We start from the raw sequence: 55,012 nt of genomic DNA, 5'->3' as shown, positions 1-55,012 counted from the left end.
GCAGTCCCAGCGGGCCCCCTCTCGAGCAACCGCAAGCAGTCCCAGCGGCCCCCTTTCGACCCGCAAGCAGTCCTAGCGGCACAGCCGAGACTCGCACCTGCGGCGATGTGCTTCGGCCACTCGGCTGAGTTCGATGGCCGCGCCTTCGCGCGAACGCGAGACGGGCCGCGAACTTCTCCCTGGTAAGACTCGCTCCGTCGTGGTCACCGACGCCGTGATCACGCCTCTCACCAGGATAATCGGGACGCGCGTACCTCCGCGATGGACCGACCGCGACGACGGCGGAACAGTCCGCGCAGTGTGCCCCCGTTCATGTAGCCGACCTTGTCCGCTATCGCGTCGATGGTAAGGGTCGTGGTGCGCAGCAGTTGGGTGGCGCGTTCCAGCCGGACCTCGTGCACGAAATCCCGGGGCGACATCCCGATTTCGGCTTGGGTGGCGCGCTGCAGGGTGCGTTCGGTGACGCCGAGCAGGTGCGCCGCGTCGGCGATGCGGAACTGCTGGGCGATATGGTCGCGCACCCAGCGCTCGAATGCGGCGACCAGGGAGTCGTTGCGGGCGATCACCTCCGGTATCGCGGAATCGATCTGCGTGCGGCGATCGCCGACCACCAAATACCGGGCAGTCAACTCGGCCAGGGTCGGACTCTGCGCGGCGATCAGCGCCAGCGCGAGGTCGATATGCGATAGCGAGGCCGCGGCGGTGGTGAGCCGATCCGCCCGGCACAGGATTCGGCTCTCGTCCAGGTCGATGCGCGGGTACCGGCGTCGAAAGGCCGGGCCGAGCCACCAACTCGTCGTCGCAACCACGCCGTCCAGCACGCCGGCCTCGGCCAGGTAGAAAGTACCGGTGCAGGCCGCGGCGAGGTGCGCGCCGGATTCATAGGCCCGCGTCATCAGTTGCAGCACCGGCCGATTCGCGGGTGCGGCGACCACGCCGATCAGCCCATCCGCATCCAGGACGCGCGTTGCGGGGACGACGATCAGACCGACATCGTCCGGCAGTTCGGTCATCGGCGTCGTTTGCGCGCGGAAACCGTGCGCCGTACGCACTTGTTCACCATCGGCGACGATGTGCACCCGCCATGGTTCGGGTGCCGTCTCCAGTTCCTCGCGCAGTCCATTGGCGGTCGCGAAGGTCTCCAGTACCGCGGTGAGGCCGAGGTCGGCGACGCCGTCCTGCACGAAGACCGCAACATCCATGTCGCAAACAGTACTGAATATGTCGTTTCCGACACTCGGAACTGCGGAATAAGCGGCTTAGGGTTCGTACTACCTATCCGGCCTGCCCCGCGGAGTTCAAATGACGCTCGTCGAAACCACCGGTATCCACCACATCCGCCTGACCGTGACCGATATCGACCGCTCCAAGGCGTTCTACCGCGACGTGCTCGGTTTCGAGATCGCGGTCGAATCACCGGGTCGACCCGAGGATCCGCAGGTGCGCACCGATCCGGCCCAATTCTACGGCGGCGTCGTATTCCAAACGAACGGAATGCTGTTCGGACTACGCCCGGTGGCCGAACCAACCGATAAATTCGATTCCGAACGCGTCGGTCTGGACCATCTCAGCTTCACCGTGCCCTCGGTCCACGATCTGGCCCGCACCGCCGCCCGGCTGGCCGAGGCCGGAATCGAACACGGCGAGGTCACGCCGCTGGACGGACTCGGCATCGCGATCCTGTCCTTCAGCGATCCCGACGGTATCCACCTCGAGCTCACTGCACCGCTGTGAACGCGCCAGCGCACTGTAGTAACCCGACGTTCCGTCGGCCTCCGATGCTGGTGCGGACGAATGCCGGCTCGGCACTGCCGAGCACCAGCGAACTACTGTGCGCGCTGAGCGGAAAACAGGTCCGCGGCCATGTCTGCCGATGGTCGCGCGATCTGGTCCGGTTGCACCGCATAAGACGCGAGCATCCCCAGCGTGCGGCCGTAATCGACTGCCTCCGAGTGGAATTGGTTGCCAATATCAATACCTGGGCAACCGAGCACCTGACGCTGCGCACCGACGACCATCGCGACGCCGCACTCGGTGACATCATCGATCGCATCGCAGCCACCGCCGACCACGCCTTCCACCTGCTGATGACCGACGATCTGACCGGCGAACGTATGCACGTGACATGGACGCGACTAGCCGAATTGTCCAATGCATACAGCGATCTGGTCCGCGAAGCCGAGCACGGCCGCTGGTGCCTGTCCCCCAACACCAGACGCCGGTAGCCTGATCCGCACGCCGACGGTAGTCGAATGGCGGCCCGCTATCCGATGGGCGCCGCCATTGGACTGCGCTCGGCGACTCGCGAAACGGCAAGGGGCCGTGGCTAGCCGGTAGGGAAGCCACGGCCTCTCGTCACCCGGGTCGTCACCACTCCGGGAGTCGGCGTCGGCCCGCGAGGATATCGCGCACCAAATCGTCGTAGGCATCGGCCAATTCGGCCAGATGATGCCATGCGCCGTGTAGTTGTTCGTCGTGCGCGTCCAGCGTCATCAACGCGTGGTGCGCGCGGACCGAGGACTCCGCGATCCGGTCGATAACCGAACCGACGGTTTCGGTGTGTAGTGTCGCGCCGAGCCGATGCTGCGGCACACTGCGCGCCACCCAATCGTCGATCGCCATGACCAATTCGATTCTGCGACGCTCGATTTCGAGGATCGTCGCTGGATCGGTGGATACCGATCCGCCACGACCGACGAGCCGTCTTTCGTGCAGAATCGCTAGGTCACGGGCGAACCAGAGCAGCGGACCACCGACAACTCGGTGACCGCGACACGCCCGTACAAGTAGATCCGACGTGGGAAGTAGTCCATGGGTCAGGGACTGCACCGTCGAATCGACACACTTCGGTGTGCCTGGAAGAGCCATCACAACCGTTGATGAATCCGAACCTGCCACGTTGCCTCGCCGTCATCGCCGCACAACACCTGGATCAGGACGTTCATTACAATAAACCTCTGAAGGCACCTGTCAAGCGTTACCGGGCCGTAGGGAGTCACGAAGAGTACACTTCGTTACCTGCATGACTGACCGAGGAGCAAGATGGCGGACGGTCCGACGTATCTCCGGATCGCAGACCTCCTCCGCGAGGAGATCCGCGCAGGCAAGTGGAATCCGGGCGATCGGTTGCCCAGCCATACCGAGCTGGCCGATCAAATGCAGGTTTCGATCACTACCGCGCGCAACGCCATTCACGTGCTCGTTGCCGAAAATCTGGTCTACACAGCTACTTCCCGTGGCACCATCGTACGAAACCAAGAAGTTCTGGAATCGGTTGTCACCGACCATATTCGTCCGGATCGTCCGCAATCCGCCCACGATATTTTCGAAGAGATCGCGCGCGCCGCACATCGCGAGCCGACCAAGGAGTTCAGCGCGAAGATGGAACCGGCGGATCCGCAGGTGGCGCATTGGCTGGGCGTGTCGGAGAATTCCTGGGTGCTGGCCAGGACGGTCGTCCAGTTCCTGGACAACGAACCATGGTCGTGGGAGGTCAGTTTCTATCCACGGGATTTGGCGGAGGCGACCGGCATCGACTCGCCGCACGATATTCCCGAGGGCACGACACGCCGGCTGGCCGACCGCGGCCACGCCGAGACCGCGCACCGCGACACGCTCGTCGCCCGCCCGGCCAGTGCCGAGGAGGCGATCGTGCTCGGTGTGGCGACCGGCACCATACTGCTGGACCATCTACGCATCGGCGCCAACCACGAGCGCATCACCAGGGCCACCCGGCATCGGTCGATCGCCACCCGCAACCGGCTGGCCTATGAACTCGGCGACGACGCGGGCAGCAACGTCATCCGACATACGCTCGGCATTTCCTACGGGCCGGGTATCTCATTGCCATGAAAAACGTTCCGCCATGAATACGGTGCAGTCATGAATAGCATCCGCCGGGCAACCCTGAGTGATCTCGGCACGATCTGCCGGCTTCGGATCCAGCGCACGGCCTGGCTCACGGCGCGCGGCTCCGATCAGTGGACCGTCGCGGCCCGCGGCCTACCGATCGAGATCTTCGCGCGGGCCGTCGGCGAATCGCTGGACGCGGGCGAAACCTGGATCGCCGAGGTGGCCGGGGAACCGGCCGGGACGATCACCGTCAACGACCGGTCGGACCCGGGGTTGTGGTCGCCTTGGGAACTGACCGACGCGGTGATCGCACATTTCATGATCGTCGATCTCCGCTTCGCCGGCCAGCGCGTCGGCCATCGCCTATTGGCCCACGCCGCATCGCTTGCGCGCCAACGACAACGCCATTGGGTCCGACTGGACGCCTGGACAACCAATACCGATCTGCATGCCTATTACCACAAGGAAGGCTTCCATCTGGCCAGGATCGCGGGCCCGGCCGCCTCGGGACCGTCCCGTGCGCTGTTCCAACGCCGTTCCGACAGCTGGACCTTCGAGCCGAGGACGTCGACGCTGACCAATGTGCCGCAGCCGACGCCAGAGTCGGCGCCCGAGGCTCACAGCGGCGGCAGATAGGCGATCTGCACCATCTCCTGACCGCGGTTGCGCGACACCAGGATGCCGCGCCCGGGCGGCAGCTTCATCGGACGGACATCACCGATCAGCTTGCCCTCATCCTTGGGGCCACTCATGATCAGCGCGTCGACGGAGAGGTTCTTCATACCGCCGAGCACGTTGTCGTAGAGGGCGCGCGAGACGCCGCCGGTGCGGCGGGTGACAACCACGTGCAGACCGATATCGCGAGCCTGCGGCAGGTATTCCAGCAGTGGCAGCAGTGGATTGATGCCCGCCGTGATCATGTCGTAATCGTCGATCAGCAGGTAGATTTCGGGTCCGGTCCACCAGCTGCGCTCGCGCAACTGCTGCGGGGTGATATCGGAGCCCGGGATACGCTTGGACATGTAGCGGGCGAGTTCGTTGACCATCGGTCCGCAGGTCTGCGATGAGGTGGAATAGCCGCCGAGATGGGCCTCGTCGACCACGCCGAGCAGGCTGCGGCGGTAGTCGATCAGGATGATCTTGGCCTGTTCCGGTGTCGCGTTCTCGGTAATGCCCATGGCGATATTGCGCAGCAGCGTCGTCTTGCCGCATTCGACGTCGGCGAAGGCCATGAAATGCGGCTCTTGACCGAAGTCCAAGACGAACGGGTCCAATTCGTTCTCGCCGAGCCCGACGAGGACCTTGGTCGGGCCGAGTTCGACCGCGTGCTTGCGCGCGATCGCCACGACCTCGTCGCGACTCATCTGCAACGGCAGCATCCGCACCTCGGGGGCGCGGCGGCCCGGATAGAGCTGCTGCATTTGATCTCTGGCCTGGGCGGCGCCCTCCGCCAGCGTCTGCGGATCGGAATCGGAATCAAGTCGGGGCAGTGCGATGAGCATATGCAGTTCATCGGGTGTGAGACCACGACCGGGGCGACCAACCGGCACCAGAGCCGCTGTGCGCCTGCCCATTTCGGAATCGGTCGGGTCGCCGAGGCGCAGCTCTACCCGGGTACCGATCTGATCTTTCACATTGGGCCGGATCTCACCCCAGCGCGCGGCGCCGATGATCAGGTGGATGCCGTACGAAAGACCCTGTGCCGCAATGGCGGTGATCTGCGGTTCGATGGTGTCGAACTCCTCGCGCATGGCCGCCCAGCCGTCGATGACCAGGAAAACATCGCCGAACTGGTCCGCGGCGAGCGGATCATTGGGATCGGCCTCGGTCCCGTTGATCAGCCGGGCCTCCATCTGGGAGTACTTGCGGCGCCGGAAATCCACCATGGATTCAATGCCGAGTTCGGCGAAGCGCTCCTCGCGCTGGCGCATCAGCGTGGTCAACTCGGCGACGGTACGGCGCACCCGATCGCCGTCCAGGCGGCCCGCGACCGAACCTACATGCGGCAGACCGGACAGACCGGCGAGGCTGCCGCCACCGAAATCGAGGCAGTAGAACTGGACCTGTTCGGGGCTGTGGGTCGCCGCGGCGGCCATGATGATCGTGCGGATGGTGGTCGACTTGCCAGACTGCGGACCGCCGACGACCGCGACATTGCCTTGGGCACCGGCCAATTGGATGGTCAGGACATCACGGCGCTGTTCGTAGGGTTTGTCGATGATGCCGATCGGCATCCACAGCTGGCCGTGCCGGTTTACCGGGGAACGCCAATCCGGATCGGGCAGCAACATATCCACCGTCGGCGATTCGTCCAGCGGCGGCAACCAGACCTCGTGTGCCGGGCGGCCGTGTCCGGTAAGGCGTTTCACGACGACCTCGAGCAGCGTCTCCGGCACGCCGCCCAGCGACTCCCCTTCCGGCTGCGCACCCGGTGGCGGCGGCAGGTCGGGCAGCTCCATCCGCACCGGCCCCGGTCGCTGCGCCGCCTCGACCGGTCCGGCGGTGAACACCGTCGGCGACTGACCGCCGACCACCCGGCCATCCACCTGTCGGCTGCCGCTCGGTGAGACATACGGCCCGGACACATAGGTTGCGTTGAATCGCAACGGATCGTCGGCATCGCTCTTGAGATAACCCGAGCCCGGAATGCCGGGCAGGTGGTAGGCGTCGGTAATGCCGAGTACGGCGCGGGACTCGTTGGCGGAGAAGGTGCGCAGACCGATCCGGTAGGACAGATGCGAGTCCAGGCCGCGCAGCTTGTTCTCCTCGAGTCGCTGCGAGGCCAGCAGCAGATGGACGTGCAGTGAGCGACCGAGGCGGCCGATCATCACGAACAGATCCGCGAAATCCGGCTTCTGCGAGAGCAATTCGGAAAACTCGTCGACGATGACGAATAGTGCGGGCAGTGGGTCGAGCGCGACGCCCGCCGCGCGCGCCTTCTCGTAGTCGGTGACATTGGCGAAATTGCCTGCGGCGCGGAGCAATTCCTGGCGGCGGTTCATCTCACCGGCCAGCGCATCCTTCATGCGGTCCACCATCGAGAGTTCTTCCTCGAGGTTGGTGATGACCGCGGCGACATGTGGCAGCGAGTCGAGGCCGAGGAAGGTCGCGCCGCCCTTGAAGTCGACGAGCACCAGGTTCAGGGCATCTGGCGAGTGCGTCGTAACCATGGAAAGCACCAGCGTGCGAAGGAATTCGGACTTACCCGAACCTGTTGCGCCGATACACAATCCGTGCGGTCCCATACCGCTCTCGGCGGATTCCTTGATATCGATTTCGACCGGGGTGCCGTCCGGGGTGACGCCGATCGGCACCCGCAGCCGCTCACGAGCCGTGCGCGGACGCCAGACTTTCGATGGTTCGATCTGCGCGGCATCCGGAATCTTCAGCAGCGCCATAAGTCCCGGATCGGTCCGGGTGTCGTCGCCGAGACTGACGATCTGTGCGGCCGTCGCGATACGGAACCGGGCCAGGCTGCGGGCGAAGGATGCGGATTCGGCCGTGCTCACCTCATCGGCGGCGGCGAATTTCTCTATTCCCGCAGCGCTTTTCGCGCTTACCGCACCGTCACCGACCACCAATTGCAGGCCGCGCCGCGCGGCAAGGCCGTTCTCGGGTGCAGTCAGATCGAGCACGGTGACCGAGTCCAGACCGGATTCGCTGACCAGGCGCTCGGTGCCGTTGACGTAGCCGTCATCGATAATGACCACCAGATGCAAACGGCCCTGTGTCGGTTGCGGATTGCGCATGAAGCGGCCGCGCTCGAGCAGTTCGGAGGCCAGTGCGGTTTCGAGTTCGGCCAGCGAGCCGTACACCATTCTGGCCGAGCCCATGCCGTCGCGGACGGTCGGATGTTGCAGGTGCGGCAGCCATTTCGCCCATTCCCAGGCGGATCCGTCCGGATCAGCGCAGACTATGGCGACCGCGACGTGGTCGGGCCCGTGAAATGCGGTGAGCTCCATCAGCATCGCGCGCGCCAGCATTCTGGCTTCCTCAGTGTCGCCGCCGATATTGATGGCCGGGAAGGCCCGCAGCGATACCGCGGTCGGCAGCTGGTGCACCACCGAATGGGTTCGTACGAAACGACGCAATGCCACGGTGGAGACCGGCTCCAGATCTTCCAGCGGACCGGTTTCCGGACGTGCCAACTTGGTCGCCAACCGATGGCTGCCCACCCCGACCCGCACATGTCCGAAGTCCGGATCGTTGGGCCTACGCTCCCACATCCGGCGGGTGCCGACCACCGACGGCAGATCGATCGGTTCCGGATGACTCCAGATCAGCGATTCCAGCTGCTTGTTGCCGGTGCGGCGGACGTCCTTGCGCATCTGGTCCAGATAGCGGAAGTAGTCCTTGCGCTCCTCGTTGAGTTCGCCAGCCCCCTTGGGGCCGTTGCCCCGCATGCCGAGCATCATGCCGCCCATCGACATGAGCATCATCATCGGGAACATCATCATGAACGGGTTGGCGAGCAGGTTGCGACCCATCATCACCATCATCGCGATCATGCCGACGACGGCGACCACCATAATCACCGGCATCAACTTCATGATCAGTGGTCCGGGCATGGCCCGCTGGATCTCCGGCGGCGAATTCAACGCCACCTCACCGCCCGGCGCGCGCGGCGGGGCGATGCGGGGGCGGCGCACGAAACCTTCGGTAGCCATGGGTCCCTCTACTGCTTAAGTTACTTCGGACTCGAGGTCGGCGGAACCGCGAGCGCGTCGGAACGGAATCGACAGTGCCGCACCGAGTCCCAGCACGACCAGACAGGTGACCGAGCCGATGATCGCGACACGGCGCGGCAGCGGATCGGGTCGCGCCGGATGTACCGGGGCCGCCATGACACGTGGAATGTCGGCACCGACGCTCACCGGTTTGTCCGGGAGTTGGGCGGTGAGCGCGGCCAGCGGATCGATCAGGCCGTGGCCGACACGGTCGTCGCGACCCTGGCCAGGCGCTTGGGCGGTGCGGGTGATTCGGTCTATGACCTGTCCCGCAGTGAGTTCCGGGAACCGGGACCGGACCAGTGCGGCGAGTCCGGCGACATAGGGTGCGGCGAAACTCGTGCCCTGTATGGTTCCGGTGCCCTCCTGGGTGACCGCGCCATTGACCAGTCCGGTGCCGCCCGGCTTATTGTCGAGCGAGACGATATTGCGCCCGATGGCGGCGGCGCCGACCCACGGCCCGTGCAGCGACAGCGCCGAGGGTGAGCCGTTCGGATCGATGGAGGCCACGGTCAGGACGTAGGGCTGAAACCAGGCCGGACTCGCGATGGTCTGCACGCTGTCCCAGCCCGCACCTTCGTTCTGTTTCTCGCATGCGCCGCCGTTGTCCACATTGCCCGCCGCGGCGACCACCACCACATTGTGGTCGTAGGCGTACTTCACCGCGGCACCGAGCGGGACATCGGCTGTATCGGTTCCGACTGCGCTGCAAGAGACTTCGGAAATATTGATGACCGTGGCACCCATATCGACGGCGCGGACCACCGAGGCGGCGAGGGCGAGCACACTGCCGTAACCGGAGCGCACCATGGCATCCGGCGGCTGGTCGCCCGCGCGATCCTTGCGCTCATAATGTGTGCTCAATTGGCGGATGGTGAGGATCTCGGCATCGGGCGCGACACCGACGAAGGCATCATCCGGGCTGGGGCGCGCGGCGATAATGCCCGCGACCAGGGTGCCGTGGCCGTCGCAGTCGACGGTGCCATCGGAGTCCGAGACGTAGTCACCACCGGCTTGCAGCGCGGACAGTCGCGGATGCCGATTCACGCCGGTATCGATGACCGCAACCTTCTGTCCCGCACCGCGACTGAATTGCCAAGCCGCGGGCAGGTCGAGCACACGCTGCGGCAGCGGCGGTTCCGCGGGCGGGCCACCGATGAGCGACAGTTCGGCGCAGACCACCTTCTGTTCGGTCGGCTCCAATGGCGCGGGCCGACCACTGAGCGCCTGCGCGGGCCCGAGTGCACCCGGGTCGACGGTCGGCGGTGGGACCGCACCGGCCGGAGCGGCCCAACCGAGCACCGACCCGCCGAGAACCACTGCGGCGCAGACGATTGCGGTCCTGCGCCGCCCGCCGGGCTGGCTCGCCCGAGCAATCATAGGTTCCTGGCCATCGAATACACTCCCATGATCCACAGCACCAGCGGGATCACCGCGACGATCAGCAGATATTCGGTGATTTCCATGGCCCGGCGGGTCACCGGCGTCACCTCGAGGTGCGGACCGATCACGCCGAAAACCACAATCCCCGCGGCGAAGGCGAGCAGCAGCACACCCGCGAGCAGCAGCAGATCCGAATCGCCCAGGGCCAGTCCGGTAACCAGGCCGACGACTATGACGCAGCCGCCCGCGATCAGCACACCGGCCTGCACAAGATCGGCGAAGGAACGGCCGCGCAAACTGACGATCACCGCTGCGATCACGGCAAGCGTAATCCCTTGCCAGGGTGCGGATCCCAACGGATCCGCGGCACCCAGCGCACCGACCGCCGCGGCAATGGCGCAGGCGACGAGCATGCCGGTCTGGTACTGGTTTGCGGCCCTGGCGCGTTCACCGAGTCCGGCGGCCGAGGGCAGTGCCGTCGCGCCGATCGCGCCGATGCCCTCGATGGTGGGGCGCGGCTCGTGATCGGCCGGATCGATCGCGCCGCCCGCGGTGGGTACCGGCGGGATCGGCAGCCGCGCAGCCACTGCCGCCAGCCGCGGCACCGCGGAGATCAGCGTGATGGCCACCACCAGAATTGCGGCGGAGATCTTGGGCAGATCGAAATCCCAGATCATCCGAACCAATGCGGCGATTCCGCCGAACAGCGCGACGGTCACGATGGCGGCGGCGAGCGCGGCACCGGTCGCGGTGGCGCGATAGATCACAGCCGCGGCCACCAGCGTGACCGAACAGCCGAGCAGCAGATGCGGACTGCCGAGATCGCCCGGCACGAACAGTGCTGCGCCGCCGAAGAACAACAGCAGCGCACACAGTGACAGCCAGGTTGCCGTCAATTGGTCCGCGTACTTACGCGCCGCGATGGCCGCGGCGACGGCGGTGATGATGGCGACGCTGGTCGCGAGGAACGGCGCGGCGAGACCACCTCCGTACGAACGTCCCGCAGCCAGCAGCAGCAATGCGAGCAGCACCGCCGACACGGCGGCGACCAGAGCGGTCCAGCGCGCCGCAGCGGGCGACCAGCCATGGAAATCGACACTGGTGAGCCGGGATACCGCATCGATGACATCGTCGAAGAGCGCGGGCGATTCCTTCGCGGTGACCGAACGCAGCACCAGCAGTTCGCCGTCGAAGACCTCGGCGTCGGTAAGACTGCGGCTCGGTGCGATGGCGTCACGGCCCAACCGAGCCAGTGTCCAGTGTTCGGTGTGCAGCGGGGCGCCGCCATCGTCGCTTTCCACCACATCGGGATTGCGCGATTCGATCAGGGCGACGAGATCACCGATAAATGTGGCGATCGGCACGGTCGCCGGAAGTCCGACATCGAGCTGGGTATTTCCGCCTATGACGGACACTCGGCACAGTTCGGGTTCGGCGGCGCGGGGGCCGCTGCTCAATGGTTCGGTCAATTGTGCACCGGCCCCAGCTCTTTACGGAACGATCCAAACACTTGCGCCCGGTTTCCTACCTGTCGAACCAACTCTACGACTCGGATCCACTCTCGCACGAACGTTCCCCCCGTCGCATGTGGTTGTCGCACACTTTGCAACCTATCGGTAGCAAAACATAATGTAACGGACGAGCCGATCCGACGCGATCGCTAAGCTGGTCGGAAGACGTACGCGGACAATCGCGCAGCAAAAAAAGATAGCTCAATCCAACACTTCGGGGTTTGACAGCAATGACCGGCAACCGCCAAGCACAACGGGCCTTCGACGCCGGAATCCTGTCGCTGGGCCTGACGATCGACGGACAGGAATCGGCTCGCGATCTCGAGTACGCGAAACTGGCGTTCCAGCGTGCCACCGAGTGGGATCCGACGATGTGCGATGCCTGGCTGGGCCGGGCCGCCGCCGGTGAGGTCACCACCGAGGTGCTTTACAACCTGTACAAGAACAGTGGGACAACACTTTTCCGCGAGCAACGCCGGTTGGGGCTGGCGCCGCGGGCCTTGGCCGGACGCTTCCTGGCCGGGCTGTACATCGACTACCCGCTGGCCAGCTATACCGAAATCTGGCTGGCCCAAGCGGCACAGCTGATTTCCGAAAAGGAGTACGACGAGGCGGAACGGGTGCTCGACGAACTCGCCACCCACCGCGCCTCGATGCTCTCCGATACAGATCGCGAGATCGACGACCGGATCTGCGCGTATATCCGTGGCGTACTGCACTTCAACACCCAGCGCTGGCCCGATGTGATGTCCGTACTCGCCGGATCCGCCGAATGGGACGACCCGTATCTGGCGGCGGGCGCGCATGTGATGGTCGGTTCGGCCTGTGCCCAGCTCGGCCTGTTCGGCGAGGCCATCCGGCGCATGGAACAGGCCGAGGCGGGTCCGATCCCGGCGGCCCGAACCACCGCCATGTTCTGCCGCGGCCTGTGCCTGCGCGAGACCGGTAAAGAGGCCGAGGCGCAGGCCCTTTTCGAGAAGGTGTATTCGCAGGCACCGGATTTCGCCGCCAATACCGCAGCCATGCGCGATCGCAGCTACCGGCTCACGGTGACGACCAAGGAGTCGATCGACGCGCGCATCGACCGCTGGGATCCGGCCTCGGCGCCTTCGGTGGAGGCGATGCGGCATGCCGACGCCGAGGACCGCGCCAAGAAGATCCTCGCCGACGCGCGCGCCGAGTTGGATAAGCAGATCGGCCTCGAATCGGTGAAAACGCAGGTCGCGAAGTTGCAGGCGACCGCGCAGCTGGCCAAGATCCGGGCCGAGAAGGGTATGGCCAGCATGGCCCGCGGCAACCACCTGGCCTTCACCGGTCCGCCCGGCACCGGTAAGACCACCATCGCCCGGGTGGTTGCCAAAATCTATTGCGGCGTGGGACTTCTCAAGACCGATAAGGTCGTCGAGGCCAAGCGCGTGGACTTCGTCAGCCAGAACCTCGGCGGCACCGCGATCAAGACCGACAAGCTGATCGATACCGCGATGGACGGTGTGCTGTTCATCGACGAGGCATACACGCTGATCCAAACCGGTCTGCAGGGCGGTGACGCCTTCGGCCGCGAGGCGGTGGATACGCTGCTGGCCAGGATGGAAAACGACCGCGACCGCCTGGTGGTCATCATCGCGGGCTACGACGGCGAGATCGACCGGCTGCTCGCCGCGAACGACGGTCTGGCTTCACGTTTCGCCAAACGCCTGCAGTTCCCGTCCTACACCCCGACCGAACTCGGCCAGATCGGTAGCCTGATCGCCCGCTCACGCGATTCCGAGTTGTCCGAGGGGGCAATGGAACTGCTGATCGAGGCGTGCGGACGGCTGTACGAGACCGAGCGGGTCGATCAGAGCGGACAGCCGCGCCGGGGCATCGATCTCGCGGGCAATGGTCGATTCGTGCGCAACATCATCGAATCCGCCGAGGAGGAACGCGAATTCCGCCTGGCCAATGACGAGTCGCTGGATCTGAGCGCGGTGGACGAGACGGTGCTCATGCGCATCGAAGCGCCGGATATGCAGGCCGCGCTCGGCAGTGTACTGGCTTCGCTCGGAGTCTGAAGACTTCAGTTTCCGACAGGCAAGATATCGTGCTCGACCAGCGCATCGTTCTTCGACAGTGTCGGTCCGGGCACCAGCTGACCGATGATCGACCAGGGGGCCAGGCGCGGTTCGCCGCCGAGTCCGAGCACCTGGGCGGTGGCAATATCCGGGATGCCGTAGCGGATTCCGTTGTCCGCCACATAGAACAGGCCACCGCGGCGCAAACTGCCCGGCTCCGTTCCGGTCACCTGCACGAACTCCCCCGAAGCCGGTGGGATATAGGCGGAATCGACCCGATCGCCGGTGCCGTCGGAGGTGGCAAGGCTCACCGGCTCAGCCGAGCTGGGCAGTGGCACACGGTTGCCCGCGAGCAGGGCGATCGCGGCGCGGTCGGTGGGGCTTTCGGCCGCATCGTCGCCGGATTCGGGCCCCTTTGCCCAGCTCAGACAGGTGACCGGGGCGTCCTCGGCGGAAACTATCTTCGGGGTGTTGACCGGGAAGTGGTCGAGCGCAAGCTGGTGTAGTACCGGCATATTGGTCAGCACATCCGGCGGTTCGGCCTTGATCTCGCGCATGCCCTGGGAATTCGCGGTGCGGATGACCTGCGCGGCGAAATCGGTGACCGGCTGCACACCGTCGGCGAGCACCACATACAGCTGGGACTGATCGGTGCGACCGGTGCCGCCGACCGCGATGACTCCGCCGATCGGCACATCGGAAAGCTTTGCCGGACCGGGCTGTCCGGCCTTCGGCATATCCGGCACGGCCAGCGGCGGAACCGCGACGGCGGCATCCAGCAGGCCGGTGCCGACCGGTCGTGGCTTGTGCGCGGCCAGGTTCAGCGCACGTGCCAGTACCGAGTTGCCGAGGTCGACCTCCGCGCGCTTACCGTCATAGATCAGATAGGTCTTATCGGCGCGTCGCACAAGCAGCGCATCCGACGGACCCAGAGTCCGAATGCGTTCGTCGAGTTGGGGTTTACCCGCGAAGACCGCGGTTTCCACACCGGTCGCCGCGGCCGCGCTGCCCGTGATCGAAAGCTGCACCGTTTCGCACAGCGACCAGTCCGAGCGGCCGCCCTGCGTCGAACCCGGCAGTGCCGCGGGCGCACCCGGGATTCCGAGCATCGGACCGCGCGGCATCGACGAAAGCTTGGCATCCTTCACCGATTTGGGCGATTCGTTGCTGCCGCTGATCAGCCGGGCCGAGGCCAGGTTGAGCACCGGATGCAGGCGTTTGTCGTCCTTCTTGTCCTCGGATTCGGCCACCACCACATATAGCGCGCCGCTGTCCTTGCCGATCACGATATTCGCGTCGCCGATCGCGCCCTGCGGACGCAGGAAGGCCAGGATGGCCGCGCCGGCCACCATGAGCAGGCCGAGGGTGGCACCGACGAGCATCGAACGCAGCTGAGATCGCATGGGGTCGTGCAGCATCCGCACATCGCGGCGGACCAGTGCGTGATCGAGTCGGCGCAGCAGAAAGCGGTAGCCGTTGACCTGGGCCTTGGTGGTCAGCTGAGCCGGCACATGGTCTCCATCGAACTACGGGGGGAACAGGGTAATTACAGTATCGTTCGGTGCCGCGGTGTCAATTCAGCGACAATCGAGCAAACCAACTCCATCCGTAGCGACTGCTTGCAGGTCGCGCGAAAAGGCCACGGCGCGCACGCGTGTTGCGCGGTACTGTTATCGCAATACTGGTCTGATTATCGGGGACGGGGCTGTGAACAAACGCGATACCGACTCCGGAGCGAACGCGCGTGAATTAACCGGAAACGAAAACTCCGTGAACGCTACGCACACAACGTTACGTGATCCGGAATTCTGGCTGCTGCGTCAAATGCCTTTGCGACTCACGATTCCGCTCGCGCTGATTGCCGCGATCGCGGCCTGGATCGCGACGGCGCTGCATGCGCCGACGGTCGCCGTGATCGCGGTCGCCGCGGCCGTTCTCATTGCCGGCGCGGTACCGGTGCGTCGGCGCGAGCCACGCAATATCGTCGGCATTCTCTCGCGCGCGATCGCCTTTCGCTGGCGGCGGACCCGGCCCGGCCCCGCCGATACCGGCCAAGCCGCCTTCGATGTGCCGCTGCCGGAGGGCGGCAGTTACGGCGTGCGCTGGGACGGCAATCTGTTGCTGACCATGTTGCGCATCGATCCGCCACCGGATGCGCTGACATTGCTGCGTCGCAGTTCGCTGTCCACCGACCAGGTGCTTCCGCTCACCGAAATCGGCCGCTGCCTCAGCCAATTCGATATCAACCTGACCTCGATCGATGTGATCAGCACCGGCGCGCGGACCGCGGGCGGCGGTCCGGTCGCACAGCTCTACGACCGCATCCTCGGCCCGCTGCCCGCCATCGCGCATCGCACGGTCTGGTTGGTGCTGCGACTGGATCCGCTCGCGAACGCCGAGGCCGTCGACAACCGCGGCGGTGGCGGCGCGGGTGCGCTGCGGACCGCGATCATCGCGACCCGAAGGGTGGCCAATCGACTCGCCGCCCGTGACATCTCGGTATCGGTGCTGACCGCGGGCGAGATGAACAGCGCGGTGCGCCAACTCACCCGCGGCATACCACTGGACGGATTCGTCGAAACCCCGAAATCGCTGGTACACCATAGCTTGTACCTGACCAGCTATGAGATCGGCCCGGAACTGGTCGGCTCGCCCGGTTTCGCCGATATCTGGGCCACGCCCAGCCTGACCACCACAGTCACCGTGCGCCTGCGGCCCGGTGCGCAGCAGCCCGGCGATGGGCGCGAAACCGATTCACCGCCGATCAGGTTGGGCGCGCTGGTCCGCTTCGATACCGCGTCCGAACCGATCGAGCCGCCGGTGCCCGGTTTGCGCACGCTGCCGGGTGAGCAGTTCCGCGCGCTGCTGGACTGTCTGCCCGCCCGCACCGCTCGTCGCGATGGCGACCACGCGGGTGATTACCGCGGCCCGCTCGCCGCGCTGGACGGAATCGTCGTGCCCACCGCCGGTTGCGGCCAGCTGATCGGTGCCGACAATGCCGGTCAGGGCATCGCGGTACCACTGATCGGTGACGGCACCAGACATCTCGAGGTGATCGGTCGATTGGATCTGGCCCAGCAGGTCATCCTGCGGGCCATCGCCCTCGGTGCGCACACCATCGTGCACACCGACCGGCCCGAGGCCTGGCAGTCCATGGTCGCCAATGTCGATGCGCCGCATTCGCTCTCGCTGGCTCCGCGGTTCGCCGGTGCTGGGCATCACCTCGCACCACCGCAACCCGGCGGGCCCATTCCCACCGCGACCGTGGTGGTCTTCGACGGCATCGCACCCACCGCGCTGACCGGTGGCGCGACCATCGTGCACGTCCGCGCGCCCGAGCAGCCCGATGCGCAGTTCGATGCCGATATCGTTCTGGTGCAGGATATTTCGGCTCCCAACCTGATCACGGTGCGGACCTCGACGGCCAGCGCGACGGTCAATATGGTCACCACCCCGGACGAGATGTGGTACATCGGCGAATCCCTCGCCGCAGCAAGGTAATCGAACGAACACGGCCGGTCCGGAAACGTAACGCTACCGACCGGCCGTGCTGCGCCTTTTCGAGCGACCCGCAAGCGATCGCTACGGTGAGGTTCAGGCCCCGAAGCCGTCACCGATCTTGCTGTCGGTGCCGAGCGCGCGGTGCAGCGAGTTCTCCACCGCCGCGGCGACATTGTCGAGTGAGGTGAGCGTGTCACCGTACTCGGAGTGCCAGGCGTCGTAGACCTGCTTGAAGCTGGCGTGGGCCACGTTGCCCTCCCACGCCACCTTGAGCACGCCGCCCGCGTCCTCCATATCGCTGCCGTATTTGATCAGGTCGCCGTGCAGGGTGACCAGATCGTTGAACAGAGCCATCATCGGGCCCTTGGCGTATGCCATAGTCATGGTGATTACCTCCGAATCGAAGACTGAATAGTGTGTCGGCCCAGGCGATTACAGGCTGATGTGCTCGAAACCCTCGCGGTTCGCCTGCTCCATCTGGATGTACTGCTGGGTGCCGTGACCGACCTGCTCGGTAATGGCGTTGAGCTTCTTGTGCAACTCCTGGGAGTGCTGGGCCCAGTTGGTCGAGGCGGCGACGAACGCCGCCTTCGCATCGCCTTCCCAGTGGGTCGCCGCGGCGACCTCGTCATCGATCTTCTTCAGCGTGCGCTGCATGTTGTCGACCGCGGCGGCCATGAACTCCTCGGCCTTCTTCGCGGTTGCCTCGTCTACGTGTACACCTTCACCACTCATCGTGGACACCCTCTCGTGTTGTGATTCCAATGCCCGGAAACGATGTCGGGTGACATCGCCGGAAGGTTTACTGCGGAAGCCACCTTCCCCCGGGCAATGATTCGATCAATGCCGAAATCGCCTGCGCGATACGGTGATCGGTGCCCGGTGTCACCGTGGACCAGACCTGCTGATCCGCAGCAATCCCGGGCGCGGCCACAATGCGACCGCGTCCGGTGTCATAGACCGCGACCGCACCGGGCGGCCGGGTGGTCGTACCGTCGAGATGGGCGTAGGCCACGATCTCGGCGAAGGCGTGGCAGGAGGCGAAGGCCAGCCCGTATGCGGTGGCATCGCGATCGGCGACACCCAGGGCATATACGGCGTCCGCGTAGTCCTCGGAGGTTCGCGCCGCATTGTTGTTTCGAGCGACCTGCAAGCAGTCGCTAGCGGTGAGCCGCTGGCTCAATTCGGTCGACAGCGCGCTGAAATTGACCACCTCCGCGGGCGTTGCGGGTCCGAGCGCATCGAGCAGCGGACGCACCAGCGCCTCGCCCGATCCGTCCGCCCAGACGGTCCGCACGTCGAAGCTGTCGCCGGTGCGCACCGCGATGGCATGCTTTTCGCCCCGACGGGCCAGGCAGATTCGGGTCACCGCGGGTGTCCCGTCGGGCGCGGTCGCATAGATCCGTGCGACCAGCTCGCGATCAGGTTGGGCCAGCGTGAACATGGCGTCGGCCAGTTCGGAGTCGACATCGCCATCGGCGTCGAGCACGCCCGCGCCGACCAGCTCGGTCACCGCGCGCTGCTGGGAATCGACCCATGCATCGTATGAATCCTGTTGCGGACCAACCGAAAGCACCAGCGGCAAGGTCTGGACGCCGAGCCGCTCGGCGACCGCGAGCAGACCATCGTTGGTCATGGTCGTCATTCGGCACCTCCCGATGCCGTCCGACTGGTGGCCGTGGGCGCTTCCGGAGCACCCAGTACCACCGGAGCACCCAGTACCGCCGGAGCGGCGGCGATGCCGAGATCGGCGCCGATGGCATCGCCGGTCACGGCGGCCGCGCGCGGGGCGTATTCCTCTTCCTCGGCACCGGCTCCTGCCGTCATCGCGCCGGGAACCATCGGCAGCGCACCGGAACTCGCGGAGGATGTCGGAACCGGTTGTGGTGTAGTCACTTCCACCGGCGTGGGCGCTTCGGTGAAGACCGGCGCCCGATACGGCTGCAACTTCGCGGACGTCGGCGCCGCACCGATTCCGCCCCGCATGAACATGCCCGGCGTGATCGCGGGCAGGGCAGACAGGGCTGATGTCGCTGCCGTCACCGGGGCGCTCGTCTTCTCGGCCGCCAGCGCCGCCGGCGAGGCGATCGCCGGTGGCTCCTGCTGAATCCACGGTGTCGCGAGCGGTTCGGTCGCGGCCTCATAAGTCTGCATCACCCGCGCGGCCGCCGCCTTCGCCATATCCGCGTCGGTATCGGCCTGGGCAGCCACTGCCTTGATCGGTGCGCCGAGCGCGCCGCCGATCGATTCGAGCATCCGCTGCACTGTCTGGATGGCCTGGATCTCGGTGGTATGCGGCATTGTCATCCGTGCCAATTCGTAAGCGGTGGCTTGCGTTTCGGCGCGTACCGCGTTGTTGCCCGCGGCCGTCGCGGCATCGGCGAGCCAATCGCGCAGCCGCGAAATCCGGTCCAGCACCGGGCCGCTCGTGTTGGATTGCCACGCACCGCGCATCGAGGTGACGATCAGTTCGTATTCGGCGACCGCCGCACCGAATCCGGCGGCCAGCCGGGTCCACGCGGCACCGGCCTCGGCCATCGGTATCGCGCCGGGACCGGTGGACAGTTCACGCGCCAGCCGATCCGGCTCGCGCGCGCCCCAGACCACACCGGTGAAACCGGGCTGCGGTGGTTCGATCATGTTGACTCCGTGTCGTATTCGCTGTGGGCTCAGGCGGCGCCGGGGACGCCGAAGTCGGCGACATTGTCGTTTTCGGCGCGACCGAACTGCGCTGCCTGCGCGCGCAAGGTCGCTGCCAGTTTGCGCAATTCCACGATTCCGGCGGTCGCGCTCTGCCCGTAGGAGGCTGCGACATCGTTCATCGTCTGCGCCGCTCGCCCCGAAACCTCGTCGGCAGCGGCCGGCGGCACCGTCAATGCGGGCGAGCCCTCGCGCAGTTCCGCTTCCAGTCGGGCAGCGAGTCCCTCGAGCCGGGCGGCCGCATCCCGGGCCGCCGCCGGATCGAACATGACTCCATCGAAATCTGCACCGCCGCTTGCCATCGCAACCTCCTGAATGACGAAACCCTTATAGGGTGAGTTCCTTATCCGGTGGTGGCTCCGAGATCTGTTCGGCCGCGCCGACCACCGGCAGCGAGACCCCCTCGATCGGTCCGACGACCGCTTCACCGTGTTCGGCATTGACCAGGAAGCTGGGCATATCGCCGCCCGCATCCCCCGCCCCGCGCGCACCTGCCGCGCCCGCCGCACCGTAGGGCATCACGCCCGGGTTGCCCGGCGCGCCGGTGGCGCCACGCACCGCGGCCGCGGGTTCGGCTGCCGCGGAACCGGTCCCGCCGGCATTGAAGCCCGGCATACCGGTGAGTCCGGCGGTGCGCGGTCCGCTCCACGGGCTCAATGGTGTCGATATCGGAGCCGCGCCGATGCCGCCGATAGCGGGATCACCGCCGCCTGCGCCACCACCCGTGGCGTCGTGCTCGGCCTTCTGCGTGGCCTCGCGGTCCTGCTGTTCCTCAGCGATGGCGTCGGCCTGACGTTTCTGAGCCTGCGTCGCGTTCTGCGTCGCGACCTGGGTGAGCGTCTGCGCGCCGGTCTGCGCCATGGTCATCAGCGGGTTGAGCAGCTGCATCACCTGCTGCATCGAATCGACGCCCTTGGGCGCGTTGGTGACCTTGACCTTCTTGCCCACCGCGGTCATATTCGCCGAATGCGCCGTCATTTCGACCCGCGTCTTGGTCACCACCGCGATGCCCTCGGTGATCGCCTCCACCGTCGCCGCCGCGATAAATGCTTGTCCACCACCGGTTGCCAGCCACGGCGTCGCCGCGGCCACGGTGGCCATGTACTTGGCGATGACCGAGGCCATCAGCGCGCCGCCAGTCGCCACCGAGGTCGCGCCGCCGGCGAGCGACGCCTTCTCCTGCGCGCTCTGCGTGGCCAGCTCGGCGCCGTTTTCCGCAGCTTGTCCGGACTTGTTCGCCGCCTGCATCGCGGCCAAGCCCTGCCACAGCGACATCACGGTCTGCAGCGCTTGCGTCCCGAGTTGAATCGCGGTCTGCGCGGCCTGCGCGGTATCGGAGAGCACCTTGGTCGGATCGGGACCGCCGCCCGCGGGCGCGCCGAGATTTCCGGTGCCGAAGCCGCTCGCCATATCGGTGAGCGGCCTGGCCAGTGCGGCCAGATCGATGACCGGCAGCGGCGGCAGTTCGGGCAGCGGTGGCAGCCCGGAGATTTCAGGAAGTGGGCCGAGGCCCATATCGTTCAGGATGTCGTTGACCGGTCGATCGATCAGCGGCGCAAGCGCACTGCCGCGCAGCAGATCCACGATCGACGGGTCGAGCGGCGCAGTCATTGCTAAACGCCGGCGGCGCAGAATTCGGTGCCGGATGCCGCCTCCGCTGCCTCGTAGGCGGCGGCCCCCTGGTGCGCGGTCAGCGCGGTACCGGCGTGCACACCGGCCAATTCGAACATCGAACTCACGTGATTGGACTGCGCGTAGGCGAAGGCCATCAGAAAGTCCTGGCCGATCAAGCCGAATACCGGCGCGGCCGCCGCCACCGTTGCCACCTGGTCGAACGCACCTGCCGTCGCGACACCGGTCGCCATGGCCACTGCAGCGTCCCCATACGCCCGAATCGCATCAGGCGTTGCTATGAGTTCGCTCATCGTGATCCCCCATCCCGTAATGGAATTGACCGACTCTTCATAGAACCTGTCAATCGAACTGCAAAACCCGAAAGCAAATTTGCACAAACTCAAGGTTCTTGACAAAAGTTCTACGGGGACAGCGTGAACGTCGGGTGTCTACTCGGCAACTTCCTCATTGAAGGCAGTGACCAATTCGCTACGTCGCTCGAATGCCTGCCGCACCGCGGCGGCCGCGGTCGCCACCAGGGTCGACTCGAATTCCGCTGGCGTCATCCGCGAAACTGCTTGGGAGAACCGCAGATCCAGCAACGTACCGTTGCCGTCGACCTCCACCGTGACCGAACCGTCCTGCGCGGTCTCGCGGCCGCGCACCCCGGCCATATCGTCGGTCAGATCCCGGATCCGATACAGCCGCCGCTGCACGCTGGCCATCAGTTCGTCCATGGTCTCGTACACGATGAAAACTCCTCTCGGACAACGGGACTACACCTGGCGCAACCAACTGTCCGGCTCGGTCTCGTACTCCTGCTCCTCGGCTAATTCCTGGCGCGCAACATCTTCGGCAGTCGGCAACCCGGTCAGCGCCAACATCTCCGCCGGCACCCCCGCCGCCGCCAACTCCGCCCGACGCGCCATTCCGGCCCGATTGGCCGCCTGCCTGCACAATCGCAACACCTCGGCCGCCAATGCTTGCGGATCGCCCTTCAACTCGGCGGGATCGACCGAAATACCTAGTGGCAGACCCTGTTCCGTGGTGCGCACCGCGATCGCGCCGCTGCGCGAGGTCGCGGTCCATTCGGGAATTCCCGGTTGTGTTTCGTCCATGGCGGCCACCTTTCAGACTCGCTCGTCCTTGATCGCACGGACCACCTCGGCGACTCGCGAATTGATCATCGCGGTGAGGTGTTTCGCATCGATGGCACGCGCCACCGGAGGATTCCGATCGTCGATCGCATAGCGGCCGTCGTCGCGAATGTCGCGCCACTGCAGCCGATGTCGAGTGATCCCGCGTGGACCGAAACGCGACATCCCCTGGATCACATCGATCGTCCCGGAACAGGATGTCGGTAGTGCCAAGAATTCCGCGGAGCGATCGGCGATCGAATCGTCGAAGGAATCGTGCACGACCGATCGGCCGAGCGAGTAATCCAGGCCGTCGCCCGCGTCCTGGGTGGACAGCACCGCGGTGGCGCGGCGTCCCGACTCGACCTCCGGCAGCGCTCGCACGATCGCACCGGCGAGATCGACCGCATCGCATTCGGCAACCGTGAAACCACCGGAATGCCAGTATGTTTCGCCGGGCAGCTCGGAGAAGACATAGCCGCGGTCCCCCCGGCGAACACCGTGCAGCCGAACCGGCACGTCCGGCTTCCACGGCTCCGCCGGGTCGTAGCCTTCCGCGACGATGCGCAGGTCAGGGAAGGCCAGCACATCCAGCACATCGTCGAACGACCGATCTCCGGAGTGCCGCAGCCGCACCAGCGCATCCTGTTGTTCCCGGACATAATCCTCGTTCACCCAGGTGCGACAGGTGTACACGAATGGTTCCGGCAGGTAGTCCTGCTTCAACGCCTCCCACTGGACGATGAATTCCAGGTCGGTGAACTTCCAGGTGCGATTCATTGCTCAACAATGGGTTTGACGACGACCGGCGCGTCGCCGAGCGCCTCTTCGATGTGCTCGACCGAATCCAGATACGCGGCCCGCTTATGTTCCTTGTTCTGACCACCGGCACCGTGGCCCGCGGGTCCCATACCACCGGGCGAACCCGGCTGGCCGGTGCTCGCGATGCCCGCGCGGCTCGCCGTCGCGGCCCCGGCCATCTCGGCAGCCGCCGCCCGCGGAAAAAGCTTCGAATTCTGCAGGCTATTGGGTGAAAGATTCGCTCCCGCGCCGCTACCCGCACCGCCTGCGCCACCACCCTTGCCTGCGCCGCTACCGCCGCCTGCCTTGAGCGCGTCCTTACCCAACGCCGAGAGCGCGGAAGGCAGGCCGGCGAGGCCTGCCGACTGCATATCCTTGGCCGCCGCGGCCTGCGCTTGTTGGGCCGCCGCCTGTGCGGCCTGGTCCATTGCCTGCTTCACGCCATCCATGCCCTGCTGCGCGGACTGACTGGCTTGTTGGGCCGCTTGCTGCGCGGCTTGTTGGGCCGCCTGTTGCTGTGCGGCCTCGCGCTGCGCGGCCTCGCGCTCGGCCTGCTGACGCTGCTGCTCGGCCTGCTGACGCTGCTGTTCGGCCTGCTGGCGTTGCTCGGCCGCGGTCTTTTGGGCCTGCTGGGTCGCCCTGCGCTGATCGGCGAGCGCCTGCTGAGCTTCCTTTGATTGGGCGGCCGAGGTCCCACCTTTTCCGCTGCCGGTCCCGCCGGTGCCACCACCGGGTCCGGTCTGCTGGGTCTGGTTGGGCGACGGCGTCGGCGCGGTCGGCTGCACCACCGGGCTCACCGGCTGAACCATGAGCGGAATCGCATTGCTCGATGCCGCGAGTCCGGGTACGTACCAGTCGTTGAAGATCCGCTTGGCCTTGTCGACTTCATCACGCGCGTACTGGGTGCCGACCGTGTCCGGCGGGATATTGGGGGTATTCGCCTGCACCGCCCACAGCCAGCCCGAGGTGTTCAGCAGGTTGCTGGCGACCGTGCGCATGCCCTCGACCATGTTCTGCACACCGGACACATAAGCCTGGACTGCGCCACCCGCCTTCACGGCGGCGTCACTGTTCCAATCATCCGAGGTCTGCATCGCAGTCATCTGGTTGCCCAGATTCGCGGCCGGTCCCGTCACATGCTCGGCCATATCGCTCCAGACGCCGGAGGCGTCGGAGGTGTGCCCCATCCCGTTGATCAACGATTGGTGCCAGGAGTAGGCGGTCGGGTAATCCAGGACACTCGCCGGCTCCGGACGAACCGGTTCGGTATCGCGGCCGTCCTTCTCGTTGGCGTATTGCTTCAGGTCGGCCGGTGGTCCGCCGTATTTATCGGTTCGGCCGGTCTTCCCGCCCCAATCCGGGATCTTGGTGGTGCCGTCGGCGGGCAGACTCCAACTTCCGTGGCGTTCGGCGGAGCGGGCATTCCTGAGCCGATCGAATCCGGAGGTATTGGCCTCCTCGGCGGCGGTGTACAGCTTGCCCGCGGTAATGAACTGCTGTGCCAGGTCTTTGAGAATGGTCTTGTGGCTCTTGACCCTGTCGTTCAGATCGCGGCCCGCGCGCTGGAACTTTCCCTGCAGCGCGATGCCGGAGGGGAGATTCCCGAATCCATCGACCTTCTCGACGAAGTGGGTCCAACCCTCGATGGTGTCGAAGACGTCATACAGATCGATCGCGTACTTGGCCAGGGTTTGCAGACTCTTCTGCTTGACCGTCAGATTCTGTGAATCCTTGCCGATATCGTCCCCGGAGAGCTGCCACGGATTGGGCTTGTCATCTGTCGGCGCCATTGGTCAACTCCTGTCCTGCTCGGCGCTGCGTCGACGCGCGGTGTGCGCCCCCTCGCGTCGCCCCTCATCCGCGCACATATGACACCGATCATCCCATGAGCTGCGTGAACGCTCGGTGACCTCGTCGTGAATCATGCTGGTGCTCATGAGCTCTCCGGTTGTCCTGGGACGCCGTAGTCGGTGGAACCGTCACCGACGGGGCCTGTCGGATCCGGCTTGTGGGTTTCACCGAGTTCGGGTTCCGTGGCGGGTTCGTCCGGTGGTTTCTCGACTTCGAACCAGACGCACTTGCCGTCCCGTCGCACATCGACGCCCCGGACGGTAGCCGTCTCCTCCAGCAGCCCGAGGCCGCGTCTGTGGGTGCCGACCTCCAGCGGATCGGCTCGCGTCTCGAACCAGCTCCCATGTCGTTCACGCAGGTCCGTTGCGATGAGGTCGGCCAACGCCTCGATCGGGACCGTCCGCTCCTGCTGCCCGGTCCGTTCCAGTTCGCGCAATCCGGTCCGAAAATCCTGATCCCACAGCGGGTAGACGGTGAGTTCGACTCTTTCGTCGCCGAATCGGCATTCGACGAATTCACCTACGACATTGGTTCGGAAGCCATGCAGTCGGCCGCGGTTGATCCGGGCGCGATGGCGCAGGCCGTGGTCGATATTGTCCTGTGCCACCTCCGGGGGCGAATTCAGGTGGTCGAACGCGGCCAGTGCCCGGCGGGTTGCGGGATCTTGCGCGACTCGACCACGATCGCTACCTCACCCGGAACATGTACGCGCACACGGCGTATCGGCTCGATTGCGTCAGCGAGCCAAGTCGGCATGCGGTTCGATTCGGTCAGCGTGAAGCTCGAATCACCGACGGTCGCGTGCAGCTCGCGATCGCCCGGAATCCCGTTCTCTGCCAGCACAATCCGGACTTCGCCCGCCGGGCTTTCCAACTCCCGCTCGACCAGGTCGGCGAGTTCGAGTCCCGCATCGTCGATCTTGTCGGCGGGCCAGTCGGGCAGTTGCTCGCCGAGCCAGTTCGGTATAGGTCAAATCCGTTACGTCATCGGCGAATCGGGTCTGAATGACCACATTTTTGGCGTTGACGACCACCGCGACGCGTTTGCCCGCCGAATATCCGGTGGCCGTGAGCAGAGCCTGTTTCTCCTGCGCGCGCAATGGATTCGACCCCCGCCCACATCATCTCCATGAGATCGGTGAATTGTCCGATCGAAATGTCGTCCGCCATCGAATCCCTCCTAGCTCACCCCGGTACCCCTACAACCAGCTCGGACTTCGACGTCGGTGGCGTCAGATGCTCTCGAAATCGTCGCGACCCGCTTGATCGGTGCCGGTGAGCGCCACCCCTGCGTCGGTGACGCCTTGCGAATAGCTCTGCAGCGTCTCGATTTGCACGTTCAATATGCTGAGCAGGTTGTCATGCGATGCCTGGTAACCATTTTCGCCACCGGCGAATTCGGGTCCGCGACCGTTGGTCCCCCAACTGCCCCATTCCGGGCGTTCTCCGCATTCAGCCGGGAGACGATCGCCTGGATTTTGCCGCCGACCTCGGCCAGGTCCGCCGACGGTTTGTGCAACCCGGACGGTGTCGCCCGGAAGCCCTCACTCATCTCGAACCCTCCTCTGACCTCGGGCTATAGCGCAACTCGAGCATCGCATGGACGCCTGTCGTCCAAAAGGTGAAATTCCGGCATACTTCCGGTAACCGGCTCGGGTTGCGAAATTCCGGTATGGACTCGATTCGGTTGCGGCGCAAACAATCCGGCTGCGGACAGCTGACGAATCGCGGCTTCGAGATCGGCATCGCGACCGAAGGTGTCCACCAATAGCTCTCGAGTGACCACACCGCACTCTGCGGCAGACAGCAAGTGCGCCACCGCGGTTCGTGTTCGGGTGCCCGGATCCCCCGACACTAACCGGGCCACCGTCTCGATCACGGTGTGCGACTCCCAGATTTCCGGCATCGCCACACCGCACTGCTGCACCGAAGGCGACTCCCCGCAGTACCACCGCTGGCCGTCCCACCAGAAGCAGAACGAGAGCAAGCCGACGGCCGCGCGCGGACTCAGCACCGCATTGGTCACCCAATCCGGGGCTGCCGCATAAAGATTCGGCAGACCGACGCCGCCGTTATAGGCCGCGTTCAAAGCCGGTGCGTCCCAAACTCCGCCCGAAAGCACGGCTCGGCCGCCCGGCAGGGCGTACAGCGTGGAGCCGCTGCTGCCGTTCCCGCCGCTCTCGAACCAGCCGTTCGACGGCACGACGCGCGGTCCGCGGTCGGACGAGACGGCAACGTGCGCCGCCGAAATCATCGCCCATCGGGCCCACAACTGGGGGAACGACGGCAGTTCCGGATCCACCGGGCGCGCGGTCACCCCGTGCGCCCGGTCGACGAGCGCGGCGGCCACGGCACGGCGCGGGCGGCGAGACTGTCGGTCGCGATGACTCATGTAGGCCGCCAACCACACCGGCAGTCGCGGCCGCGGATACGCCGCCACATCGGCGCGATACGCCTCCGGGCGGAAGAGTTGGTCGGCCGGGAACGGCTCGTCGCCGTAGTCGTAGTCGACTTCGATGTCACCATATGCGTTGGCCTGCAACAACAGTCGCCACCATGGCTCGGTACCGGCCGCTGCGACCTCGCCGCGATACTGCCGCACCAATGCGAGCACCGGTTCCGGGACTTCCAGGCGTACCGGCCGATACTCGCCGGTGAATTCGACTCGCGCCGACTCGACGCTCACCGTCAGCGCGAATACCGCGTTCAGACGCTGCCAACCGCGTGGTCCGAGTTCCCCCAACTCGCTCGCGATGCGCGAAACCAGCGTGTCGGCGTACTGGGCGTGGTCGGCGACGGTCCCCGTGCCGCCGATCTGTCCGTCGCGCCCACCCGTCGCCCGACCGCCACCCCGCACGGAATCGCTACGCGATGCTCGAGTCATTGCTCTCGTTCCTGTTCCAACACAATCGATTCACCGGTCAGGTGCTGTTGTTTCGTGTGCGCACCATCGGTGTCTTTTCCGATAGTTGCACGCGGATCGGCCCCAGTATCCCCTTACCGATGGTGACTAGCTAAAGGGATTGTTAAGAATTCGAACCCGCCTCCGACCAGGGCATCTGCGACTGTGACCGCCGAATTATCGAGCACAGAATTCGGCTCCGACTTTTTCCTAAGGGACCGTTAGAACATCGGCGGACCCCTGGCAATGTGCTGTGACTGGGCTCACAGTCGCCTTTGCGGCGGTAGGTGCGGTGCCAGAAGGAGATTCACAATGACTACGACACAACACACGGGCGAGCGTAGGGTCATCGCCAACGTGCTGCGTGGCTCGCTCGGCAATCTCGCCGAGTGGTACGACTGGTATGTCTACGCGGCATTCAGCGTGTACTTCGCGCACAGCTTCTTCCCCAAGGGCGATTCCACCGCACAGCTACTCAATTCGGCCGCCGTCTTCGCGGTGGGCTTCCTGATGCGCCCGATCGGCGGTTGGATGCTCGGCCGCTACGCCGACCGCTTCGGGCGCCGCGCCGCGCTGACCCTCTCGGTGACCGTGATGGCCGCGGGTTCGCTGCTGATCGCGGCCACGCCCGGATACCAGACGATCGGCCTGGCCGCACCGGTGCTGCTGGTGCTTGCGCGCCTGCTGCAGGGACTCTCGCTCGGCGGCGAATACGCTACCAGCGCAACGTATTTGTCCGAGGTGGCCTCGCCGGGTAAGCGCGGGTTCTACTCCAGCTTCCAGTACGTCACACTGGTTGCCGGTCAGCTGGTCGCGCTCGGTGTGCAGATCGTGCTGCAGAACATTCTCAGCGACGCGCAGATGCACAACTGGGGCTGGCGCATTCCGTTCCTGATCGGCGCGGGCGGTGCGCTACTGATCATGTGGTTGCGGCGCAGCATGGACGAATCCGAACAATTCCAGGCCGAATCCGATCGTCCGGCGCGCGGATCGCTGCGAGTATTGCTGCAATATCCGCGCGAATGTCTGATCGTTTGCGGCCTCACCCTCGGCGGCACTGTCGCCTTCTATACGTACACGACGTACATGCAGAAGTTCATGATCAATACCGCGCATATCTCCAAGCCGACCGCGGCCTGGATCAATTTCATCGCGCTGCTGGCTTTCGTGGTGCTGCAGCCGCTGGCCGGGGCACTGTCCGACCGCATCGGCCGACGCACACTGCTCATCTTCTTCGGCATTGCCGGTACCTTGCTGACCGTGCCGATCATGACCGTGCTCGCACATACCCGCAATCCGATCGGCGCATTCGGGCTGATGATGCTGGCTCTGGTGATCATCACCGGCTACACCTCGATCAATGCCATCGTGAAGGCTGAACTCTTCCCGACCCGGATTCGGGCGCTCGGTGTCGGCCTGCCGTACGCGCTGACCGTCGCCATCTTCGGCGGCACCGCGGAGACCATCGCGCTGGCGCTCAAGAAGGCGAATCACGAATCGCTGTACTTCTGGTACGTCGCGATCTGTATCGCGATCTCGTTGACGATCTACTACTTCATGCGCGAGACCTCCAAGAACTCCGCGATCGAGGCGGAGGCGACGGCCGACGCCGAGATGGCCGACCGCTGGCGACTGCTTGCAGGTCGCTCGAAAGGGCCAGCTGAGCATGGCTATCCGCAAACTCCTGCGCGTCGAACCTTCGCTTTGCGAGGATCGGCGCGTGCGGCTTGTGCTGGTGGAAGACGATGACGGAGTCGGTGAAGCGCTGCAGGCCGCGCTCACCGCTCGGGGCTACCTCGTCGACCGCAAGCGGCACGGTGCGGACCTACTACGCACGCACCGCGACTACGACGCGGTGATCCTCGATCTCGGACTACCCGACATGGACGGGCTGGAGGTATTGCGGCGGCTGCGTGAGGTCAGTTCGGTACCCGTGCTGGTCCTCACCGCCCGGGCCGGTGAGCGCACCGTCGTGCTCGCGCTGCGTTCCGGCGCGGACGACTATCTGGTGAAACCGCCGCGCATCGCGGAGCTTGTCGCACGGCTGGAGACGGTCACCCGTCGCGCTGTTATCCATACCTCGCCCGTGGAAGCGGTTGTCTCCCAAGATGTTCTAGTGGACCTGATGGCTCGCCGGGTCGAGGTTGCCGGGGTGCCGATCATGCTCACCCACAAGGAATTCCAGCTGGTTCGGATCCTGGCGGAGCGACCCGATACCGCCGTCAGCAGGCAGGAGCTGATGGACCGCATCTGGGGCGACTCGTCGGCCTCGGTATCGCGCGCGCTCGATGTGCATATGGCCGGATTGCGCGCGAAACTCGACCGGCCCGGTTTGATCACCACCATCCGCGGTTTCGGCTATCGGTGGCGCACCGACGGTTCTTAGCTCTGCACCGAACCGTGCCGCTGCTGGAAGCGCTGCTCGAACTCCGCGGCATAGACCGACGGCGCCACCGATGACGAAGATTCTTCCAGCACACCGTCATCCGCGACATAGAAGATCGCGCGGCCGATCGAGATCTCGCCGGGTTCGGTCGGCACGTACACCATCCAGCCGACGCTGATCCGGTCCGCGCGCAGGTTTTCCAGCGGATAGCCGGTGGTATCCATATTCTGATCCAGAATGAACTGGCGGACCTGGGCGATCGCGGCTTCCCGCGAGATCGGCTCCGGCAAGGTGATCGTCACACCGGCGAGCGTGAGTTGGTAGAGGGCACTGTCGATATCGAAGGTGCCGTCGTCGCCGAAGACCTCGACGAGCGTATCCCGTGTTACCACACCGATTTCCGCGGCCGACACCAGATTCGCCACCGCCGCGCGCTGCCCATCGGTCGGCTGCTCCGCGACCAGGCCCGCGATTACACCGGCCACCGTATCGAAGGTCCAGATGCCGGGCACCGCTTCGCTGAGCCGGTCCGCGGTCGGCGACTCCCCGCGATACCACCGACCGCCGTCCCACCAATAGCAGAACGACAACAACCCACTGGCCGCGCGCGGATTCAACACCGGATTAGCGACCCACTCCGGGGCACCGGCATACAGTGCGGGCATCGACGTCCCGCCGTTGTAGACGGCATCGAGTTCAGGCGCGTTCCACACACCACCGGACAGCACTGCGCGACCACCCGGCAAGGCATACAGGGTCGACCCGCTGCGTTTCGAACCTTCGAACCAGCCGAGCGCGGGCAAAACCCTTGGTCCCCATTGTGATCCGGCGGCGACGAAGGCGGCCGCGATAACCGCCCAGCGGGCTGACATCACCGGAAAGGCCGGAAAGTCCCGCTCGGACGGCACCGGACGCACACCGGTTTCCCGGTCCACCCTGGCCTGTGTGGCCGCGGCGGCGGCCGGACGCGACTGCCGGTCACCGTGGCCGATATAGGCCGCGAGCCAAACCGGCAGGCGCGCACGCGGATACGCCTGCAAATCCACGAGATAGACCTCGGGAAGGAATAGGTGATCGTCCGGGAAGGGCTCGTCACCGTAGTCGTAGTCGACCTCGATCTCGCCGGTACTCGCCAAGTCGATCAACAGCCGCCACCAGGGACCGTCGCTCAATTGAGCCGACAGATGCCGCTGTTCGCGAACCAGTTCGAGCACATCATCGCCCGGCTGGACCCGCGCCTCCCGCTGCTGGTCATCGGCGAAGGTCACCAACCCGACTTCGGTGCTCGTGGTCATCGCGAACACGGCCTCCAGGCGACGCCAGCCCGATGGGCCACCAGCCGCCAACGTGCGGGCGATCCGGTGCATGAGCTGTTTGGCCTGCTCGGCGCCGTCTACCGGTTCGTCGAGGGTGAAGCCGATATCGGGTGCATCCTCTTGCTCGGTGGGGTTGTCGTCGGTGGGGTTGTCGTCGGCTGCCTCGAACGCCTTCATGAACTCGGCCATGAACTCCGTATCGCCGTCCAGTGCCGCCGCGCGCTGCTCGTGATCCGGGATCGACTCTTCATTCGACTTGTCGCCGGGTGCTTGGCCATCAGGTGTGGTCACGTCGCCGCAATCTCCCTCATCCGCGCACCGCGCATCGGAACGCACGCACAGTGCCCGAGCTATTTACCGCCCCTATCCTGGCACAGCGCCGCGACACGCGATTCACGAAAGTCCACGGCTTAACCATCCCTGAGGGAATAGCTGCGCAAACAGCTTCAGCAGTCGCTATGGGCGTTGGACGGGTGCCGATTGCATTCCGCGGCAGGCAGTAATCCGGTGCCGTGATTTCCCGAGGTTCGGCGAGTACGTTGGCGATCATGCGCACCGAGGGAGATAGCTGGGACATCAATACCAGCGTCGGTTCGACTGCGATCTTCGTCGCCGCGGCCCGGGCCCTGGCCGGACGGCGGCCCGGCGCGCTGGCTGTCGATCCGCTCGCAGAGGTCTTCGTGCGCGCCGCCGGCGAAGAGTGGGCGGCGTTGCTGGACGGCGAACTGCCGGACCATCCGCTGTCACAACCCGGATTCGGCCAGGATTTCCAGCAGCATCAGCTCGCCAGGACCAAGTATTTCGACGACTATTTCCGGGCCGCCACGACCGCCGGAGTTCGGCAGGTGGTGATCCTGGCCGCAGGCCTGGATGCCCGCGCGTACCGGCTGTCCTGGCCCGAGGGCACCGTGCTGTTCGAACTCGACCGTCCGCAGGTGCTGGAGTTCAAGCGCGAAGCACTATCAGCCCACGGCGACCAGCCGCACGCCGACCGCCGCGAAGTGCCGGTGGACCTGCGCGCGAACTGGCCGGTGCCCCTGCGCGAGCACGGCTTCGATCCACTGACGCCGACGGCCTGGCTGGCCGAGGGCCTGCTGATCTACCTGCCCGCGGAAGCCCAGAATCGGCTGTTCGAGACCATCGACTCGCTCAGCGCCCCGGGCAGCTGGGTGGCCGTCGAGCAGATGGACCCGCTGCCGGCCGAGGCCGTGGCGGCGATGGCAGCGCACTCCGACGACAACGACCGCGAACGCGCCGAGTGGTTCAGCCTGATCTACAACGATCCACGCACCGACACCGCCGAATGGTTCACCGACCACGACTGGACCGCCGACCGCATCGGACTGCGCGACTACCTGCGTACCCAAGGGCAGCCTGAGCTGAGCACGGACCCGAACGAGGGTCCGTCCGGTCTGATCAGCCTGGTCACCGCCGTTCGCCCCTAGCGGGCCGGCGCGCTGACCATCACTTTCCGTCGGGATGACCGACGGTGGACAGCGCGGTGGTCCAGTCGGCGACGATGGCGTCCTGGGCATCGGTCAGCGCCACCTTGCCCGAGCAGATCAGCGAATGCAGCTGGTTCTCGACGGTGTCCTTCGGGTTGTTGGGTCCGGCACCGGGCTTGTGGCCGGGGGAGGGCGGCTCCACCCACAGGTTGTGCGGATCATTGGGGTCGCCGCCGAGTTCCAGCGAGACCAGGTGGTCGTATTCGGCGTCGTGCAGCGGGCCGGTGTAGCCGTAGGACTTCGCGTTGGCGTCCTTCTCCCGGTTGGTGATGTTGGCCGGCGGGCGGATCGAGGAGGTGTAGCCGCCCGCGCAGATGGTGCTGCCCAACGTATCCGCGGTGACCTTGGGGTTGGTCGCGCCCGGAGTGCACGCCGGATCCGGAAGCGGCTGCCCGCTGGCGGACTTGCCGAAATGGCAGCTGCCCTCGGCCGGTTGGGGCTGCACCGTATAGGTCCCCGACGGGCCCGGACCGGCCGGCACCCGCGCGGCATCGTGCGCGGCGGGCGGATGCGGCACGGCCTGCGAGATCGACTTCGAATTCTGGTGTGAGCAACCGGCTGTCAACAGCGGCACGGACACCAATGACACCAGCAAGAGCTTGCGCGTATTCATGACTTCCTTCGGCAGACCTTCATCTGTACCCAATTGTGCGGTACCGCAGGCGGATTAGCTGGCCCACCTGCGCGAATACACCCCGGACCCAAATATTGGCTGCCACCATCGAATGCGCGTTTGTCAACGGGTGAAGATTTGGGTGCGGCGGGTGGGGGTGGCGCAGACGTCGTGGATCAGGCGGCCCAGGTCGAGTTCGGGTGGGAGGGAGCGGTACAGGAGTTGGCAGACCATGGTGCCGGAAGCTGTGACGGCGAAGCGGGTTCGGCGGTTCTCGACGGGTTCCCATTCGGTGGCGACGACGGGGCTGTCGAGGTCGATGGTGTGGTCGCCGATACGTAAGGCGAGGCCGGAGGAGTCGCGATAGAAGACGACCGGCGTGTCACCGAGATCGCCATATACGCCGAGTTGTGGGCCGATTCCACCGCCGACGGCTTGGAGTGCACCGGTTTCCGGATCGAAGTGTGCGGGGACACCGAAGCCAGAGAAGGGTTGGACGAAAAGAGTTGTGCTGTTGCCATTCTGGGATGGGCGGTTGCGGTGGCCGTTGGCGCCTTGGCGGTTTCGGGCGGGTGATGATGGTGCGCCGATCGGTGGGGGTGCGCTCGGCGGGAATGATGTTTGTGCGGTCGGGTCTTGTTGCGGAGCAACGGGGTTGATCGGTTGACGGGCTGCGTCGGGCCAACTGGAGCGTGGCGCGCCAGGTTGGTGCTGGTCGGTTGGCGATGCGGGCATGGGGGTACCCGGGCGGGGCTGGGGATCCGTCTGGTTGTCGGCGGACGGTGGGTGCATCCGGTCGTGCGAAGGTGTCGTTGGGTCGTGGGGTGGAAATGTTGGGGGTTCCGGCGGTTCCAGCGGGAACGGAGGTACCGGTGCGGTTGGCGGCACGGCAGGTTCCAGCGTGGTCGGCGGGAACGGAGGTTCCGGTGTCGTCGGTGGGAACGCAGGCACTGACGTGGTCGGGGGCAGCGGAGATTCCGGCGTCGTGGGCGGGAACGGAGCCACCGGCGTCGGCGGCGGCACCGCAGGTTCCGGCGGAGTCGGAGTCGGCGGCGGCACAGGCGTGGTCGGGGGCACCGGAAGAGTCGGTGGCACCGGTGGTGTGGGCGGAAGCGGAGGCTTCGGGGGTACCGGTGGTTTTGGCGGCATCGGCTGGTGCGGCGGCAACGGAGGCTTCGGCGTGTGCGGCGGTTTCGGCGTGTGCGGCGGCTTCGGGGGTTCGGGCGGGGTCGGCGGGAACGGAGGCACCGGCGTCGGCGGCGGCACCGCAGGTTCCGGCGGAGTCGGCGGCGGCACAGGCGTGGTCGGGGGCACCGGAGGTTCCGGCGTCGGCGGCGGGAACCGAGGCACCGGCGTAGTCGGCGGCACCGGAAGAGTCGGTGGCACCGGTGGTGTAGGCGGAAGCGGAGGCTTCGGGGGTACCGGTGGTTTTGGCGGCATCGGCTGATGCGGCGGCAACGGAGGCTTCGGCGTGTGCGGAGGCTTCGGCGTGTGCGGAGGCTTCGGCGTGTGCGGAGGCTTCGGTGGGTGCGGAGGCTTCGGTGGGTGCGGAGGCTTCGGTGGGTGCGGTGGCTTCGGGGGTTCGGGCGGCTGCTTCGGCAGCGGCCACGTCGGATGGAACGGTGCCCTATTCGGCGGATCAGGCATCTCGTACTCGTGGTTCAGCCTGGGTGGATGCGGAATATGGGACCGCAGCATCGAGCCGGGCAGCGACGGCGGCTCCGAACCACCCGAATCCGACCGCCCCTCCGGAGGCTTCTGCCCACCCCGGTTCGATCGGGCCCCACCCTCGCGCTCGTTGCGACCGCGCCCCCCGCTATCCCCGGCCGACTCCCCATCTCCAACGCGACCACGCGAGGCACCGCCGGATGATTCCTTCTCACCCGTGCGCCCGTCCCGCGCCTGCCCCGCAGACGACTCCTCGCCATTCTCCGATCCCGGACGCATTGCCCCCTCAGAGGATTCCTCGTCGCCTCCCTGCTCGGGACGCGTCGCCCCATCGGAAGATTGCACATCCTGCCCGGGCCGTAGACCCGGGTCGGTGGCCGACTGGTCGTCGACGACCTGTGGCGCAGTGGGCTCCGAATCTTCGTGCACCAGAGGCAACTCGGGTGCGGACGATTCATCGTCACGAACACCGTAGGCCGCGGCATCGGACGAGTCGGCGCGATCGGGTCCGGCCGTGTCCGGCAGATCGTGATCGTGCTGCGGGTCGGGGTCGGTGGTCGAGTGGCCGTCTGTGGTCAACGGCCGTGTCGGGACCGAATCTTCGCTGATCTCAGGCACTTCCGTGGTATGCGATTGCGCTGCGCGGTCGGAAGGTGAGGGCTGTTCGGGGGTTTCGGGCGGTGCCGGTTGCAGGAGTTCGTTGGTTGGGGTCGGGGGGAGGGCGACGGGGGCGTCCGGAGCCGACGGTGGGGGGAGGTGCGGTTGGTGGTCTACTCGGGGTGGGGCGTAGGGGATTTTGGTGCGCCAGTCGGTGCGGGGTGGGCGGTTGGCGTTCCAGTCGAAGCCGATGCGGATGGCGTGTTGGTTGGCGTCGTGCCAGGCGGCGATCGGGTTGTGGTGCAGGTAGTTCGATTCGGCGAGGGCGTCTTGTAGAAGCAGAATGTCTTGTGGCAGTGGGTTACCCGCGATCAGGCGGTTCCAGGCTTCGGCGACATCGGCTACGGCGTCGAGCGATCGGCGACGGAGGATGCCGTCGTTCGGGTCGTGCACCAGATGCGGATCGCGCATGAGGTGGTTCTTGATCTGCTCGATCTCCGCATGGGTAAAGGCGGGGGTCGAGTTGTCGAGTCGGTCGGCAACCAATCCGGTCAATTCGGCGCGGTCGGCACCGAGGTTGCCGAGCCGGTCACAAAGGTCGTCGACCAATCGTCTCGCGTCACCTGACTGTTCGTTTCGCAGGTGCCCGGCGAGCGCATCGGCGATCGGGTCGAGGACGCCGGAGCTGTCGAGTCTGCGGGCGATCTGATCGACGATTTCCGCGGCCCGCACGGCACGCGCCGCACCTTCGGCCTCCGGGTGCGCAGCAAGGTGTTCGACGATGCTGTCGATATCGCTGTCGTCGGCGCGGAATCGCTGGTATTCGGTGTCGGCCCAGTCCTGCACGCGCGCCCACGCCGCTTCTTGATCGCGTTGGCGCTGTTTGTATTCCTCCGACAACTCGCCGCGATCGGGCACCCGATCCTGTGGATCCCATTCCCGCGCCATCGGCTGCACATCGGCCGCGCGCGGACGGAAGTAGGGATGCCCCTTGAATCCCGGACTGATGCGACCCGGATGGTCCTTATCGCTGTACCAGGTGAATCCGGACAGTTTCGCCGATTCGAGGACGATGCGCATGGTGTTGTAGAACACGCCCGCCATCGGCGGTTCGAAGGTGGGCACACCCGGATCGAGTGGGTCCATGCCGGGGATTCGCGGCAGCAGTTCCTCATCGATCGCGCCGTGTGGCGGATCCAGGAAGGGGTCGACAATGGACGACTGGAACGGATCGACCGCCCAACCGCTGACGCCTTCCGGAAGTACGCGCGGCTCGAATGCCTTTGGCACCCGGGCACCTTGGCGGTTGGTCGTCCAATCCGGGCGGGTCGGATCGACCGGATGCCAGTCGCCATTGCCATCCTGCCATCGGGTGAGGTGCAAGCCGGGGTCGCCCTCGCGCCAGCCCGCGGTGAGATAGTCGCGCCGCGGTGGCGCGAGTTCGCCGATGCGCACCGGCATCTCGCGCTCGGCGATGATGTCGCGATATTCGATCCGCGTTTCGGGTCGGGTCATCGCCTGTGCCACTGCGGAATTGCGTCGGACCGCATCGGCGAGTGCAGCGTCGTGACCAGCGCGCGGATGCTCCAACGTGCCGCGCGGAGCTACCACAATGATCCGCGGATGTTCGCCTTCGACGAGGCCGACGCGATCGGTGATCGCCCTGGCACCTTCCGCGGCGAAGACGTCGCGACAGGCTCCGGCCAGTTCGGCCATCTGATCCTGGATGCGTCCGATTCTGTTGTCCGCCTGGTTGACTCGGTCGGCGGCCTCGCGCAGCAGGTGCAGTTGTCTGGTGTTCTCCTCGGTCGGCTCGAGACGGTTCGCGGCATCTCGTAGGGTCTGGTCGATTTCCCCGGGGCCCAATGCGTCTCGGTTCACGCCGAGCCGGTCGGCCAGGTCATCGCACATCCCGCGCCATGGTTTACGCGCGAGCACTTCGGTGGCGCGTTCGGCACCGAGCCGATCGAGCTCGGCGCGTGTCTCCTCCGAAAGTGGCTGGTGTGCGATGACATCCACACCTTCCAGCGCGGCAATGCGCCGATCCAATTCAGCGAGTGCGGAATCGGCTTCGTTGAAGCGTTCGGCCGCGTCTTGCAGCTTGAAGATGTTGTTCTCGCGCTGGGTGCGTTCGGCCGAGCCCACCAATTCCGGCTCTGGCCTCGATGTTTCGTCGCCGGTGCCGGCGATGTCCCTGGTGCCGACGATATCGCCGCTGAGACGCCGCAGGGTCGGCTCCAGGTTGTCCTGATTCAGTGCGTGATCGGGATCGCGAATATCGAATCGTTCGGCGCGGTCATTGCGCTTGGCCCGCCAGAACTCGCATTCGGCGGCCATGGCCGCACGTTCCCGCACCAATGTGGCGTGTACGGCCTCCGGTGTTCCGGATAGTTCGAGCGTCGCGATCGCCTCATCGAGGCGAGCCACTTCGGCCTCGGCGCGGTTGAATTCGTTGGCTGCGCGCTCTAGTGCGTCGATCCGCGCATGGCGCTCGGCCTGCTCATGGACCAGCATGGTCTGGTTGCGCAGGTCTTCGAGGGTCGTCTCCAGCGGTAGACCTGGTCGCAGGTCCTGCGCGATGTCAACTGGCAGTCCTTCGGCGCGAACTCGGCGCAGGTCGCGCAGTTCCTCGCGATGGGCAACGGCCCCGGCCCGTTCCGCGCGCAATCGCTCGAGTTCGGCCCGGACCTCGGAGGTCAGACCGTCCGATCGCTGTGCACCGTCGAGCGTGACTCCGGAATCCTGCTCCGAAGCATCGGCGTCTCGTGTTTCTGGCACAGATCGGGTCGGATCCAAACCACCCGCATTCGCACCCCGCCCTTCCGGCATGGATCGCATCGGTCCATCTGTATCGACGCGTGGTTGCTCGGGCGATGCCTGGTGTGTCGACTCCGACTGCGCAGCCCCATGTTTCGTCGCCGCTGCGGAACCCGAACCTGGTGTCTCGGGTGGACCGGTGGGGCGAGTGGGTGCCGTCCCTTCGTCGGGCGGCCGGATCGGGGCGACGGTGATGACTCCGGATTCGTCGACCACGACGTGCAGGTAGTCGACCTGGACGCCCTGATCGGCCAGCTGTCGGCGGACCTCCGCGGGCATGACCTGCTCGGGTGCCGACGACGGCGACGCGACCACCACACGTTGCCCATCAGGTGCGATTCCGACGCCCTCGGCGACCATATGCGCTTGTTCCCCGGCCAGCACGTCACGGGACGCGAGCACGGCGGCGCGCTGCCGGGCCACGTTCTCCTCCCCCACCGCGTGGAGGTAGCGGCGCAGCTCGGCCTGATACGCGCTGGCCGCATCCCTGACCTCGGCGGCATGTTGTTCGGCGGCCCGAAGATCGGCAAAATACTGCACCATCTCATGGCTCGGGACGTGTTCCCGATCGTGTAGCTCGGCAACGTGATCTTCCGCCGCATCCACCAAATTGTTTACAGCACGCTGTATTTCGTGTGGGCTCAAACCGTCGGGGTTGATTCCGAGCCGCCTGGCACCTTCGGCGACGCCGGGTTCCATGGCCTGGCGGGCCGCCGTGGTCTGCGCGATCCGCGCGGTCGAACCGGGCAGCGCATCACGCAATTCCGACGTGACAGGTTCGTGCACCCGCGAGGGCCCATCCTGCGGCCAACCGCCCGAACCAGGCTCGCCCGGTTCCGGTTGCCCTGGGCTCGGCGGCTCCTGCGGCGGATGCTGTGATCCCCCACCGTCCTGCGGCGCACCCGACTGCCCCGCCTCCTCCGGCACAGCGAGCGGCCACACCCGCACGTCCCCAGGCTCACCACCGGGCCGCTCGCTCGCCTCCTCTCGTCCCTCCTGCACCGAAGCCCGCCGCCGATCAGACGACTCTCCTACCCCTGGGGCCGAATCACCTGGCCGACTCGCCCGCGACTCATCGCCCACCGCCGATGCCGAACCCTGCCGACCCGCTGGGGACTCCCCGATTGGACCCGAGACGGAACCGTCTTGCCGCCCTGCTCGCGACGCCTCATCCACCACCGATGCCGAACCCTGCCGACCCGCTGGGGACTCCCGGCCATCCGCTGGACCCGCTTCGGCCTGGTCAGGCTGCAGCGCAGAACCACTTGCATCGGAGTTATCCGACTCCGAAACAGTCGAATTCAACCATCGGTTGAATTCGTCGAATCTGCGCTGATTCGCCGCTAATGCCTCTTCGTGCCACGTATCGATCCGTTGCTGCAACTCATCCAGAGCGGACTCAGCACGCTGGCGAAGCTCATCGAGCTTGCGCAGCGGATCACCGTGGTCAGCACCATCGTCCGGTCGCGACCGGTCGTCCAGCGCGCGGAGGGCTTCTTCGTGCCGTCGCTGGTTCGCCGCAAGTGCCTGCGCATGCCACGCATCGATGCGCCGCTGCAAATCGTCGAAGCCAGCGGCGGCGCGTTGCTTGATCTCTTCGATCTCGCGTGCCGGATCACCCTGTCGCGCAGCCGGATCCGCGGTCAGCGCATCAGAACGGGGCGGTTGCGGGTCAGCCGAGGCACGCATGGCCTCATCGAATCGACGTGCGTTCGCTGCCAGCGCCTCCGCATGCCATGCGTCGATCCGCCGCTGTAGCTCATCGAATCCGGCCTCGGCGCGCTGCCATGCTTCCTCGATCCGCCGGACCGGATCAGAGTTGCCGTCGTCCGAATATCGCGCGGTCGCTGAATCAGGTTGCTCGACATCATGCGGCTGAGTTCCGCCCTCCTGAGTCGATGAGTCGTCGCGCCATACTGGTGGCTCCGGCTCACTCAGCGAGTCGATGGCCTCCTCATACCGCCGCTGGTTCTCTCGCAACGCATCCTCATGCCAGGCATCGATGCGACGTTGCAATTCATCGAACCCAGCTTCTGCACGCTGGAGTGCCTGTTCGATTCGCTGTACCGGGTCGAGGGCTTCGCCGTCTGCCGGTCGACTCGGGCGATCCGGTCCGACAGCATGGTCCGATATCGGATCGGGTCTGGACGCGTCCGACGGTGGCGGTGGAGCGGAATCCATGAGTGCGCGGAGTGCTTGCTCATGGCGCAGCTCGTTCTGCCGCAGAGCTTCCTCGTGCCAGGCATCGATGCGACGTTGCAGTTCATCGAATCCGGCCTCGGCACGCTGATGGGCCTGTTCGATTCGCTGCACCGGGTCGGTGGGCTCACCGGGCTCCTCCGGAAGCACGGGCTCCACGCCATTCGGATCGTCGTCGAAGCGAACGAGAACAGGCTCATCGGCGGGCGGTGGCTCGGACGACTCCGGGATCGGTTTCGCACCGGACGCCGGACTGTCCGGCGGATCGTGCGGCGGTCCGGACGGCGATGCCGCTGGCTCGGGCCCATCCTCATCCGGCCCATCACCAGACCGCGGCGGTTCTTCCGAACCTCCATCGAGCCGACGCACCAACTCATCGAGTTGATCGATCAACGCTCGATACTCGGCCTCTTCATCCTGTTGGATCGAGTCGTCAGCCCCTTCCGACTCACGGGCTGACGCATCGTCGATGGGCGGTTCGGAATCGGCCGAATCCGGTTCCGGCACAGCCTCTTGCGAATCGTCGACATCCCCAACGCGTTCCTCGAGCCTGTGCAGCAAGTCGTCGAGATGGTCCATCAGCGCCTGATGTTCTGCCTCGGCCTGTTCATCCCGACGACGAAAAGCCTCCTCGGCGGCTGCCGACTCACGAGCCAATGCATCATCGATCAGCGACCCAGCCGAATCCCGCACAGCCTCTTGCGAATCATCGGCATCCCCGAAGCGCTGCTCGAGCCTACGCATCAACTCGTCGAGATGGTCCATCAGCGCCTGATGTTCGGCCTCGGCCTCTTGATCCCGACGACCGAAAGCCTGTTCCGCCGCCGTCGACTCACGCTTGAACGCTTCGTCTATCCGCGACTGCGGATCGCCGGAATTGCTCTGCGGCGCACTCTCTTCCGCGCGCATTTTGGCGACCCACTCGTCGAGCTCCGCGTGCATGCGCGCGTTCCACTCGTCCTGTTCGGCATCCATCTGCCGCTTCCAGTCCGAACGGGTATCCGGCTGGGTGTCTGGATCGGCTGCGCCGCCCGATCCCGGGTCATCAGGGCCGGCAGGCTCGGGTCCCGGCCCGTCATCGTCCGGCCCGCCGACCCTCGGCGCCCGATCGGCAGCGGTGGTGCCGGGCGTGGTCAATTCCTCAGGGGCAGAGTAGAATTCGTCGAGCAAGGCGGCGAGGTCCCTGATTTGCTCAGCGCGCGTTTGGATTTCCGCACGCATGCGGGCGAGCTCCGCGGTCAGCTCGGCCGGACTCAGCCCCTCGTGCTTCTCGATCTTTCCATCGCGGTAGGCCTCGTACACCTTACGGAAGGTCGCATCGTCCGCACCGGCGATATCGACACCGACGAGTCGAGCCCAGTCTCGATTCGGTTCGGGCCGCCCACGCTCCTCCCCGGATGCACCGTCGGCACGGCCTGGATGGTCCGCGAGTACCTTCCCGAGATCGAGCGCATCCCCGGATCGCATTGCTTCGGCGACGATGTCGCGCAACGCCTGCACGCGAGCCAGTTCATGGACAGGCGGTTCGCCAGCTGCTCGCGGATCGGCGGACAGATCACCACGCGGCACATCGGAATACGGATCGACATCGATCAGCGCACGCGCATATTCGATGAGCGCGTCGACCACCTGATCGTGCTTGCCTTCGCTCTCGAGACCCGCGACCACCTTGCGCAACTTCGCTGGATCCAGCCCGTTCGCATCCAATCCGCGCAGGATCTCCCCGTCCTCGGCGATCCGAATCTTCGGCGGCTGCAACAGTTCCGAGCTGTTCAGGCCGAGCTGTGCCGCCAAGCGATCGCGTGCCGCGTTCACCGCGCCGAGATCGATATCGCGTAACTGCTTGGCGTAATCGGCCAGGTCCTTGAACTGCTGCTCACGCCGTGCGCTGCGCCATTCCGGATCGGCGAGCGCCGCCGCGACCCGCTGCGGCGTCAGCTCCGACTCCGGAATGTCGAGCCGGTGCGCCAGTTGCCCCCGCGCATCACCGATATCGTTGAAGTTCTCGATCTCGCTCATGGTGCGCGCGAAGTCGGCCAGCGCCTCGATCTGACCGGCACGCAATGCATTGGCCAGCTTCAGTTCCGCAATGGTCTGCGCCAACCGATCCGGATGCAGCGCCTCTGGCCCGAGCCCGAATTCCTTTGCCAGATCGACGATTTCGGCGGCTATCTCAGCGCGAGTGCGAGGTGGGGTATCGGCAGGCGAATGGGTGGCCGTCTCCTCGACAGGGGCCTGCACGGCCCGCCAGTGCCCGTCGTTGTCACGCACCATCGTGACGACCAACTCGCGGCCATCGATCGTCTCCCGATGGTGGTATACCTCGGGTGTTTCGACCGGATCCAGATGAATCTGCCCCATGCGATCCGTGCGCGCGTTGCGGTAATCGAGTTCGACCTCGCCACGCTCGAGCGCATCGGCCAATGCCGGATCACTGGCGAGCGCCCTGGCCAGCGCATCCGCCCGGTCCAGCGGCCCGTTGATCACCACCAACCGGTCCGGCGCGCCCTCCCCGACGGGCACGCGCGCGACCTGATCACCATGGATCTCACCGACGGGCTCCTGCTGCGCGGCACGCAGATGCGGTTCCGCGGCCTCGGCGAATTCGGCGACCCCGGCGGCGCGCGCGTCGTGCTCGGCCCACAGCCTGTTCAGGGTGGCATCGAGATTGCGCGGGTTCACATCGTTGAGGTCGAGGCCGAACATCTGCGCCCAGGTGGACGCCTCGTCGCGGAGTTGGTCGCGGCGCAGGGCGTGCTCGAAGAACACCCGCGGTCCCTGGTCGCGACCCAGTTCCTGGCCGTCTCCGATATCGCCCCATTCGCGCAGCGGGTCGGCGCCATTGCCGACCGGCCGGAAGTTCTGTAGCCCGGGATGGCCATCGAAGGCCCTGATCAGCTCCGTCAGGAAGCGGCCCATCGGGTTGTCATCGAAAATGCTCAGCTGATCGGCCGGCGGCACCGGACGGCCCGTGGCATCGGGCACGCCCCACTTGGGGCCGGGCGCGCCGGTCGGATCGTCCTCGTCGTAGTAGTCCTCGTCCTCATCGACCCGCCGAGTATCAGGATCCTCGATTTCGCCCGCCACCGGCTGCCGACCATGCAGCTCGGGACCCGAGTCACCAAACAGATCGGCGTTGACGTACGGGCGCGTGAGCTCCTCGTTGAACCGATCGGCCGCCTCCGCTAGGCCCGCGATCGCGGCCGCCTCACGCATCGTCCGGTATTGCTGCTCGTCGAGAACCCGGCGAATGGTTTCCGGACTTTCGTCGGGCAGATCGAAACCGAGTCGGTGCGCCTTATCGGTGAGCGATTCGTCTTCCGGTGGCGGACCGTCGATTTCGGTGCTCGGCTCCGGATGAGTCGGCTCGTGTTCGAGTGTTCTGGCCTCCTCGTCCGAGATCAGACCGAAGTTCTCCAGGTCATCGATGATCCGCTGCCGCTGTTCCGAATCGGCCACCGCCAGGGCTTCTTCCAGCACCGCTCGAGCCTCTTCCGGTGCGATGGCCTCGACCTCGAGCAGTTCGGTGACGGTCTGACGCACCAGATCCGGATCGGCATCGCTCACCCAGAATCGATATTCCTCGCCATCGGGTGTGCGTGGCACCACGAAATCGCCTGCCACATCCCGAATCCGACCGGAGAGCCTGTTCAGGATCGGCAGATGCTCCCGATTGCGCCACGCGGTCCAGCCCTCCTTGGCGATTCGGGCCATATTGAGTCCCTCGCCTTCACTCTCCGGGGCCGGTCGAGCGACGGTTTCGTGGCCGGGTGTCGCCGGCGGCGGATGAGGCGCGTGTGGATGCGATTCGAAGAGGTCGGGTGCATGTTCGACGCCATCCTTCAGCGCGTTCTGGCCGCGGCGGTCCTCACCCGAACCCGACGGGTATTTCGGGTAGTCGCCCACGTAACCACGCACGCGCATCCTCGCCCGAATCCGCTCCCAGGCTCGGCGCAGCGGCGATTTCTTCTCGGGAAGCTCGGAATCTGCTGGGCGAGCGGGTGTTACGGATGCTTCGGAAGCTTCGACCCGCCAGCTGCCCTCATCGTCGAGCCGTACCTGTAGCGGCACCTGTTCGCCATTCGCATCGATGACGATGCGGCGCGGCTCGTCCCGATTCGACGGAGCGACCGACCGACCCTCGGATCCATTGCCGGAGTTCTCGTTTCGCGAATGATCCGGGTCGTCGGGTGTCCCGGCGGGGACAGGAGGCTCGGACGGCGGCTTCTTACCCCCGCCACCGGCTTCGGCGGGTCGTGCGACCTCATGCTGCGCCGCCGGATCATCGATGCGCAGCACCCGTGTCTCGCCCTGCGCACCGATCCGCAGCTCGCGCACGACCGTGCCGGGTTCGGCCCGCAACTCAGCGAGCTGCGGGTGTTGGGCGGCCGCAGCGTCCAGCACGCGCACCGGATCGCCGTCGCCCCAGCCGACGATGAACACACGCGCGGGCTCACCTGGCACCACACCGACCCGATCGGTCACCGGAATCGCCCCGGCCCGCAGCAACGCATCGCGCTGGCGTGCGATGGCCATCGCCTCGTCGAGTCGCGCGACCCGCTCCTCGGCGCGTGCGATGCGCGCCGGATCGCCTGCGGCCCTTGCTTCATCGCGCTCGCGCACCGCCTGCGTATTCTCGGCCGCCAACCGATCCAGTACGTCTTGTCGCTGCTGCTGGGCCCGCCGCTGCTGCGCGCCGTCGTCCGGATGTGTCGGTGGGAACTCCGGTGCGTCGAACGAATCATCACCGGGCCGTGGCCGATCGATCGGGCGTGGCGCGGAATCGCCTTCGCCCGAGCGGTTTCCGAACGACAGCCGGTCGGTGATCCTGCGCAGCAGGCCCTTCGGCGCGCTGTGATCGTTCAGATCGGCTGAACCGTCGAGAAGTATTCGTTTGATGCGTTCCCCGAGGCGCCCGGGATCGGTATCGGACATGCCCTGGAACTGTCTGGCCAGCACATCGCCCGCACTGCCGTCTCCAGTGGGCGGCGCCACCCGCCAGCCGCCGTTGCCATCGGACTGCAGCGTGACCGGGAAGTCCCAGGCCCGCGTCCGCACCTCGGTTGGATGGAACTGCGGCCAGCGACGTTCCCGCCCCGCCGCATCGGCGGATTCCGGCATCGCCACCTGGCGCGTCAGCAGGCGACGGGCCACCTCCGCCGGATGCGGCTCGCTGATGGATGGATCCGCCTCGGCCAACTCGTAGCCACGTGCCATGAAGTCCAGACGGAGTCTGCCTTCGAGGCTCGGGGACGCGTTCTCTCTGGTGTTGAAGGAATCCGGGCCGAGCTGACGCACCCACGCATCGAAGCCGAGATCCGTCTGTCGGGCGGCGCGGTAGCGCAGGTAGTGCGCGAGTAGTTCGGTGGCCGCCTCGTCTTCGGTCGGGCGACGGTAGGGTCCCTCGGCTGCGTCGGCCGCAATGAACCGGGCATCGTGCAGACCATCGGAACCCGGCCCCACTTGCAGGTATTCGATTCGTTGCGTGCCGTCCCACAGCACACTGGTGTATTCCGGATGCGTCGCGGCCAGTTCGCGCAGCGCGTCCATGTGCTGGCCCTCTGGTGCCGCCACCACCAGACGTCCGCGTCCCACCGGCTGGTGACCCGGAAATTGGGCGACGCGGTCGGTGAGCCGGGTCCCGCCCGGATCCTGGGTGAGTTCATTGTCGAGGGCGCGACGCACACGGTCCGCGGCTTCCTCAATACTCATCGGGCGCGGCGACGGGTTCTCATCAGCCGGATGTCCGGTTTCGGGGTCGGTCGTATCCGACCAGGGGCGATAGTCGTCGAGGTTGTCGTCGGCGTGCCGAGCAACATCGAAGGCGACCTCGGCGGGTTCCAGACCGACCTTGTCGATGTACTTGCGCAGCGCTTCGCGCCCGGCTTCGTAAGCCGCCCGCTCCGGCCGGATCGCCGAATCATTCGACCGAGCCGCGGCCCGCTCCGCACGCTGATAGGCGCGGTCGTAGGCGTCGGTGTAAGCGCGTTCGGCCGGACCGACCGGCACGAATCGACCCGAATCACGCAGCAGGCGAAGGGATTCGATTTCCACCACATACTGGCGGCTGCGCTGGTCCCGGATCGCCGGGGTGTCGGTGTGGTGCGCGGGCGGGCCTTCGCCGGGCGCGCGCGTGATTGCGTGCGCGCTGTCCCACTGGGCGCGATAGAACGCGGCGAGGTCACCGCCGTCGACGCGAGGACCCAACTCCACCAATCGATTTCGCACTTCACGGGTGGCGGCATGATGGGCGGCCGCATCGATCATGCTGTCGGTGATCTCGCGGTTGTCGCGGTAGGCCCGCAACGCTTGCTGCTCGGCCTGTTCGAAAGCGTCCTTATATGCCTTGGACAGCAGGGTTTCCGGAGCCGGTGACGCCTCGGTCCCGAACTGCCGCCACCGGTCGAATTCGAAGGCTCTGGCCTGTGCCACCGCCTCCCGATCCAGCATCAGATCGACGTATTCGTCGCGCCCGAGGGTGAATCGCTCGAGCGGACCGTTGCCGAGCTGTTCGGCCAGATATGCCGCCCGGATCGCCTCCGCCGCATGCACGGCAGGTGCATCGGTCAGGCCGAGCAGCAAGGTATTCGAGGCCGGGTCGTATCCGACATCGACACCGCGCTGCTGTCTGCCGTCGTACAGACTCGAATCCACGTCGAGTCCGAAGCGGATCTCCACCCCGTGTCCGGCCAGTACCTCGGTCGCCCACCGTCCGAGCTCGTTGCTCCTGAGGATGCGCTGCAGCCGGTCCGACGCCACCTGTGCGGTGTCGACCATCGACTGGTCCGGCAATGCCGCAGCGGGTTCGTCCGGCGGTCGCGGTGCCACCAGGTGCTCTGCCTCCGCGCGCACATCCGCTGCCGCGGCCTCGACCCAGGCGGCGCGCAGATCCACCGGCTCACGCCGCACCTGGACGGCTCCGGAGCCGTCCACGCTGACGCGGACCCGCTCGGCAACCGCATCGCCGTAGCGGATGGCGCGGTGCAGATCGCTGCCTCGATCCGCGGCAGCGCGAGATATCGCGGCATGATCACCGCGAGCATCGACCACGATCACCCGCAGCGGCTCACCGGGCAGCACCGCAACGCGGTCGTCAACCCACTGCCCCGCACGGACTTCCGGACCCAGCACTTCCTGGCCGACCTGGGCCGCGATCTCATCGAGCAGACGGTTACGCTGCGCCTCGACCTCCGCATGCTGACGGGTCACCTCGGCCAGCGCGCGCACCTGCGCGGTGCGCACGGAATTCATTCCCGCACTACTCGCATGCCGGATTCTATTGTCCGCCACCGCCTGTCGGCCGCGCTCGAAGAGATCCCGGTCGCCGCGATGCGTTTCGGGATCGAAGGCGCCGAGCCGTCGGACCGCTCGATCCCAATCGCCTTCAACCGTGCGCAGCTCCCGCGTGAGCGCGGCATGTTCGCGGACCAAACGCTGCAGTTCCCGTGCTGATTCCGCCGACGTCGGCACGTGCATTCCGTCCGGATGTTGGTGGGCGTCCCAGACGCCGCCGTGCGTGTCTCGCAGACTCGCACCCTCGCTCGGATAGAGCGGCGAGTCGAACATATCACCGGACAGCAGCGCATCAATGCCCGCCTCGCGGCCGATTCGGCGCAGTTCGTGCTCGCCCAGCGCCGGATCCGCGGCGGCCACGGCAGCATCGCGGGCAGTCAGATATTGCTCATGCAAGGCGCGGGTGTAGGCCGAATCCGCAACATCGTGCGTCGTCGGGGCGGTTTCCGGATATCCGGCAGCACCCAGCTCACGGCGGAATTCGGCCTGCCTGCCGAGCGCCTCGGCTTCCGTACGCAGCTGTGCGTCAACGTAATCCGTCCGATCGGAGGCGCGAATTCGTGCAGGATCCACCTCGACTCGACCGGACAGCACGGCGTCGGCGAGCACCGCCGCACGTATCAGCGCCTCCGCCTGGGCGGGCTGGCTGCGGTCATGGGTGTCGACGGAGGCGTCCATGGTTCGGCCGTTGAACGAATCCGGCCGGCCATCTTCGAAGCGCACCGCAACACTCGCCGCCCGCAATGCATCGGCCGCCTCGCGTCCGGTTTCGCTGCGTCCCAGCAGTTCCCATACCGGAGTGCCGGTCATATCCCGCAGCCGGACCTGCCAGGCTCCCGCGTCCGGTTCGGAACCGTCTGTCGTCGGCCGGAATTCGGGGGAATCTGCCCCATCGCCCGGCGCTTCGGGGCCGGCCGTGGTCTCCGGCCTGCTGAAATGCGCGACGACCTTCTCGTATTCGCCCGGTCGACCGCGCATCGCATCGTGATCGAAACTCACCTCGGTGAAGCCGAGTTCGCCGGCCAGCTTGCCGGTGAATGTGTTGCGCGCCGCCTCTTCCGGAGTGAGGTACAGCTCCTGCACACCGGCATTGAAGGTGTCGAGGTTGTCCCGGACCCGATCGTCGGCATTCCATTCGGCGCGAATCTCGGTCACTTGATGGCCGAGCTCGCGCATCATGTCTCGGAACATTTCGCGCCGGGTCGGCGTGCCGTCGCCCACCCGCACCGCCACGCGCAGTATGCCGTCCGCATCGACCCAACCGTGGATGCCATGCTGGTTGTCGCCGCCGTACCGATTGGTGTACGCGTTCGGGCGGTCGTCGAAGTCTTCGTTGTGCCTGCTCGAATCCTCCGGCCGCACTCCGATATCGACATGTTCTGGCGGCAGATCGCTGGCATGCGCTCGGATTTCGGCCAGGCGTGTCATTACCGTGTCGTGCCACTCGCCGCGACCGTGCTTATCGAACTCCGGTCGCAGTGCGGCGACGCGTGCGGTGATGGCATCGACGACCGCGCGCGGCAGATGGTGGTCGATGACCTCGATTTCCTCGCCGTTACGGCGCAAGAAGTGTTCGGCGAACGGGCTCAAGGCATTTCGTGCTGCGTCGCTCTCCTCGAAACCACGACTGTGGTCGATACCGAACACCTCGCGCTGCGAGCCGATCATCCAGCCCTGTCCATCGCGATCAGGAATCCGGATCAGCGCGTCCAGCAGACCGAGCGCACGACCTGCGACGGTATCGGCGTAACCGAGCTCATGCACATCGGAGAACTGCGGATGCCGTTCGGCCGCAACACGTCCCGCCAGCTTTTCCATGTAGACGACATTGGATTTGGCGTGGAACACCTCGGGCACATTCGCGCCGATGGTGCGGCCGAGCAGCGACGCCAACCGCTCGGCGACGGCATGGCGCGGATTCATGACCGTCTTGCGAATCAGCTCGGTGCCATCGTTGAAGGTGACCAGCTCGACCTTCCTGGCGGCATGGACCGAGGAACCCTCACTGAGCACCGTGACCGAACGTTCACCGGAAGCGATGGCAGAGCGGACGATATCGTCGAACGAGCGGATGCCGTGCGCGTCATCCCAAGCATGGCCGTAGAACTCGGCATGGGTTTCGGTCGAATGCTCGGGACGATGCCGAGCCACCTCGGGGCCGATGGCATCCAAGCCCGCGTCATTGGCGATTCGATCGAGTTCTGATGCCGGCGCTTCGAGATTCTCTTCGTGGGCTCGGGTGCGGGCTTCGTTGTAGGCCACGGTGTAGGTCCGCTCCAGCGGAGTTTCCGCGAGATCGTGTCCACCGGCCCTGAGTTGTTTCGCGGCAACGATTTCCAGCGCGTGCGCCCGGGTCTCCTCGTCGAGCATGCGCGCGACGTACTCCTCGCGCGGTAGGCGCATGCGTTCCTGCGCACCGCCGGGAGTCTCACGAGTATGCGCCAATTCGACGTGGATGGCGCCGTGCACCAGGGCGGCCATCTGCGCCGCATCGGAGGCGCCGACATCCAGGGCTAGGGTGCGGCGGCTCGGGTAGTAGCGGTCGTCGGCGCCGGACTCGTGCACGATATCGACATCGTGACGGGTGAGCACCCCGTCAGCCCAACGGCCGATTTCGGTTTCGCGCAACTGTTCCCGAATCCGTGCGATTCGTTCCTGAGCCGCCGCGCCCGCACGGTCCAGTGGGGTGAGATCGGTGGCGCGATCGAACTGGTCGGGTGACGGCTCGTCGATGGGCTCGACCCTGATGCGGCCGACCTGGTCGGCGTCCACATTCAGGTGCTCGCGCACGACCTCCGGCCGTTCGAGCAGTTCGCGGATCTCCGAGCGCTGCTGCGCCTCGCGCAGCACGCGCTGGTGGTCATCGGTGCCGGAGGCGATGACGAGACGGTCTGGTTCCCCAGGAACATGCACGATGTGCTCGCTGAGCATTCGCGCATTGGGGTTGGCGCGCAGGTGTTGGGTGAGGACCTCTCTGATCGCCGCATCTGCCACCTGGTCGGCACGGCGATCGTAGGTTGCCTGCGCGTGCTGACGCTGGTCGGCCAGGTCGGCGAGGGTGCGTAGATCGTGTACTGCGGTACGCAGTTCGGCTTGTCGCTCGAGCGGAACATCGTGTCCGGCAAGTTCATTCGTGATGCGCTGCATACGGTCGGTGATCTGACGCTGTAGCGGCTGTCTGGCGAGGGTGGGATCCAGGCCGAGGGCCGCCGCGCGCCTAGCGAGTTCTTCCGAGGTGCTGCGCAGATCGCGGAAGGCCGACTCGCGGGCCAGCGCCGCGGTACGCATGTCTTCGGCGACATCCGCGGTGGTGTCGTGCATCCTTGCGCCCGAAGGGAGTTCGGCGCTGGACGCATGCACACGATCCCAGGCGTCACCGTAGTAATCGGTGTAGTTCTTGCCGTTTCGCCACTCGTGGGTTGCGATTTCCTGGCGCAGCGCGTCGACTGCGACCTCGTGTGCGGCCCGGCGGATCTCGGCCGGGGTCAGCGACGAATCGCTCGACAGTTCGGCGGCGGCGCGATCGTAGGCGGCGGTGTAGGTCGCTTCGAACGGGTGCACCGCGATGTCGTGACCGAGATCCCGGAATTCCTGGGTCAATTGGAACCGGCGCCCCGTTGCCGCGGCCTCCTCATCGACCATGGTGCGCACGAATTCGTCGCGTGGCATCGCCCGGACGTCACCGGTCCGGCCCTGGACGTACCGTTCGGCGTGCACGGACTCATGGGCCAGCGTGAGTGCCTGCTGGACATGATCGGCACCCGAGGTGTATGCGATAGCCGTCAGTTCGCGCCGCCGGAATTCCCCGGCTCGGCCGTCGCCCGCGGACGGCTCGAATCCGTCGCGCACGGGACTGTTGTCGAAGCTCGCCGCGATACGGCGCCCGGTGTCGGTCTGGCGCAGCAGTTCACGGACCTGATCGGGCTGCGCATCCAGCGAGCGGCCGATGCGTGCCTCAGGATCGGTCGCGAGCGGATGCACGGAAGCGCTGGGATGCAACGGCTTTCCGGCTGGGTCGAAGGCAATCGCGTATGTGCCACGGAGTTCGCGCGGCACCGTCGGCGGGAAGCCTTCGATCCGGCCCGCCCCCGGATCGCGCACCACGATCCCACCGTTCTCGTGCACCAACACATACGCGTGCGCGCCGACGTTGTACCTGTCGACCGGACCGCTGTATTCATCGACAACCAGCGCCGAGGACCCCTCCGGCATGGAAAGCAACAGCCGCGCGATCTCGGCATGATCCCCATACGAACGCAACTGCCCACCCGCAGCCGTCTGCACCTCCGCGGCCGTCATACCGTCCAGCCCGATCACCCGCTCGGGCAACCTGATCGCCGAACTCCTGGTAAGCGCCTTGATCAACCGCAGCGACAACTCCGCACACCGACCACGATTCCGCTCCGGAACTCGCCGCTCATCACCCCCTCGCCGATGCTGAGTTTCCGCACCTTCACGCGTCCTGTCCGCAGACGAATCCTCCGCGGTCCGATGCGGTTCGGCCACCGGCTGCGGCACGAAAGCCACTGCGGGATCAAGAGATTCAGCCCGCTGCCGCGCCGCCTCCCGTCGCGCCTCGACATCCCGCCGCTCTGCATCCGTGCCATCCGCACGATGTGCCTCGACATCGGCCCCAGTCCGATGCGCTACGTCCCCTGCCGCCGGATCCATCGCATGCTGGATGTCGGAAGGTTCGGAGCGCACTGGAGCGTCTTTGTCGGCGCGGACGGCACCCTCATCAATGGGACGGGTGGTGCTGTCGTCACTCGGACGCGCGGTGCCGTCGTCACTCGGACGCGCAGGGCTCGCGTCGCTGGGACGCACAGCGGCCCCATCACTCGGACGTACGGCACCCTCCCCATCGGGCCGCAGCGCACTATCCCCCTCAGGGCGCGCCATACCGTCCCGCTCAGACCGCACAACACCGTCGCCCTCGTCCCCAGGACGCACAACACCACCGTCAGGCCGTACGGCACCCTCCCCATCGGGCCGCAGCGCACTATCCCCCTCAGGGCGCGCCATACCGTCATCATCAGAACGAACGGCATCCGCACCCTCTGGCCGCATAGAGCGATCGCCGTCCGGGCGCACCGGGCTATCGCTGTCGGGCCGTACCGCACCATCACCCTCTGGCCGCGCAACGCTGTCGCTCGCGCCTCGCACACCGCCGTCGCCGTCCAGCCGCAGCGGGCTCTCGCCATCTCGCGGGAATCCATTGGTGCTGTCGGGGCGCACGGCATTACCGCTGTCCGAACGCGCCGTGCTATCGCTGTCGGACCGCACGGGAATGTCATTGTCGGGGCGCGCAGCACTATTGCTGCCGGGAGGCACGGTGGGGTCGGTGTCGGGGCGTCCTGTGGCAGCTTCATCAGGTCGCACGGCACTAGCACTGTCCAGACGCGCGGTGGGGTCGCTGTTGGGGCGGACGGGGGTGTTGCTGTCGGCGTGAGCTTCGGCGTGGATGGGGGCTGGTTCTGCTTGTGGGCCCGCTACGGGCTCGGCGGTAGGGGTGTGGGGGACGGATTGGGGTGCGCCTGCGCGGGTTTCGGGGGTGCGGCCCGGTGTGGATCCGGAGTGCGTATCGCTGGTGCCGGTGCGGAATCGGTCCGGGCCCGGGCGGCCATCGGCTGTAGTGCGTGCATCCGCGGTAGAAGGGGCAGCGGTCCGCGGGTCTGTGGTGCGGGGTTCGGTGGTCGACTGTGGGCGGAACAGCTCGCCGCGGGATGTTTCGGTGTTGGGGGTTGCGCCGGGGCGCATGTCGGGCGTTGAGGTCGTGCGCGGTGCGGATGGTGCCGCGTTGCGCGCGTCCGGTGCGGAATGCGCCGCTGGCGTTCCGGAATGTGCAGGAGCAGAGCCGGTTTGGAGCGAGGTCGAGGCTGCGGCAGCGCCAGCCTGCGTAGCCGCATTATCAGCGGAGACGTGCGAACCGTCGGCAGTCGCGTTCGGAGTATGTTCCGCACCCGCCGGGGTCGGGTCGGCCCGGATACCGGTATCGAACCGGTTCTGCCCCTCGTGCGCTCCCACCCCCGTGCGGTCGCCAGCGCTGTTGGACTCGGCAGTCGAATTCGTCTGTACCGCAGAGTGATCCGAATGGCTCGCGGACTCTCCGGCGGGTCGGACGGCACCATCCGATCCGGTTCCCGCCGCCGAATTCCGCGTGCTCGACTGGTCGACTCCACCATCCGCCGAGTGCCCATCCGTCGTTGCATCACCTGCGCGCTGCGTGTTCGTGGAAGCATCCGCGGCGTCGGCCCGCGCAGCCGAGGAACTGTCATCCCCCGCACGCGCGGTCGCACCATCGTCACCCGCACGCGCCGCCGCACCTTCATCACCGGCACGCGCCGCCGCACCGTCATCACCCGCGTGGGCGGTTCCGCCCTCATCCCCCGCACCGTCGTCACCCGCACGCGCGGTCGCACCGTCGTGAGCTGTCGCACCATCGTCCCCCGCATGCCCGGTCGCGCCGCCATCACCGGCATGAGCCATCGCACCGCCATCACCTGCACGCGCCGTCCCGCCATCGGCACCCGCACGCGCGGTCGCACCGTCGTGAGCTGTCGCACCATCGTCCCCCGCATGCCCGGTCGCGC

Annotated in this window: 35 protein-coding genes; 10 read left to right on the top strand and 25 right to left on the bottom strand. The window is 66.2% G+C overall.

Annotation, left to right across the window (positions count from 1 at the left end; all coding sequences use genetic code 11):
- Positions 1 to 227 precede the first annotated feature (227 nt).
- Positions 228 to 1,202 (bottom strand): helix-turn-helix domain-containing protein, encoded by a 975-nt coding sequence (locus AB0J47_RS16580; protein WP_364346177.1) that lies wholly within the window; start codon positions 1,200 to 1,202, stop codon positions 228 to 230.
- A 100-nt stretch (positions 1,203 to 1,302) separates the two neighbouring features.
- Here AB0J47_RS16580 and AB0J47_RS16575 point away from each other — a divergent pair, with 100 nt between their 5' ends.
- Both AB0J47_RS16575 and AB0J47_RS16570 read left to right on the top strand, forming a co-directional pair.
- On the top strand, positions 1,303 to 1,734 hold the full coding sequence (locus AB0J47_RS16575; protein ID WP_364346175.1) for a VOC family protein: 432 nt from the start codon (positions 1,303 to 1,305) through the stop codon (positions 1,732 to 1,734).
- 44 nt (positions 1,735 to 1,778) lie between these two features.
- Positions 1,779 to 2,225, top strand: coding sequence for a DUF4254 domain-containing protein (locus AB0J47_RS16570; RefSeq protein ID WP_364346173.1), 447 nt, complete (start codon positions 1,779 to 1,781; stop codon positions 2,223 to 2,225).
- 142 nt (positions 2,226 to 2,367) lie between these two features.
- Here AB0J47_RS16570 and AB0J47_RS16565 read toward each other — a convergent pair whose 3' ends face one another.
- Positions 2,368 to 2,868, bottom strand: a complete 501-nt coding sequence (locus tag AB0J47_RS16565; protein ID WP_364346171.1) for a DUF4254 domain-containing protein — start codon at positions 2,866 to 2,868, stop codon at positions 2,368 to 2,370.
- A 174-nt stretch (positions 2,869 to 3,042) separates the two neighbouring features.
- On the opposite strand from AB0J47_RS16565, the gene AB0J47_RS16560 reads away from it, so the two are divergent.
- Both AB0J47_RS16560 and AB0J47_RS16555 read left to right on the top strand, forming a co-directional pair.
- Complete coding sequence (locus AB0J47_RS16560; RefSeq protein ID WP_364346169.1) at positions 3,043 to 3,852, top strand: GntR family transcriptional regulator; 810 nt, start codon at positions 3,043 to 3,045, stop codon at positions 3,850 to 3,852.
- 30 nt (positions 3,853 to 3,882) lie between these two features.
- Positions 3,883 to 4,488, top strand: coding sequence for a GNAT family N-acetyltransferase (locus AB0J47_RS16555; protein ID WP_364346167.1), 606 nt, complete (start codon positions 3,883 to 3,885; stop codon positions 4,486 to 4,488).
- Here the strand turns inward: AB0J47_RS16555 and eccCa are convergent.
- From eccCa to eccD, 3 genes are read right to left on the bottom strand one after another with little or no spacing between them, the layout of a single operon-like run.
- Positions 4,470 to 8,519, bottom strand: coding sequence for a type VII secretion protein EccCa (eccCa, locus tag AB0J47_RS16550; protein ID WP_364346165.1), 4,050 nt, complete (start codon positions 8,517 to 8,519; stop codon positions 4,470 to 4,472). The two genes, AB0J47_RS16555 and eccCa, sit on opposite strands and share 19 nt — an antisense overlap.
- Before the next feature lie 15 nt (positions 8,520 to 8,534).
- Complete coding sequence (gene mycP, locus AB0J47_RS16545) at positions 8,535 to 9,959, bottom strand: type VII secretion-associated serine protease mycosin (RefSeq protein ID WP_364346163.1); 1,425 nt, start codon at positions 9,957 to 9,959, stop codon at positions 8,535 to 8,537.
- Entirely contained in the window at positions 9,956 to 11,431 is a 1,476-nt protein-coding gene (gene eccD / locus AB0J47_RS16540) for a type VII secretion integral membrane protein EccD (RefSeq protein ID WP_364346161.1), read from the bottom strand. Before eccD ends, mycP begins: the two co-directional genes overlap by 4 nt.
- A 272-nt stretch (positions 11,432 to 11,703) precedes the next feature.
- Here eccD and eccA point away from each other — a divergent pair, with 272 nt between their 5' ends.
- The gene (gene eccA, locus AB0J47_RS16535; RefSeq protein ID WP_364346529.1) at positions 11,704 to 13,524 is read left to right on the top strand and encodes a type VII secretion AAA-ATPase EccA; all 1,821 of its coding nucleotides are present in this window, start codon (positions 11,704 to 11,706) and stop codon (positions 13,522 to 13,524) included.
- 5 nt (positions 13,525 to 13,529) lie between these two features.
- On the opposite strand, the gene eccB is transcribed toward eccA, so the two are convergent.
- A complete protein-coding gene (gene eccB, locus AB0J47_RS16530; protein ID WP_364346159.1) occupies positions 13,530 to 15,035 on the bottom strand; it encodes a type VII secretion protein EccB in 1,506 nt (501 codons plus the stop codon).
- A gap of 259 nt (positions 15,036 to 15,294) precedes the next feature.
- On the opposite strand from eccB, the gene eccE reads away from it, so the two are divergent.
- The gene (gene eccE, locus AB0J47_RS16525; protein ID WP_364346157.1) at positions 15,295 to 17,025 is read left to right on the top strand and encodes a type VII secretion protein EccE; all 1,731 of its coding nucleotides are present in this window, start codon (positions 15,295 to 15,297) and stop codon (positions 17,023 to 17,025) included.
- 93 nt (positions 17,026 to 17,118) lie between these two features.
- On the opposite strand, the gene AB0J47_RS16520 is transcribed toward eccE, so the two are convergent.
- The 16 genes from AB0J47_RS16520 to AB0J47_RS16445 all read right to left on the bottom strand — a co-directional run bounded on the left by AB0J47_RS16520 (position 17,119) and on the right by AB0J47_RS16445 (position 28,010).
- The gene (locus tag AB0J47_RS16520) at positions 17,119 to 17,409 is read right to left on the bottom strand and encodes a hypothetical protein (protein WP_364346155.1); all 291 of its coding nucleotides are present in this window, start codon (positions 17,407 to 17,409) and stop codon (positions 17,119 to 17,121) included.
- Between the two features lie 48 nt (positions 17,410 to 17,457).
- Positions 17,458 to 17,760: a WXG100 family type VII secretion target gene (locus AB0J47_RS16515; protein WP_364346153.1), complete on the bottom strand. Its 303-nt coding sequence runs from the start codon at positions 17,758 to 17,760 to the stop codon at positions 17,458 to 17,460.
- Positions 17,761 to 17,827: 67 nt separating this feature from the next.
- A complete protein-coding gene (locus AB0J47_RS16510; RefSeq protein ID WP_364346152.1) occupies positions 17,828 to 18,670 on the bottom strand; it encodes an ESX secretion-associated protein EspG in 843 nt (280 codons plus the stop codon).
- Positions 18,667 to 19,665: a PPE domain-containing protein gene (locus AB0J47_RS16505; protein ID WP_364346151.1), complete on the bottom strand. Its 999-nt coding sequence runs from the start codon at positions 19,663 to 19,665 to the stop codon at positions 18,667 to 18,669. Before AB0J47_RS16505 ends, AB0J47_RS16510 begins: the two co-directional genes overlap by 4 nt.
- 29 nt (positions 19,666 to 19,694) lie before the next feature.
- Positions 19,695 to 20,027: a PE family protein gene (locus AB0J47_RS16500; RefSeq protein ID WP_364346150.1), complete on the bottom strand. Its 333-nt coding sequence runs from the start codon at positions 20,025 to 20,027 to the stop codon at positions 19,695 to 19,697.
- A 25-nt stretch (positions 20,028 to 20,052) separates the two neighbouring features.
- Positions 20,053 to 21,336 carry a hypothetical protein gene (locus tag AB0J47_RS16495; protein ID WP_364346149.1) on the bottom strand — a complete coding sequence of 428 codons (1,284 nt, stop codon included), beginning with the start codon at positions 21,334 to 21,336 and terminating at the stop codon, positions 20,053 to 20,055.
- A 2-nt stretch (positions 21,337 to 21,338) separates the two neighbouring features.
- Positions 21,339 to 21,650 (bottom strand): type VII secretion target, encoded by a 312-nt coding sequence (locus AB0J47_RS16490; RefSeq protein WP_364346148.1) that lies wholly within the window; start codon positions 21,648 to 21,650, stop codon positions 21,339 to 21,341.
- 138 nt (positions 21,651 to 21,788) lie between these two features.
- The gene (locus tag AB0J47_RS16485; RefSeq protein WP_364346146.1) at positions 21,789 to 22,088 is read right to left on the bottom strand and encodes a YbaB/EbfC family nucleoid-associated protein; all 300 of its coding nucleotides are present in this window, start codon (positions 22,086 to 22,088) and stop codon (positions 21,789 to 21,791) included.
- Between the two features lie 27 nt (positions 22,089 to 22,115).
- The gene (locus tag AB0J47_RS16480) at positions 22,116 to 22,457 is read right to left on the bottom strand and encodes a hypothetical protein (protein WP_364346144.1); all 342 of its coding nucleotides are present in this window, start codon (positions 22,455 to 22,457) and stop codon (positions 22,116 to 22,118) included.
- Between the two features lie 12 nt (positions 22,458 to 22,469).
- Complete coding sequence (locus AB0J47_RS16475; RefSeq protein ID WP_364346142.1) at positions 22,470 to 23,255, bottom strand: ESX secretion-associated protein EspG; 786 nt, start codon at positions 23,253 to 23,255, stop codon at positions 22,470 to 22,472.
- Positions 23,252 to 25,066, bottom strand: a complete 1,815-nt coding sequence (locus AB0J47_RS16470; RefSeq protein ID WP_364346140.1) for a hypothetical protein — start codon at positions 25,064 to 25,066, stop codon at positions 23,252 to 23,254. Before AB0J47_RS16470 ends, AB0J47_RS16475 begins: the two co-directional genes overlap by 4 nt.
- Before the next feature lie 143 nt (positions 25,067 to 25,209).
- A complete protein-coding gene (locus AB0J47_RS16465; RefSeq protein ID WP_364346138.1) occupies positions 25,210 to 25,734 on the bottom strand; it encodes a hypothetical protein in 525 nt (174 codons plus the stop codon).
- A 14-nt stretch (positions 25,735 to 25,748) separates the two neighbouring features.
- Complete coding sequence (locus AB0J47_RS16460; protein ID WP_364346136.1) at positions 25,749 to 25,970, bottom strand: hypothetical protein; 222 nt, start codon at positions 25,968 to 25,970, stop codon at positions 25,749 to 25,751.
- Between the two features lie 140 nt (positions 25,971 to 26,110).
- A complete protein-coding gene (locus tag AB0J47_RS16455; RefSeq protein WP_364346134.1) occupies positions 26,111 to 26,296 on the bottom strand; it encodes a hypothetical protein in 186 nt (61 codons plus the stop codon).
- Between the two features lie 169 nt (positions 26,297 to 26,465).
- Positions 26,466 to 26,678: a hypothetical protein gene (locus AB0J47_RS16450; RefSeq protein WP_364346132.1), complete on the bottom strand. Its 213-nt coding sequence runs from the start codon at positions 26,676 to 26,678 to the stop codon at positions 26,466 to 26,468.
- Positions 26,679 to 26,702: 24 nt separating this feature from the next.
- A complete protein-coding gene (locus AB0J47_RS16445) occupies positions 26,703 to 28,010 on the bottom strand; it encodes a hypothetical protein (RefSeq protein ID WP_364346130.1) in 1,308 nt (435 codons plus the stop codon).
- A 330-nt stretch (positions 28,011 to 28,340) separates the two neighbouring features.
- Here AB0J47_RS16445 and AB0J47_RS16440 point away from each other — a divergent pair, with 330 nt between their 5' ends.
- Both AB0J47_RS16440 and AB0J47_RS16435 read left to right on the top strand, forming a co-directional pair.
- Entirely contained in the window at positions 28,341 to 29,777 is a 1,437-nt protein-coding gene (locus AB0J47_RS16440) for an MFS transporter (protein ID WP_364346128.1), read from the top strand.
- Positions 29,749 to 30,414, top strand: coding sequence for a response regulator transcription factor (locus AB0J47_RS16435; RefSeq protein WP_364346126.1), 666 nt, complete (start codon positions 29,749 to 29,751; stop codon positions 30,412 to 30,414). Before AB0J47_RS16440 ends, AB0J47_RS16435 begins: the two co-directional genes overlap by 29 nt.
- On the opposite strand, the gene AB0J47_RS16430 is transcribed toward AB0J47_RS16435, so the two are convergent.
- Positions 30,411 to 32,021, bottom strand: coding sequence for a hypothetical protein (locus AB0J47_RS16430; RefSeq protein ID WP_364346124.1), 1,611 nt, complete (start codon positions 32,019 to 32,021; stop codon positions 30,411 to 30,413). The genes AB0J47_RS16435 and AB0J47_RS16430 overlap by 4 nt on opposite strands.
- A gap of 257 nt (positions 32,022 to 32,278) precedes the next feature.
- Between AB0J47_RS16430 and AB0J47_RS16425 the strand changes: the two genes are divergently transcribed.
- Positions 32,279 to 33,175, top strand: coding sequence for an SAM-dependent methyltransferase (locus AB0J47_RS16425; RefSeq protein ID WP_364346122.1), 897 nt, complete (start codon positions 32,279 to 32,281; stop codon positions 33,173 to 33,175).
- Between the two features lie 19 nt (positions 33,176 to 33,194).
- Here AB0J47_RS16425 and AB0J47_RS16420 read toward each other — a convergent pair whose 3' ends face one another.
- Together AB0J47_RS16420 and AB0J47_RS16415 are read right to left on the bottom strand one after the other, a co-directional pair.
- Positions 33,195 to 33,848 carry a hypothetical protein gene (locus AB0J47_RS16420; RefSeq protein ID WP_364346120.1) on the bottom strand — a complete coding sequence of 218 codons (654 nt, stop codon included), beginning with the start codon at positions 33,846 to 33,848 and terminating at the stop codon, positions 33,195 to 33,197.
- Between the two features lie 123 nt (positions 33,849 to 33,971).
- Positions 33,972 to 52,799 carry a hypothetical protein gene (locus AB0J47_RS16415; protein ID WP_364346118.1) on the bottom strand — a complete coding sequence of 6,276 codons (18,828 nt, stop codon included), beginning with the start codon at positions 52,797 to 52,799 and terminating at the stop codon, positions 33,972 to 33,974.
- Positions 52,800 to 54,512: 1,713 nt separating this feature from the next.
- On the opposite strand from AB0J47_RS16415, the gene AB0J47_RS16410 reads away from it, so the two are divergent.
- Positions 54,513 to 55,012, top strand: a 500-nt coding sequence (locus AB0J47_RS16410; RefSeq protein ID WP_364346116.1) for a hypothetical protein, incomplete at its 3' end; no start/stop codon positions are given.

Source organism: Nocardia sp. NPDC049737, assembly GCF_040674755.1.
In the GTDB taxonomy this organism is placed as follows: domain Bacteria; phylum Actinomycetota; class Actinomycetes; order Mycobacteriales; family Mycobacteriaceae; genus Nocardia.
Note: the sequence above shows the minus strand (reverse complement) of the source record. Positions and strands in the feature narration are given on the sequence as shown.

Coding starts and splice junctions, on each gene's coding strand:
- AB0J47_RS16440 (WP_364346128.1), top strand. CDS start 28,341: ATGACTACGACACAACACACGGGCGAGCGTAGGGTCATCGCCAACGTG.
- AB0J47_RS16445 (WP_364346130.1), bottom strand. CDS start 28,010: ATGACTCGAGCATCGCGTAGCGATTCCGTGCGGGGTGGCGGTCGGGCG.
- AB0J47_RS16510 (WP_364346152.1), bottom strand. CDS start 18,670: ATGACGACCATGACCAACGATGGTCTGCTCGCGGTCGCCGAGCGGCTC.
- AB0J47_RS16565 (WP_364346171.1), bottom strand. CDS start 2,868: ATGGCTCTTCCAGGCACACCGAAGTGTGTCGATTCGACGGTGCAGTCC.
- AB0J47_RS16515 (WP_364346153.1), bottom strand. CDS start 17,760: ATGAGTGGTGAAGGTGTACACGTAGACGAGGCAACCGCGAAGAAGGCC.
- AB0J47_RS16425 (WP_364346122.1), top strand. CDS start 32,279: ATGCGCACCGAGGGAGATAGCTGGGACATCAATACCAGCGTCGGTTCG.
- AB0J47_RS16580 (WP_364346177.1), bottom strand. CDS start 1,202: ATGGATGTTGCGGTCTTCGTGCAGGACGGCGTCGCCGACCTCGGCCTC.
- AB0J47_RS16470 (WP_364346140.1), bottom strand. CDS start 25,066: ATGGCGCCGACAGATGACAAGCCCAATCCGTGGCAGCTCTCCGGGGAC.
- eccA (WP_364346529.1), top strand. CDS start 11,704: ATGACCGGCAACCGCCAAGCACAACGGGCCTTCGACGCCGGAATCCTG.
- AB0J47_RS16570 (WP_364346173.1), top strand. CDS start 1,779: ATGCTGGTGCGGACGAATGCCGGCTCGGCACTGCCGAGCACCAGCGAA.
- AB0J47_RS16575 (WP_364346175.1), top strand. CDS start 1,303: ATGACGCTCGTCGAAACCACCGGTATCCACCACATCCGCCTGACCGTG.
- AB0J47_RS16455 (WP_364346134.1), bottom strand. CDS start 26,296: ATGGCGGACGACATTTCGATCGGACAATTCACCGATCTCATGGAGATG.
- eccCa (WP_364346165.1), bottom strand. CDS start 8,519: ATGGCTACCGAAGGTTTCGTGCGCCGCCCCCGCATCGCCCCGCCGCGC.
- AB0J47_RS16560 (WP_364346169.1), top strand. CDS start 3,043: ATGGCGGACGGTCCGACGTATCTCCGGATCGCAGACCTCCTCCGCGAG.
- AB0J47_RS16475 (WP_364346142.1), bottom strand. CDS start 23,255: ATGAATCGCACCTGGAAGTTCACCGACCTGGAATTCATCGTCCAGTGG.
- AB0J47_RS16495 (WP_364346149.1), bottom strand. CDS start 21,336: ATGACTGCGCCGCTCGACCCGTCGATCGTGGATCTGCTGCGCGGCAGT.
- AB0J47_RS16420 (WP_364346120.1), bottom strand. CDS start 33,848: ATGAATACGCGCAAGCTCTTGCTGGTGTCATTGGTGTCCGTGCCGCTG.
- AB0J47_RS16450 (WP_364346132.1), bottom strand. CDS start 26,678: ATGAGTGAGGGCTTCCGGGCGACACCGTCCGGGTTGCACAAACCGTCG.
- AB0J47_RS16480 (WP_364346144.1), bottom strand. CDS start 22,457: ATGGACGAAACACAACCGGGAATTCCCGAATGGACCGCGACCTCGCGC.
- AB0J47_RS16500 (WP_364346150.1), bottom strand. CDS start 20,027: ATGGCAAGCGGCGGTGCAGATTTCGATGGAGTCATGTTCGATCCGGCG.
- AB0J47_RS16505 (WP_364346151.1), bottom strand. CDS start 19,665: ATGATCGAACCACCGCAGCCCGGTTTCACCGGTGTGGTCTGGGGCGCG.
- AB0J47_RS16520 (WP_364346155.1), bottom strand. CDS start 17,409: ATGACTATGGCATACGCCAAGGGCCCGATGATGGCTCTGTTCAACGAT.
- AB0J47_RS16555 (WP_364346167.1), top strand. CDS start 3,883: ATGAATAGCATCCGCCGGGCAACCCTGAGTGATCTCGGCACGATCTGC.
- AB0J47_RS16490 (WP_364346148.1), bottom strand. CDS start 21,650: ATGAGCGAACTCATAGCAACGCCTGATGCGATTCGGGCGTATGGGGAC.
- mycP (WP_364346163.1), bottom strand. CDS start 9,959: ATGATTGCTCGGGCGAGCCAGCCCGGCGGGCGGCGCAGGACCGCAATC.